Raw genomic sequence first — 57671 nt, 5'->3', positions numbered from 1 at the left:
GTACCTATCCAGAAATGAAAGTTTGCCAATTGTATTGACCATAGTTTTGTTTTAAATAGTTTTGGAACCATCCAATAAACCATACCAAAAGTTAAAAATCCATTCCATGCTAAGGCTCCAACGTGAACGTGTGCTATAATCCAATCACTAAAGTGAGCAATGGCATTAATGTTTTTAAGAGATAGCATTGGGCCTTCAAAAGTTGCCATACCATAACCTGTAATAGCAACAACCATAAACTTAAGCACTGGATCTGTACGAACTTTGTCCCATGCACCTCGTAAAGTTAATAGTCCGTTTATCATACCTCCCCAAGAAGGTGCTATAAGCATAATGGAAAAGGCAACACCTAAGTTTTGTGCCCAATCTGGAAGTGCAGAATAGAGCAGGTGATGTGGTCCAGCCCATATGTAAATAAAAATTAGTGACCAAAAGTGAACAATTGATAACCTATAAGAATAAACAGGTCTATTAGCAGCTTTTGGAACAAAATAATACATTAAGCCTAAAAATGGAGTCGTTAAAAAGAATGCTACAGCATTGTGGCCGTACCACCATTGGACTAAGGCATCTTGTACTCCAGCATAAACCGAATAGCTCTTTAAAGCACTTACAGGTATTTCAATACTATTTACAATATGAAGGACAGCTACTGTAACAAATGTTCCTAAGTAAAACCAAATAGCGACATAGAGATGACGCTGTCTTCTTTTAAAAATTGTACCAATTAAGTTAGCACCAAAAACCACCCAAATTAATGCAATTGCAATATCAAAAGGCCATTCTAATTCTGCATATTCTTTTGATGTAGTGTAGCCTAATGGAAGTGTAATTGCAGCACCAACAATAATGGCTTGCCATCCCCAAAAATTTAGTTTACTTAGCCAGTCTTTCCACATTCTAGCTTTCAATAGACGTTGTGTAGAATAATATACACCTGCGAAAATGGCATTACCTACAAAGGCAAAAATTACGGCATTAGTGTGTAGTGGACGTAAACGACCAAAACTTAGCCATGATATGCCATCTGTTAGGTTAGGGAATAAAAACATGAAGGCTAATAATAGCCCAACAGACATGCCTACAATTCCCCAAAACATTGTCGCTACAATAAAATGTCTTACAATTTTATTGTCATAATAGAATTTTTGTACTTCCATAGTTACTTTAGTTAATCTTTTAATTGGTTTGGTTTTTAGGTTTCTTTTTATTTGAATCTTTATCTATTACAAGTTCATCGTCAAAAAGCATGCGTATAGATGGTGTATATGTGTCATCATATTGTCCTCTTTTTACAGACAAAATGAATGTCACAAAAAAAATTAGCGCCACAATAACGCTTATTGCTAAAAGCATATAAATGATGTTCATACCTGTTTAAATTATGCTGTAAAATTACTGTTGCACTATTTTAAAAAAGATGACTTTTATCAGTTTTGTAAAATTTATCACGTATTTTTTATACTAAAACATAGAGTCCTAAAATTGAAATAGACTTTTTTATTTCTTGTGTCGAGTGTGGTTGATTTTTTAAGAGGTTTGATTGACCTAATTTTTCTAATGCTTGAAATTTTGAATGTAATTGATGGTATTGATTTGAGATGTAATTTTTCATAACAGAACATTCATTACAAGTTTGGTTTAATGCTACAGCTTTTAAATGTTCTATTTCTATAGATATATTTTGTGTTTCTTTATTCATGGTATATTGGTTTTTATCTTTAGTTTTTTTCCAATAAAATGGGTTGTGAGAGTTGTAAATATTACAATGCTTATTGAGCTTAGTGGCATTAAAATAGCAGCTACAACGGGCTTTAATTGACCAGTGATTGCAAAACCTAATCCAATTAAATTGTAGAATAATGAAAAGATAAAAGCATATTTAATAATCTTTATTCCCTTTTTTGAAAGGGATAAATATTTTGGTATATGTTTAAACTTTGATGCGTCTAAAATACCATCGCAAGCAGGTGAAAAGATGTTGACGTTTTCTGAAATAGATATACCTACATTACTTTGTGCTAATGCTCCAGCATCATTGAGTCCATCTCCTATCATTAATACATTAAAGCCTAACGCTTGTTCTTTTTTAATATAATTAAGTTTGTCTTCTGGCTTTTGGTTAAAAAGTATGGTTGTATTTTTGGGAAGCATTGCTTCTAAGTATGCTTTTTCGCCATCATTATCACCAGAGAGAATGACTATTTTATACGTGTTACTTAACTTATTAAAGACTTCTTCTACGCCATCTCGGTACTCGTTAAAAAATGCATAGCAACCTTTATAAGTGTTTTCTGTGCTTATATGTATAGCAGTTCTATTATGTGTTTTTAAGGTTTGTTTACTTTCTTTATTATTCACATAATTAAATGAGCCAACTTTAATTTTTTGATGATTAATAATAGCAGTAATACCTTGCCCAATATCTTCTTTGTAATCATCTAAAGTGCAAATGTTATTTTTATCTAGGATAGCATACAAAGATCTGCTTAAAGGATGATTAGAGGCACGTAGCGTACTTGTTAATAGGGATTGTTCTTCTTTAGTTAAAGAAATACCTTCATATACAATAGCATTTTTTTTACTTGTTGTTATTGTTCCAGTTTTATCAAATACAATAGTATTAATATTTGCCATCTGTTCTATTACAGAACTGTCTTTTATATATAATTTATGACGTCCAAAAATGCGTAATAGATTACCAAGTGTAAAAGGAGCAGCAAGAGCAATAGCACAAGGACATGCCACAATTAAGACTGCTGTAAATACATTTAATGCTAAATATGAATCTATAAATAACCAAAAAATTGTCGCGATTAGAGCTATAATAATTAATGTAATAGTAAACCGTTTGCTAATACTATCAGTTAGAGTTTCAAAAACATTACGACTGTTTTTTTTGAATATATCGTTAGACCACAGCTGTGTGAGGTAACTTTGTTCTACAGTTTTTAAAACTTCAACTTCTATTGGGCCTGCTTGTTGTCTTCCTCCAGCAAATAATTGATCGCCAGATGTTTTTGTAATAGGCTCTGCCTCACCAGTTACAAAGCTATAATCTATGAGTGCATTGCCATTTATTAATACAGCATCTACAGGTAGTAATTCTAAATGTCTAATAAGTAATCGGTCACCTTTTTTAACATCGTAAATCTGAGTTTGTTCTTCTAATTTTGAAGAGTCTTTTTTTATTAATCGAGTTACAGCAATAGGAAAGTAAGATTTGTAATCACGCTCAAATGATAAAAAAGCATATGTTTTTTGCTGAAAGAATTTACCAAGTAATAAAAAGAAAACTAAACCAGACATGCTATCAAAAAAACCTGATCCATAATCCATGAGTATTTCTACTGAAGACCTAATAAATAATACAGAAATCCCAATGGCGATTGGCACATCTATATTTAAGATTTTTGATCGTAGTCCTTTATATGCAGAAATAAAATAATCACTACTAGAATAGAGTAAAACAGGAAGAGCGAAAGCAAACATTAACCAACGAAAAATGTGCTTAAATTTATCAAGCCAAAATTCATCAACCTCAAAATATTCAGGAAAAGAAAGAAACATAATGTTACCAAAAGCAAAACCTGCAACACCTAATTTGTAGATTAGGCTTCTGTTTATTTTAGGCTTACTTTTGCTAGCATCTTCTAGAGAAATGTAAGGTTCGTAAGCTATTCTAGAAAGCAAAATAACCAAGTCTTTTAATGTCATTTCTTTCGAAGAAAATGTGATTCTAACTGTTTTTTTTGGAAAATTTACTTGTGACGTTTTTACAGCAGCATTTAATTTATTAAGGTTTTCCAATACCCATATACATGAACTGCAATGAATAGTTGGTATTAATAAAGAGACAACTTGTATATCTTGCTCGTTAAACTCTAAAAGTTTACTAACTATTTGTTCATTATCTAAAAAATCAAATTTGCCTTCTTGAATAAAAGGTGTATTACCAGGTGTGTGTTCTAAATCATAATAATACGAGAGATCATTATCATTCAAAATATCGTAAACAGTTTTACAACCATTACAGCAAAAGCACTTGTTGTCATGCTTTATTTTATTTGTTTTGCATTCATCACCACAATGAAAACAGTTATCCATAGTTAATTAATTTACTCATTATACCTATGGCAAAGGTTATTATACGCAAATTATTAAACCATGACTTTTGTCATAGTTAATAAAAAAGATTATTTAAATTTTAAGTCAAGAAAACGTATTTAATTATATTTATAACGTGAACAAAAACCAACAAAAACATAGCAGATGCGAGAATTGCATCATAAAACAATTAAACGTTTTAAAAGTTTTAAAAAAGGAAGAGCTTAAGCGAATATCAGATAGTAAAATCACAAAAACAATAAAAAAAGGTGAAGCTATTTTTCAAGAAGGTGAAAAGTTAAATGGTGTTTTTTGTGTTCGTGATGGTGTTTCTAAATTGTCAAAGATGAGTGACAATGGAAAAAGTCAAATAGTAAAAATAGCAGCGAAAGGAGAAGTTTTAGGACAACGTTCTGTAATAACTTCAGAAAAAACAAACCTTACTGCTATAGCTATAAACGATATGGAGGTTTGCTATATTCCTAAAAACCACCTTCATGAAAGTGTTGATAATAACGTAGAATTTACCAAAGCTATATTAAAACATATGGCTAAAGATTTAAAATTTGCAGATGATGTTATTGTAAACATGGCACAAAAAACAGTGAAACAACGTATTGCAGAAACACTACGGTATCTTGAAGATAATTTTGGTAAAGACAATGAGGGCTATATAGCTGTAATATTAACTCGTGAGGATATTGCTAGTATTGTAGGCACAGCAAAAGAAGCTTGCATTAGAACATTAACTGTTTTTAAAAAAGAAAAATGGATTACTACAGATGGTAAACGAATAAAGATAACAGATAAAAAAGCCCTCTACAAATTAATAGAAGGCTTGTAGTAAATTGTATTTATTATTGAATAATAATCACTTCACTAGTACTTTCTAAAAAAATGAGCTTAATCTTTTGCCTATGAATAGAAGTTACAACACAACCATCTTTATAATCACTACATAATTATTTAAAATACATAAAACCATATAACGAGGTTTTAAACTGTGCGCCAGACTAGTACATCATATTTAGAAACAGCATTATAATTTTTTTTAAAATTTACGATTTTATACAAATCAATTCTTTAAAAAAGGTTTTATATTTAAAACCTCTCATACCAAGATTTTCGCTTAAATTTATTGGTATTCGCTTATTTTTAAGCAAAAGAGGCGCGCTATTAAAATTTTTATCTAACTAATATTAATCAATAACATGAAAAAAACTATTTTAATTCTAATTGCATTTCTATGTTTTTTACCTCAAAAGATTGAAGCTCAAAAAGACGGAGCTGCGGCTGTAGCAGGAATACTAGCCATTGGAGCAGGTATTGCAGCTGTAGAAGAAATGAAAGAACAAGCAGAATTAACAGCAACACAATGGGTTTTATCTAACCATCCAGAACTTACTAGCTTCTCATTAAAAACTTTAGACTTTAATGGTAAAAAGTTAAAAGATATGTCTTCAGTATCTGTAATGACTTTTAAAATTCAAGAATTTACTCCAGCCGATAAACCAGAATTAAATGGTAAAAAACAAGTCCTTTTCGGCTTTACTTCCGCAGGATGGATAAGTGAATATGGTATTAATTTCGATAAAGTGAGCTGGTATTTAATAGATGATACCGAGTGGCTTAACATGATGGTGTCCTATGTAAAAGTGTCTTCAAATATGGAGAGTACTTCCGAAATTAAAAGCACTTTAAAAGAAGGTAAAGTGGTTAACAAAGGTGTAAAGGTAAATAGTAAATTAGTAATACCTTTTTTCAAACTATCAGGAGATATGTATGTAGTTACAGATTACTCTCCAAGTATGAAACTACTTTATAACGAGCGCTCCTTAGGCATCTTTTTAAAAGACACGCAAGATCTGGTTCAAATAAGTCGTGGTGGAATTATCGATATTCACCAGTTCTTTTTTGATGAAGATTAAATTCACTTTTTAATATATTTAAAATATAACAATTCTTTAAAAAGGTTTTATATTTAGATGCTCCTTAAAAATATAGTAACTAAAGTTATTATTAGTAATGCTATATAAAATTTCGCTATTTATGAATAAAAAACAACTTACAGAAAGAGATATTTGCTCCAAATTTATAAATCCTGCATTACAAAAGGCAGGTTGGAATATAAGAACTCAAGTAAGAGAAGAAGTTTCTTTTACAGATGGACGAATTATCGTCCAAGGAAATATGCACACCAGAGCAAAAAATAAGCGAGCAGATTATATACTATATTACAAATCAAACATTCCTATTGCCATTATTGAGGCAAAAGACAATAAAAAAGCTGTTGGACATGGTATGCAACAAGCTTTAGAATATTCAGAAATATTACAAATCCCATTTGTATTTACTTCCAATGGAGATTCTTTTGTATTTCATGATAAAACAAGAATAGATGGAATTTTAGAAGAAGAGTTAACTTTAGATAACTTTCCATCGCCAGAAACTTTGTGGAAAAAATATTTAAAGTATAATAAAATTGAAACACCACAAGCACAAGAAATAGTAGAGAAAGACTATTACGCAGATGATAGTGGGATGACACCAAGATACTACCAGCAAAATGCAGTGAACAGAACCATAGAAGCAGTTGCTAAAGGACAAGATAAAATTATACTTGTCATGGCCACAGGAACTGGAAAAACCTATACAGCATTTAATATTATTTGGCGCTTATGGAAAACTGGTGTTAAAAAAAGAATATTATTTCTAGCAGATAGAAATGCATTGTTAACACAAACTAAAAATGGCGATTTTTCTCCTTTCGGAAATGATATCATGCATATTATTAAAAATAGAAAAATTGATAAATCCTATCAAATATATTTTGCATTATACCAAGGCTTAACAAGTAATGACGAAGATAAAAATGCTTACAAAGAGTTCAGTCCAGATTTTTTCGATTTAATAGTTATAGACGAGTGTCATCGTGGAAGTGCTTCTGAAGCATCTGCATGGCGAGATGTATTAACGTATTTTTCTTCAGCAACCCAAATAGGATTAACTGCAACACCTAAAGAAACTAAAGATGTTTCTAATATGGAATATTTTGGAGAACCTGTGTATACCTATTCTCTAAAACAAGGTATAGATGATGGATTTTTAGCACCTTACAAAGTAGTAAGAATTACTACAAGTGTAGATGATGGCTGGAGACCAACCGCAGGTTTAATAGATAAATATGGTAATGAGGTTAAAGACCGTATTTACAATTTAAAAGATTACGATAGAACTTTAGCAATTGACGAACGTACAGAAGTTGTAGCTAAAAAAATAACAGAATACCTTAAAGCTACAGACCGATTTGCAAAAACTATTGTGTTTTGTACAGATATTGATCATGCTAATAGAATGCGTCAAGCACTAATAAATGAGAATGCCGATTTAGTAGCCAAACATTGGAACTATTGTGTTAAAATAACAGGAGATGATGAGGTTGGTAAGCAAGAGTTAGACAATTTTACAGATGTAGAAGAAACCTTTCCTGTAATAGCTACTACCTCAAAAATGTTAACCACAGGAATTGATACTAAAATGGTCAAGTTTATTGTTTTGGAATCCAATATACAATCGGTTACAGAGTTTAAACAAATAATAGGTAGAGGCACAAGAATTCGTGAAGCAGAAGGAAAAGTATTCTTCACAATCATGGATTTTAGAAAAGCCACTAATATATTTGCAAGACCAGATTTTGATGGTGATCCTGTTCAGATTTATGAACCACAACCAGACGATCCAGTTGTACCACCAGATGTTTTAGAGCCAATTGTTTCAGAACCAGACAATCCTAGTATTCCTGATGTGTTTCAACCCACTAATCCAGATATTATTATTGGCGGAGAAGATGAAGAAGTTAAAAAATTCTACGTTAATCAAATTCCTGTTTCTGTAGTGCACGAACGCGTACAGTATTATGGAAAAGACGGAAAGTTAATTACTGAATCTTTAAAAGATTATTCTAAGAAAAATATTGAAAAAGAGTTTGCTTCTTTAGATGATTTTATTCAACGTTGGAATGAATCCGAAAAGAAAGAAGAACTCATAAAAGAGCTTGCAGAACATGGTGTTTTACTAGAAGCACTGCGTGAAGATGTAGGTCAAGATTTGGACGATTTCGATTTAATTTGCCATGTCGCCTTCGACCAACCTGTATTAACAAGACAAGAACGTGCTAATAACGTGCGAAAGCGAAATTACTTTGCTAAATACAGCGAAACTGCACAAAAAGTATTGAATAGTTTATTAGATAAATACGAACAGGAAGGTATCACATCTATAGAACAAGGTTCTATATTAAAAGTACAACCCTTAAACCAAATGGGTTCTGCTGTAGAATTAGTGCGCGCTTTTGGTAAAAAGAAAGACTTTGACCAAGCCATTAAAGACTTAGAAAACGAAATATACAATATTGCCTAATGTTTACTTATAAAGATATACAATGGGTGCGTAATGTTAAACGCGATGGTGGTGATACTTGGGCATATTTTGATATAGATAATGATGAAATGATTTTGCATTGGTCATCTTCGTACGTAAATCAACCAACACATGCAATGAAACCAAAAATAGGTGATATAGTAGTCTTGTTTCAAAAGATTAATAGTGATGGAAAAGTTTATTTTACCCATTTGTTAACACCTATAGATAATATTGAATTAGATTGTATAAAAACAAACCCCAAGTATCGTTGGGGACGAAAAATGAAGGTTCTTGCTAAAACTAAAAAATTGGGTAAACCATCAAATTTCAATTTAAAAGCAGTAAACCAAGGACATACGTATTCTGTCGATTTACTCGATAATAGCCTAAAAAAGAATACTATTCAAAAAATACTTTGGAACGCATTCATTCCATTTTTTAATGAAGATGCTTATCAAAAATATATTTCTCAACTCACAAATTATATTGAAGATGATGAAATCGATTCTTCTGGCAGTTCAGAAGGGAAGATAAATTACATACTGCACAAATTAAGAGAAAGAAATAATAAATTAGTGCGAGAAAAAAAAGCGTCTGTTATAAACCCAACATGCGAATGTTGTAATTTCGATTTCTCAAATACCTATCCAAATTTAGGAAACGGATTTATTGAGTGTCATCATAAAATTCCGATTAATCAAGGAGAAAGAATAACAAAACTAGAAGATTTAGCATTAGTCTGTGCCAATTGTCATAGAATGCTTCATAGAAAAAATAAAGAAAACGAATACTACACAGTAGAACAGTTAAAACAAATTATAATTAATGAGTAACATAACAACCAACATAAAAGGCATACGCGATATTATGCGTAAAGACACAGGAGTAGATGGAGACGCACAACGTATCTCGCAAATGGTGTGGATGCTTTTTATGAAAATATTTGCCGATAAAGAAGAAGAATGGGAAATCACCATAGATAATTATGAAAGTCCAATACCAGAACACCTAAAATGGCAAAATTGGGCAGCAGACGATGAAGGTTTAACAGGTGATGCCTTAATGGAGTTTATAGAAAACGAGTTATTTCCAACCTTAAAAGAGTTGGATATTACTATAAGTCCACAAGCAAAAATTATACGTTCGGTATTTGATGATACCTATAACTTTATGAAAAACGGAACACTCTTCCGTCAAGTAATAAATGTGATTAATAAGATTGATTTTAATGACTCTAAAGAGAGTCATGTGTTTAATGATATCTATGAAACTATTTTAAAAGAACTACAATCAGCAGGCTCTTCTGGTGAGTATTACACACCAAGAGCTGTCACGCAGTTTATGGTAGATATGATAAATCCGCAATTAGGAGAAAGCGTATTAGATCCTGCTTGTGGTACAGGTGGATTTTTAACTTGTACTATTGATCACGTTAGAAAACAAGTTAATGATCCCAAAGAACGAGCAATTTTACAACAATCTATACGTGGTGTCGAGAAAAAACCATTGCCACATTTACTATGTACTACCAATTTAATGCTACATGGTTTCGATTTACCTGCTGTACGCAGAGACAATTTACTAAGTAAACCCTATGCAGATTGGGGAGCAAAAGACAAGCTAGATATCATTTTGTCTAATCCGCCTTTTGGTGGTGTAGAAGAAGATGGTACAGAAACCAACTTTCCTAAAAAGTTTAGAACCAAAGAAACCGCCGATTTATTTTTAGCTTTAATTATTAAGTTATTAAAAGACAAAGGACGCTGTGCAATCGTTTTACCAGATGGTACTTTATTTGGTGAAGGAATGAAAACACGCCTAAAAGAAGAGTTACTAACTAAATGTAATTTACATACCATAGTACGTTTACCAAATGGTGTTTTTAACCCTTATACAAGTATTAAAACCAATTTGTTGTTTTTTGAAAAAGGCAAACCAACTAAAGAAATTTGGTATTACGAACACCAATACCCAAAAGGTGCCAAAAGCTACAATAAAAGCAAACCCATTAACATTAAAGAGTTTGATGTAGAAAAAAAATGGTGGAACAAACGTGTAGAAAATGAATTTGCTTGGAAAGTTTCTATTGAAGATATTAAAAAGCGTGGTTATAATTTAGATATTAAAAACCCACACCAAGAAGCCGATACTTTAGAAAGCCCTGAAGTTATTTTAGAAAAATTTAGAGCCACTGAACAAAAAATTTCTACCATACAAGACGAAATTATAAATGTGTTAACCGAAGCTTTAAAATAATATGCAGTTACTACAACATTTTAAAGAACTTACGGTTAGACCTAAAAATGCCGAAGAATTAAAAGGCTTGATTTTGCAATTGGCAATACAAGGAAAATTAACTACGAATTGGAGAAAAGAAAATCCAACGATTAAGTTGAATAATGAAAAACTGACAGGCATATCTGAAAAGGCTTTAAGTTTTTTGAATAAAGAAAGTGAAAGTATTAATCAGCTTGATGTACCTTCTACTTGGTTGAAACTGAAATTTAGAACTTTATTCGAAATGCAAGGAGGTTCACAGCCACCAAAATCTAAATTTTCATCAACTGAAAGGGATGGATATATTCGTCTTTACCAGATTCGTGATTTTGGAAAAAGCCCTGTTCCTGTATATGTGCCAGAAGATAGTGTTTCTAAAAGATGTACAGAAGATGATGTAATGATAGGAAGATATGGAGCTTCGATAGGTAAAATTTTTTATGGAAAAAATGGAGCTTATAATGTTGCCTTGGTTAGATTAATTTGGAGCAGAGAATTATTAGAACAAAATTTTGTTTATCAAATTTTCAGTTCTTATTATATGCAGGAATTTTTTCAAAATTGTACACGTTCAGCTCAAGCAGGTTTTAATAAAACAGATATGGGAAAACTTAATATCCCACTTCCACCACTAGAAGAACAAAAAGAAATCGTAAAAGTAGTAGAAACCCTTTTTAAAGAAGTAGCACAATTAGAGCAATTAACAGTAGAGCGTATTGGTTTAAAAGAAGACTTTGTAACGTCTGCTTTAAACCAACTCACTACCAATAAAGCTAACCAAGAATGGACTTTTTTACAAGACCATTTTAAACCTTTCTTTAATGAAGCCACAAACATTAAAAAGTTAAGAGAAACGGTTTTGCAATTAGCAGTACAAGGTAAATTGACGAGTGAGTGGCGCGCTAATCATCCAGATACAGAAGATGCTTCTGTTTTACTAAAACGCATACAAAAAGAGAAAGCACAACTTATTAAGGATAAAAAAATAAAAAAGGAAAAAGCTTTACCAAAAATTACTAAAGATGAAATTCCTTATGAGTTACCTGAGGGTTGGGTTTGGTGTCGTGTAGGTGAAATTCTGAATGTAAAGTCAAGTAAGCGTGTATTTAAATCTGATTACGTAAAAGAAGGTGTGCCTTTTTTTAGGTCGAAAGAAATTGGACAATTAGGAAGAGGGCAAGAAGTCACAACCGAATTATTTATTGAAAGAGAAAAGTTTGAAAAGTTCAAGAACGATTTTGGAGTAACAAAAGCAGGTGATATTTTAATAGCTTGTATTGGAGGTTCAATAGGAAATACTTGGCTAGTTGATGATAGAGAGTTCTACTATAAAGATGGAAACTTAGTTCAATTGGATTCAATCCCTGAAATTGATAGTTTTTACTTGTTAAAATATTTAGATAGTAATGTTTTTTATGACTCTGCTTTGGGTAGAGTTTCTGGTTCTGCTTATAATGCCTTAACTATTGAGAAAATAAAAAAGTCTTTATTTCCCCTTCCAAATGAATTAGAACAAAAAGCCATTGTAGAAAAAGTAAATACTTTAATGGGTTTATGTGATAGCTTAGAGCAAGAGGTAGAGCAAAGTCAAGAACATCGTGAGATGTTAATGCAGAGTTGTTTGAGGGAGGTTTTTGAGGGAGAACATAAAACAGTTTAGGTATGAGTGAAAATAAAGGACTAACTAATTTAGAGATAATTTTAATTATTGTAGTAATTATCCTTGTTTATGTTATGACAATAGGCTATGTAGATCTTATAGACAGACTAGAAGAGAAGGAAGAAAGAGCGGAAATAAAAGAATTAGAAAAGAATGAAGAAAAAATCCCACTTTCTAAGTTAAAATATAGGCATACAAGAATTAAAGATATAATATCTAAAAACGAAGCGGTTAATAATAAACTTAACAGAAGGTTTAAACTAATATATAATAGTGTTAAAGTAATAATGGTATTACTGTTTTTTGGTTTTGTTTTTACACTATATTTTGGCTTTGGAGTAACTGATTTAGGTCAATTACTTACTTGGCTTGGTGGAGTTACAATTTTATTGGGACTAGCTTCTTTTATAGCTTTTGGTACGTTAAATGGTGTTTCGGATTTTATTAACAGTATAAAAATGAAGTTAGAATCTTCAATACGCTCTAAATGTCTTTCTATAGAAGAAAAGCTACCAATTTATAGAGAAGAAGAGAAGATGTTGGCTGAAGCTATAACTTTAGAAGAAAAACAAATATTAATATCTAATAAGACAGTTGTTGAAAATGAGGTTTTTATAGATAATAGAGATGAGATTGTTTAAGAAAAGTATATGAACAATGAAAAATGAATCTGAAATAAGAGAAGAAATAGTTTTATATCTAGAAACTCTTGGATATGGAAAAGAAACTATAATGCACGAAGTGCTTATAGATTCTCATAGAAGAGTAGATTTAGTAATTACTTCTGGTGATAAAAATTTAGTAGCAATAGAAATAAAATCTAATCCAATAATATTTAATGACATTAGCGATATTGGTTTCAGCCCAATAGCTAGACAATTGCAGAAATCTGCTCAACACTTAGGTGCTGATTTTTATATGATTTCAAATGGTATTAAACATTTATGGTTAAAAACTAATGAAATAGGAAGGCCTACTGAAATTGCGCCTATACATAGAAAAGATTTTGGGACCAAAAAACTCACGAATAAAGAGTATTTACAGTCTTTGTTTTATAATATTTCATCCTTCCTTCAAAATTTTCCAATAACAGGAGATTTATCTTATGATTTGTCTTTAGTAATACATAGGAAAATTCTAAAGGATTTAGGCATTAGTTATGATGATAGTTTTAATGAAAATTATAAAGTTAACAATACTTCTGGAAAAAAAATTGAACAAGTTTTAGAGCGATGGGAAGATTTAAATTTTATTGACAACCAAGAGTATATATTAAAATACATAGATGATTTCTTATTAAAATCTAAGTATGATTGGCAAGTACCACGATGGTTAGCAAATTTTATGGTTAGTTTATATCCAGATAGCAAACCTAAAAATGAACTGTTAGATATTTTTGCAAAATACGGAACATTAATAAGTAGTGCGCATAATAATAACTGGAAAAATGTTGAAAGCTTTTATTTCAATAAGAATAACGAGTTTTGGATAAAATCACAGCAATTACTTACTAGTAAAAAGTTGTCAAAACCTGTGTTTTCTCCAGATTTATTGGAGGATAATCTTTTTGGTATTTTCAGTGATAGATTTGATTGTGTTTTAGTTGCTCCTCCTTTTGGTTATAAGGTTTTACCAAAGTATGGATCTGGTAAAATTGATAGTATAGAATTGTTAATTTCAAAAGGTTTAGATAGGTGTAAAAAAGATGGTTATGTTATTGCTATAGTTTCAGATGGTGTTTTATTATCATCTTCATTTAAAAAATTTCGAAATGAGCTATTTAAAAAGTATTCAATTAAAGGAATAATTAATTTAACTCCGGATACTTTTAAACCATATTCGGCAGTTTCTACTAGTGTAATTGTTATTCAGAAAAGCAACCTAATTAATCAAGAAACCTTTTTCGCTTCACTAGATGATATTCCAAAAACAGATGATGTTTCTAATAATAGTATTTTAAATAATTGGAAATTATTTATAGCGAATAAAAAAATTGATAATGAGCGAATTGGATTTATAAGTAGCAACCTTAATATTGATAATTTTCACTTTTCAAATTATTGGTATCGTGATTTTCAAAATGATAACCTAAATTCAGGATTTCAAGCAATTCCTTTAAAAGAATTGGTTCATTTAATTAAAAGAGGTAATACCTATAAAAAAGATAAAAAAGAAGATATACCTTATTTAGCACCAGCAGCAGTAAGAAATATGAAACTTTTAGAAGAAGGGCTTTCATTTACCTCTACAGATAAGGTTCCTAATAAATTGATAACTGCTGAAATAGATGATATAATAGTTAATATAATAGGAACTCAAAAAGGTAGTGCAGCTATTGTTACAGATACTTTTAAGGGTCTAGGTTTAAATCAACATCTTGTATTATTACGTCCAAATTTAAATATTATTAAACCCTATTATTTAGTTATTGCTTTAAATAGTGATTATGTTCAAAAGCAATTTGAAGATGGTTCTACTGGTAGTGTGATTCCATCTTTAAGTCTAAAAAGTTTTGAATCTGTATATATTCCAGTACCACCATTTATTGTTCAAGATGAAATTTGTGAAAAGTACAATCAAAAGATAAGTATAATTCATAAACAAGAAAATTTATTAAATAAAGAAAAACAGGAATTGAAAAAAATGTTTTCTGATTTAGGAAAGGAGGATGATTTATTATGAAATCTTTCCCTATAATTAAAAGAAGAGTTTTAGAAGAAACCTTTGATTCTTTAGTTGATCTTTATTCTTCTGAAAGAATAAAAATTTTAAATGCTGCCAGTTTAGCATTAACCACAGGTCCTAGTCCATTTGTTATCAATGCTGGTCCTATTGATCCACAATTAGCAACGTTAAGACATAAAGTTAGACTCACTGGAGGTAATCAAGGTAGAGATGCTTTAATTCTTTTAGTTGAAGCTTTACATAAAGACTTTATTCAACATGGCGCTATTGGTGTAAATGCAAATGATTTTTGCGAGGTTTTAGTGTTTAAAATTAAAGAAGGTTTTGAGTTAAAATATTTATCTAATGGTTGTTGGAATTTAGAATGGATGTTACATACACCACAAGGTGATGAATATATCTCAATACCTTTAAGAAAGTCTTCAATTTCTCAAAACGACATTGTACCACATTATTTAATTCAGTATGTAAATCAGGCAATAATAGCCTATGAGAATGAAAATTACTTAACAGCTTTATCATTAATTTCTATTGCATTAGAAGGAACTTTGCGTGATGCATTAGCATCTAAAGGTTATACTTACACTTATGGTTTACCTACTAATGATAGTTATGAAATTAAAAGTGCTGAAATTTCTGCAAGTCAAAATGGATATAATATTGATTTTCAGGATGCGATGCCTAGAGCTAATAATGATTTTCTGAGTGAAGCTAACCAAAACGCTCCACATATGGTTAGGGTGAAAAGAATTCAAAAAAACACTAATTGGTTTTTAGAAATAAGGGATGCTGAATATTTAAAAGATTTTTGGTCTTCAGATGTTATTAACCAACAAGGACAGGTAAATATTACTGGACTCGGTGCTGCTTTGAGAGTGGCTAGAGACGTTCATGGTGCAAATATCTTAGATGCTATGATTTTAGCAACAGATATTGATGATGTCATTCAACAAGTTCGTAATAATTTAATTCATTTATCAGGTGATGCAATTACTAATACTATTCCTGCTGTTGGAATGTCATTAGAAGATTTTGCTTCAGATCAAGCTAGAGTTTTTGATACTATTTCATCTATAAGTGATGCAATTGATAAATTGTATTCAAAGATTGCAGATGGTACAATTTAAAATTAAAAAATGACTAGACCACAAACCATACAGATATTTTTACCAGACGGTTCACCTACCAGTATTCGTGAAGCAGAACTCACTAATAGATTGGTGAAGGCTATTTTGTTTCCTAGAAATAAACTACAAGAAGTTGCCAAACGTGAGATGGTACATTTTACTGGTGTTTACTTTTTATTTGGTAACACAGAAGATGGTGCAAAATCATTAGTTTATATTGGAGAAGGAGAAGATTGTTTTACACGTATACAGTCGCACAATCGTAAAAAGGATTTTTGGACACATTGTGTAATCATCACCACCAAAACAGACGAGTACACTAAAACAGATGGAAAGTATTTAGAGCATTATTGTTTAGCTAAAGCCAAAGAAATTGGTCGATATATTACCGATAATGATACAGGTTCTAAAAAGCCATCTATAAGCGAAAGTAGAGAATATGATTTGTTAGATAATTTTGATACTGCCAAGATATTATTAGCAACTTTGGGTTATCCCATTTTTGAAGAAAAACGAAAAGCAAAAAGTAACAAAGAGTTGTTTTATTGTCAAGGCAAAGGAGCTTTAGCAAAAGGAGAATTAACAGATGATGGCTTTTTAGTTTACAAGGGAAGTACGTCCAGTATAGAAGAAACTAATAGTATAACAAAATGGATTGGTGTTCTACGTAGACGTTTGTTAGATGATGAAATTCTTAAGGAAGAAAACCAAGTTTATGTTTTGCAACAAGATTATATATTTAACTCACCAAGTGCTGCTGCAGCAACCATTTTAGGGCGTTCTACTAATGGTTGGACTAAATGGAAAGATAAAGATGGGAAGACTTTAGATGAGTTGAAAAGAAAGTAATAAGATTTAACTGTCAGTATCTAGAAACAGCAAATATTAGTGGTGTAGTTTTGTATTATTATTAATTTAAAAACTAAATATTATGAGTAATCAAAACAATCACAAAGCAAATCAATCTAATCCAAACAAAGGTACATCTGGTAGTAATAACGCTAATAGTAAAGTACATGGTAATAGAGGTGCGCAATTAAACCCTAATAGAAGTTCTAAAAAGTAAGATTGTAATTTATTATATAGATGCCAAAAGAAAAGTTAAATCAATGGGCTGAGTTATTGATGGCTATAACTCCTAAAGGTCATAAATGGAAAGATTTTTGGCATCTATGTAATGTGTTAACTGGTTATTTATGTAGTGATAGTTTTAAATCATCTAGACGTTGGTTAGTATATGTTATGCATATTTCAAATTGGATAGATTTAAAAGAAACGCCATATAAAACGTTAACTAATCAAGATTTAGCAAACCTTTTTGATAGTAATGTAAATATAAAAATTAGTCAAGAAGAAATTTACAGCTTATTTAATACAACTAGAAATACTTTTAAGAAGAATTTTAAAAATTATTTAGAGTTACCAAAAGAGGCTAAAATGGGTAAGATACTTCTAGCTTATATTACAAAATGGCAAGATTCTAGACATTATTTGGTTGAGCCAATTAGTAAACAACAATTAGCAGATTTATCAGGGTTATATCATAAAAAAATAGCTACTATGTTTGTTGAAATTCCGCAAGCTCAAGATTATTTTGAAACAGTAGAACTACCTTATGAAAAAATAAAACAATTTCCACCTCGCTTAGTAGAAATATTTTTTGAAGAAATAGGAGAGCCGGAACGAATTGATGAATTAATTTCAATAATAAAACTAAATGAAGATTAATTATTCTAAAATTTTTTACTTGTATTTGTAAAATTATCACCCTTTCAAATAAACAACACTTTTAGTTTCAATATCATAGTAAGGCCTATTACCAAATTGATCAATTTGCATGTTATTAATAGGTAAATATCTAGAAGTAAGTAAGTTTTTTAATGCATCTAAATCGCCTTTAGTAGCAGGCTTGTTTTTATTAGAAGTAGCAATAGATTTTATTCCATCTGCTATTAAATTACCAATTGCAGCATTGCCAATCCCAGATGTGCTCATTGAGTCAATTTTAGTTTTAGATGGAGTAGAAGGTAAAGGTGGTGTTGTAGAAAGTTTATTATTTGTAGTGATTTTGTTATTTTCAGATTTACGTTTGTGGTGTGCTTTAGATCTGCAAGTATTACTACAATACTGTTGCACTCTTCTACGGGTTGGTTCAAATTCTTTATAACAATATTTGCAGGTGTAAAGTTTCATAAAAATATAATTTAGCGTCAAACTAACGTTTGTTTGACGCTAAATATAATATTTATTCATCAATATTAAAAATAGATTTCAGTATCATTTTTCTAGCTTCTTCTTCAGTTACTAAAGGCTTTTTCTTTACTTTTTTCTGTTTATTAGTTTTTTCAACAGGAGATTGTTCAGCTTTTATTTCAGTTGGTTCCTTTTTATTGTTGTCTTTTAAATTTCTGTTTAGTTTTGGTAAAGGACTTAGGTTTAATGGTTTCTGAAATGTTTCGAAATTAGACTCAATTATTCTAAGTGTATGGTGATTATTAAATGCTATCTTTTTCCTATCAGGATAAAATTGTTTAATTATTTCATTTAAATGTTTCTTGTATAGAAAAAGTTGAATTTTAAATAAGCCAGTAATTGATGGTGTAATCTCTTGAATGCAATTAATGTTATTGTTTAGCCAGTTAGAAATGTGTAGTACACATTCAGTTTGTTCAAAATATTTATCTATTAAAAAAGAAAACTCATAATCTTTCAGCTTATTTTTCTCTTCAATTAATTCAAAGGTTAGTTCATTTAATTCTTTAGTTTTTTTTACATATCGAATATTATCAATTTCGGGATCATAGTAAAATGCGCCATATTCAAAATCAATTACCGATAGTTTATTAAAGAGTATCTCTTTATAATCTTTGAAAGGAGTTTCTTCTAATAATTCTAAATCAAATATTTCTATAGGAATAAAAAAGAAAAAGTTATTCCAAAGTTTTATAACTAATCTAGAATGTAAGTCTTGTAATTCTTTACTAGTCATTTTTATTTTTTAAAAGTTCAGAATAATCAGCAGGAAGCTCTGCATCAATATCACGTAAATATTTTTCTAGAGCAGACATCGTTGAATGTCCTGTAATTAACATTAATTTACTTTTAGCTTCAAACGGTGATGATGTTTTAACTAAACCTCTATAAAGTTTAGTAATGTAAGTGTGCCTAAAACTATAAAGCCCGTAATTAATTCCTAAATTAAATTTCTCCTTAACGTTTCTTTTAAATCGTTTAGAATAAAAGTCGCGTTTGTTATTAAGCTGCGTTTCCCAAGGTCCTCCAATTATATCTCCTGCAAATAAATAATCATCTGGCTTATACTGCGTAAGATCTGGTAACTCATTCCACAAAATTTCAGGAATTATCTTTGTTTTTAATGGGCTATTTTTAGCTTTAAATTGAACTGTTCTATTCTCTATATTAATATCTTTAATCTTAATCCTACACACCTCTAAAGGTCTTAAAAAATTAAAGGCAATAAACTTAATGTATAATAGTAAAACTTTGTCAGTTTCTCGCAGGTGGTTAAATATAGCCTCTTGTTGTTTCTGTGAATACGTTTTATTTCTATTAGGTGTAGATTTTAAAATAGGTATTTTCTTTACAAAGTTTGTAGTAATAATTTCATTATCTTCTAAAACCTGTATAATACTGCTCAACTCGGTTCTATAGTTATTTCTATTTCTAGCACTTGTTTTATATAACACATCATTTAAAAAATCTAAAAGATGCTTTTTCGTTAAATCATCTATTGTTTTAATTTCTGGACGATTGTTATATATCCAATTCAAGAAAAAATCAACTCTATTCTTATAACTTCTAAAAGTGGTAACGCTAACAATTTGTTTTTTAAAATTTATAGCAAAATTAAAAGCTTCGTCAATTTTTAGTTTAGGTTCTTCAATTGTTTCCTCAACAGGCTCAATTTCAGGTTCATTTTTAGTTTCAACAATAGGAGTTGTTGGGATAACAATTTTAGGTTCTGGTGTTATAGGTTGTGCAGGAATTGAACTAGCAACCTTTTTGGCATTAATTATTTTATTATGAATTTCTGTATTATCCTCAAACGGACTATAACCTTGATTTAATATTTTTAAAAGTACTTTTCGATATTGTATTAAAACTTGCAAACGATCTTCTTTAGTTGTGAAGGTATTTGCATTTCCATAGTAAGGTGTTACTCTTTTTAATTTACCTGTTTCAGGATGTCTAAAAGAAAAATAAACATACCATCTTTTAGATAAATCTCCATTGGCATCATAAATTTTAGGAGCAGAAAAATTTTTTTTCTTTGTCAAATCGTATGCATTTTCGTATTCATAATCGTATGCAAAAGTAATTACTTGTTTAAAATTAAGCATAAAAAAAACGGTTTAGAAAGGCTAAACCGTTTATTTTCATACTATTTACTTAGTAGCGAGAGCGGGGCACGATCCCGCGGCCTCCGGGTTATGAATCCGACGCTCTAACCAACTGAGCTACCTCGCCATTTATTTGTGGCTGCAAATATATAAACAAATTGATTGTTAGCAAACATTATTCTGAAATAAAATAATTATTTAAAAATTTCTCAACTTATTAATTAATGTATATATTGAGCAAAATAATATTTTTACACAACCAATCAAATGAACGAAAAAATCAAATACGAATTAGAATTTCCTATACACGCCTCACCTTCATTACTTTATCAATATATATCAACACCTTCAGGATTGTCTGAATGGTATGCAGATAATGTAAACTCTCGTGGTGAACTGTTTAAATTCATTTGGGATGGAGCAGAAGAGCAAGCGAAACTTTTAACTAAAAAAAGTGGAGAACGCATAAAATTTAGATGGATTGACGATGAAGATGAACCATATTATTTTGAAATTAGAATTCAAGTAGACGAAATTACTAAGGATGTTTCTATAATGATTACAGATTTTGCAGAAGAAGATGAAGTAGAAGAAAGTAAAATGTTATGGGAAAATCAAATTTCAGATTTAAAACAAGTTTTAGGTTCTGCCTAAACAAATACATTTATAAAACTTATATTTGCGCTGAAGAAATTCAGCGCTTTTTTTATGATAAATGTTAACGGAAATATTACAGAAAACAATCAAATTTTAACTCCAGAAAATAGAGGATACAGCTATGGTGATGCTCTTTTTGAAACGATAAAGGTTTCTCATGGAAAAATATTATTTCTTGAAGACCACTATTTTAGGTTAATGGCATCAATGCGTATTATGCGTATGGAAATTCCTATGCATTACACTATGGAGTTTTTTGAAGAAGAGCTAAATAAAACAGTTAGTGCAAATAGTTTAGAAAATGCTTCGGCCAGAGCAAAAATACAAGTACATAGAAATGTTGGTGGTTTATATTTACCAACAAATAAAGAGGTGAGTTTTATAATTTCGGTTAAAAAATTAGAAACAGATTTTTATTTATTAGATGAAACACATTACGAAGTAGATTTATTTAAGGATTTTTACGTTGCTCCAGGATTACTTTCTACTTTAAAATCTAATAATAAAGCAATAAATGTTGTTGGTAATATTTATGCTAAAGAAAACGATTTAGATAATTGTTTACTTTTAAATACCAATAAAAGTGTTGTTGAAGCGCTTAATGGTAACTTGTTTTTGGTAAAAGGAAAAACCATAAAAACGCCACCTTTGGCAGATGGTTGTTTAAAAGGTATTATGAGACTTCAAATACTTAATATTTTAGAGCTTTTACCAGAGTATACTGTAGAAGAAGCTTCAATTTCGCCATTTGAGTTACAAAAAGCAGATGAATTATTTATTACAAATGTAATTACAGGAATCCAGCCAATAAGTAAATACAGAAAAAAGAAATTTGGTAACGAAGTAGCTAAGCTATTACTTCAAAAATTAAATGTAAAGGTAAGATTAAGTTAGGTGCTTAATTGTAGCTTGGGTTTTCTGGAGCGTTAGACCATATACTATAATTACCACCAAGTTCAACCATTTTTTCTTTCCAGAAAAACTCGTAATCTTTTTCAATTATAGCTTTTTTATGAATGTTTTTAGTAACTACCCAAGCATTAGATTTTAATTCTTCTTCTAATTGGTTGCATTCCCAACCAGAATAACCTAAAAAGAATTTTATATCTTTTTCGCTTATTTTATTTTCGGTTATTAGCTTTGAAACTTCACTAAAATCGCCACCCCAATAAATACCTAAAGATATTTCTATACTGTTTGGTATTAAATGTGGTACCTTATGGATAAAGTATAAATTATCCTGTTCAACAGGACCACCATTATATACCTTAAACGGAGTTTCTATCTCTGGTATAAGGTCACTAATAGTATAATCTAAAGGTTTGTTTAATATAAAACCTATAGAGCCTTCATTGGAGTGATCTGTTAATAAAACAATAGAGCGGTTAAACGATAAATCTCCTATTATTGATGGTTCTGCGACTAACAAATCTCCTTTAGTTGGTTTAGTTAAAATCATAAAAAAAGAAATTTACATAATAAATGTATACTTTATTTTTATAAAAAACAACAGTTTCCATGGTTTATAATTGGTTTAAAAAGAAAAAAGCCTTCTTTAACAGAAGGCTTTTTGTATTTATGATGTAGTAAATATTAGTTTACTGCATTTGCTAAATCAGAACCAGCTTTAAACTTAACTACGTTTTTAGCTTTGATTTTTATTGTTTTTCCTGTTTGAGGGTTTCTTCCGTCTCTAGCAGCTCTTTTTGATACTGACCAAGATCCAAAACCTACTAATGAAACTCTGTCACCTTTTTGTAAAGCGCCTTCAATTTCAATTAACGCACATTCTAAAGCTTTCTTAGAAGCTGCTTTAGTAATTCCTGCGTGTTCTGCCATAGCATCGATTAAATCTGTTTTGTTCATAATTTTAATTTTAATTATTAATAAATAGTTGGTAACAAATTTTATTGTTAAATCCTCTACAAATTTATACGGATTATGCTACTATGCAAGTAATAGCAAGGGAAAAACCTTAATTTGTTAATAACTTCACGCATTTGTTAATAAAGCAACTGTTTTTTATTGCTTTTTTCGCTTTATCAATAAACACAAGGCTTTAGAGCATTTTAGAGTCTTTTTCAAAAGTATATCCATTTAAAAGCGATTTTATATCCATAGTTCGTTTTCCTGGAAGTTTAATATCTATTATCTCAATGTAACCTTCTTTTACAGCTACTTTTACTTCTTTTTTTGTTGAAATTATTAAACCTGTTTCAAATTGGTGTGTTGCTATTTCTTTTTTTGCACTATAAATTTTAATATCTATAACATCATCTCCGTTTTGTAATTTACACCATGCAGCAGGATATGGACTCAGACCTCTAATTTTATTATATATAGTATTAATATTGGCTTCCCAATTAATTTTGCAATTGTCTTTATTTAATTTATAAGCTGTTTTAGAAATGGCATTTTCTGGTTGTGGTGTGGTTTTTACGTTACCGTTTTCAATAAGTTTTACGGTATTAATAACTAGTTCGCTTCCTAGATGCATTAACTTATCGTGAAGGCTTCCTGCGTTTTCATCACTTTCAATTTTAACTTCTTCTTGAAGTATCATTTCTCCTGTGTCTATCTTTTCATCAATAAAAAATGTTGATACACCTGTTTTTGTTTCTCCATTAATTATAGCCCAATTTATTGGTGCTGCACCTCTATAATTTGGTAATAAAGAGGCATGAAGATTAAATGTACCAAGTTCTGGCATTTGCCATACTACTTTTGGTAACATTCTAAAAGCGACAACTATTTGTAAGTTAGCATTTAGGTTTCTTAGTTCTTTAATAAAGTCTTCACTTTTTAAATTTGTGGGTTGTAGTATGTTTAAACCTTTACTTTCTGCAAATTCTTTGACGGCACTTTTATTTAATTTTCTTCCGCGTCCAGCTGGCTTATCTGGAGCTGTAATAACGCCTACAATATTATATTCTTGTTCTAATAATTTATTTAAAATAGTCACTGCAAAATCTGGAGTGCCCATAAATACAATTTTTAATCCCTTTTTATTACTCATTATATATGTGCTAATTTATAAGTATTTGTATCTGTAATTTTAATAATGCCTTGTTCTAAAAATTCTTGTAAAGCATTTTGTATTTGAGACTCGGCAATATTGGTACGCTCAAATAATGCTCTAGATGATAACTCTTCGTGTTCTAAGGCTTTTATTATTATTTGCTTAACCATTTTTAAATCAACTTGCTGTTGTGGTTTATTTTTAATGCAAACCGAACAAATACCACATGGTTTAATATCTGTTTCACCAAAATAACTAAGCAATTGCATGCTTTTACAAAGGTCATCATTATTTATATAGTTTAAAACGGATTGTATTTGTTTTTCTTTTAATTGGTTTTGTTGTCTAATTATATTGGCTATTCTATTTATTGTTTTATCATCTTCTCTAGGTTGTAAATAGGTGATTTGTGCATCGGTTTTAGAATTTTTTAAAGTTATAATTTCAGCTTTCTCTAATTTTTGTAATACAGCAAAAACCACATCTTCTTTAACAGAAGCCTTATCTGCAATTAAATTAGAGTTTACTTTTGTCTCTTGTTCAAAAATACCACCATAAGAGCGTAGTATAGATTTTACAATAATGTTTACCTCTTTATGTGTTTCTAAAAAATTGAATAAAGCGGCATTACTAACTATAAATTGAACCAATAATTTTTGATTAAATTGTTTTGAAAGATTAATAATACTTGTTCTATCTAATAGTAATAAGGCATTATAGGTAAGAAGTGGATTAAAATTATAAGCTTTACAAAAGGCATTAAAATTAAAGTCGAAAGTTAAATCTACACCTTCGCCATAAGAGACTTGAAAATAACTACTAAGTTTTCTGTAAACCGTTTTTATAAAATCTACTGTGGGTAACACATTTAAAAATTGATTTTTTACAAGTGTTTCGTCACTATTATTCTTTAATATTACAGCAAAGGCTTTATTGCCATTTCTTCCGGCTCTACCAGCTTCTTGAAAGTAACTTTCTAAACTTTCGGGTAGGTTTAAATGTATTACAGTTTTAACATCTGCTTTGTCAATACCCATACCAAAGGCATTGGTTGCAACCATAACTTGTTTTCGGTTTTGCATCCAATTATCAAGCGCTTCATCTTTTTCAATATTTGTTAGTCCGCCATGAAAATATGAAGAACTAAATCCTCTACTTTTTAAAAAAGAACTTATTTCTAAAGTTGCTTTTCGGTTTCTAACATAAATAATTGATGATTCTGGATTCTTTTTTAAAATAGCTTCTAGTCTGTAATATTTATCATCTTCATGAAAAACCATATAAGATAGGTTGTTTCGCAAAAAGGATTGTTTAAATATTTTAGGACTTATAAAATCTAATTCTTTTACAATATCTTCGACCACATTTGGGGTTGCACTAGCTGTTAAAGCAATAACGTTTACGGTAGGTTGTAATTCTCTAAGTTTGGTAATGTTTTTATAACTTGGTCTAAAGTCGTTTCCCCATTGGCTAATACAATGTGCTTCATCTACAGCAATTAAGTTAACATTCATTTGTCTTATACGAGCTTGAACAATGTCTTGTTGTAAACGTTCTGGCGAGAGGTATAAAAACTTATAATTTCCGTAAATACAGTTATCTAATAGTGTGTCTAATTGGTTATAAGTTATGCCACTGGTTAATGCCATTGCTTTAATGCCTTTAGCTTGTAAGGCTTGCACTTGGTCTTTCATTAGTGCAACCAAAGGAGAAATAACAATACAAATACCATCTTTTACTAAAGCAGGCACTTGAAAACATACAGATTTTCCACCGCCAGTAGGTAATAAAGCAAAGGTGTCTTCGCCTTGTAATACAGCATTTATAATATTTTCTTGTAGTGGTCTAAATGAAGTAAAATTCCAATAGCGTTCTAATATGTCTATTGGATGTTGCATTACAACGCCTTTACTATATTAATAATATGTTCTGTTCTAGCTTCAATAGAACCAAAAGGAACATCAATTAAATCGTAACCACAATTAGTATAAGTTTCAACTAATTTTTCATGAATCTCAATAGCTTGATCAAAATTTTCATACCGTTCACTATCGCTAGTAAAAATTTCTTGCCAAGGTGCTAAAATAAATACAGCGTCATATTTATTTTTTAAACAAGCATCATTAAATACATCTGGATACTCATCACCTTTAAAATCCATATAAGCAGGAATATCTGGAATACCGCGATCTAAAAAAACAAACTCATTATTACTTTCAATAGCTTTGTTGTATTGTTTTATGCGTCCATCTAACAATAATTCGCTAAACTGTAAAGGGTTAGTTAAAAATAATTGCTCTATGCCATCTTCTCTGGCTTTAAGAGTTATTTGTCTAGAAATTTCTTCGAAGCATGTAAAATGTCTGTTTGTTAACTCGTTAATAACAGAAGTTTTCCCGCTTCCAGGACCGCCGGTAATTACTATTGTTTTTGTATTCAATTAAGGTATAGTTTAGATTGTAAAATTCGCAATAAAATTGATATAAAAAAAATCGAAAGTATAACTTATCTTTGTAGCTTATAAATAATACTATGAATAAAGAACAAAATCCTGAAGCATTTTATGCAAAATTAAAAACTCAATTGCAAGATACTACGCTTTGGCCTGCAGAGTACTTGTATAAGTTTATAATAAAATCTCAAAATAATAAAATAGCTAAAATTGAAGCCATTTTTAATCATTTAGGAGCTGTAATAAAAACAAAAGAGTCTAGTAATGGTAAGTATACTAGCGTTTCAATAAATGTTAGAATGAAAAATCCCGATGCAGTTATAGAAAAATATAAAGAAGTCGCCGATAAAATTGAAGGTGTAATTTCTCTATAATTTTCACTTTTATTTGGCAAAAACTCTAATTTCTTTTGTATTTTGCGAAAGCAATACAAACTACAATTGCACTTTATAATTACTACACATTTTTTATTTTGATAGACGATATAGAATATAATACAGAGCGAGAGCATTTAATAATTCCAGAATATGGACGCCACGTTCAAAAAATGGTAAATTACGCCATAGAGCAAGAAACTAAAGAAGAACGTAATAAGGTAGCAAAAGCCATTATATCTGTAATGGGTAATTTACAACCACATTTACGAGATGTTCCAGATTTTCAGCATAAGCTTTGGGATCAACTTTTTATCATGTCTAATTTTAAATTAGATGTTGATTCTCCATACGAAAAACCCTCTAAAGAACTTTTAGAAGAACGACCAGAACCTTTAGAATACCCTCAAAATTTTCCAAAATATCGTTTCTACGGAAATAATATTAAAACAATGATTGATGTTGCTGTATCTTGGGAAGAAGGCGATTTAAAAGAAGCCTTAGTTTTCACTATTGCAAATCATATGAAAAAGTGTTTTTTAAATTGGAATAAAGACACCGTAGAAGATGAAGTGATTTTTAATCACCTATACGAATTATCTAAAGGTGAAATAAACTTAAAAGGCTCTAAAGAAGATTTAACAGATGCGGCAAGTTTATTAAAATCTAACTCTAAAAAGAAGTATTCAAATAATAAAAAGGGTACAAAGAAAAATAATAACAACCGAGGAAAAAAAAGATACTAAAATAGCAAATGGGTACATTTATTATTGAAGGTGGTCACCAATTACAAGGCGAAATACAACCACAAGGCGCAAAAAACGAAGCATTACAAATATTATGTGCAGTTTTATTAACTCCAGAAAAAGTTACTATAAACAATATTCCAGATATAATTGATATTAATAAGTTAATTGTATTATTAAGTAATTTAGGAGTAAAAGTAGAAAAACTTAATGAAGGTACTTACTCTTTTCAAGCAGATGATTTAAACTTAGATTATTTAGAATCTGCAAAATTTAAAGAAGAAGGTCGCGGTTTAAGAGGTTCTATAATGATTGTTGGACCATTACTAGCAAGATTTGGTAAAGGTTATATACCAAAACCAGGAGGTGATAAAATAGGAAGAAGGCGTTTAGATACCCATTTTGAAGGCTTTATTAACCTTGGAGCTAAATTTAGATATAATCGTGAAGATTATTTTTATGGAGTAGAAGCAGAGCAGTTAGTTGGTACAGATATGTTACTTGACGAAGCTTCTGTAACAGGAACAGCAAACATAGTAATGGCTGCTGTTTTAGCAAAAGGAACCACTACTATATATAATGCAGCCTGCGAGCCATACTTACAACAATTATGTAAGATGTTAAACCGTATGGGAGCAAAAATCTCTGGTGTTGGTTCTAATTTATTAACCATTGAAGGTGTTGATACTTTAGGCGGAACAGAGCATACCATGCTTCCAGATATGATAGAAATAGGAAGCTGGATAGGTTTAGCTGCTATGACTAAAAGTGAACTAACAATAAAAAATGTTAGCTGGGATGATTTAGGACAAATACCAAACGTATTTAGAAAATTAGGAATTACTGTTGAAAGACGTGGTGACGATATTTTTATACCTAAACATACAGATGGTTACGAAATACAAAATTACATTGATGGTTCTATTTTAACCATAGCCGATGCGCCTTGGCCAGGATTTACACCAGATTTATTAAGTATAGTACTGGTAGTAGCAACACAAGCAAAAGGAGAAGTTTTAGTACACCAAAAAATGTTTGAAAGCCGTTTATTTTTTGTAGATAAAGTAATTGATATGGGTGCAAAAATTATACTTTGTGATCCACATAGAGCAACAATAATTGGTCATGATTTTAAATCTCAATTAAAAGCAACAACCATGACGTCGCCAGATATTCGTGCAGGTATTTCTCTTTTAATTGCTGCATTATCTGCCAAAGGAACATCTACAATACATAATATTGAACAAATAGATAGAGGTTACCAACATATTGTAAAACGATTACAGCGTATTGGCGCTAAAATTACAAGAGTTGATAGTTAATAATTTTAAATAATTATATAAAAAAAGCTTCAGTTTAAACTGAAGCTTTTTTTATTATGGCATACTATAAAAATATTGTTCACTGGTAATTTTACCATCTTTTACCTCATAAACACAAACTTCTTCCATTTTCTGTCTGCCGCCTTCTTTAAAAGTACAATCAAAACCCATTTTGGCAGTAAAAAAATTACCTGCAACTACAGGTTCTCCAATTTCACTAGCGTGAACACTTTCTACGCTATCTTCCCATGCTTTACTTTTATTCCAAACATTTTGTTTACCAGTAGTAACTTCGTTTGGCATTCCAGGCATTTCTCTGCTTACAATATTTTCTGCATATAATTGTTCAATACATTCAAGGTTTTTACCTTGTTCGCACATAGTTTTCCATTGGTTAGCAACATCTTGTGTATTCATACTATTTGTTTTTTGGTTGGTTTATAAATATACAAAAAACTAATAATGAATAAGTTAAGAAATTATTATTTATGCTACAGCGTCTTTGTAAACTTTTAAACAGCGTTCTCTAGCTTCTTTATGGTCTACAATTTTTTCTGGGTATTTATCTGTACCAAATTCTGGAATCCATTGTTTTATATATTTTTTGTCCTTATCAAACTTATCTATTTGCGTAGTAGGATTAAATATTCTAAAATATGGAGATGCATCTACTCCAGATCCAGCAACCCATTGCCAATTACCTACATTACTAGCCATATCGTAATCATGAAGTTTTTGGGCAAAATAAGCTTCGCCTTTTCTCCAATCTATAAGTAAGTGTTTACATAAAAAACTGCCAACTAGCATGCGTACACGATTATGCATAAAGCCGGTTTGATTTAATTGTCTCATTCCAGCATCTACTAAAGGATAGCCAGTTTTTCCATCGCACCAAGCTTTAAATTCTTTATTATTGTTTCGCCATTTAATATTATCGTATTTAGCTTTAAATGCATCTTTATGTGTGTCTGGAAAATGCCATAAAATTTGCATGAAAAATTCTCTCCATATAAGTTCCTGCCAGAAAATCTCGTTATTTTCTGCAGTTGCTTTTTTTACCATTTTTCTAATGCTTACAGTGCCAAATCTTAAATGCGGACCTAAACGTGAAGTGGTATCTTTGGCTGGAAAATTTCTTGTAGCTTCATAATCTCGTATCAAAGTAGGAGTTACAGTATAGTCTTTAATATCCTGACTAGATTTTTTAAAACCTATATCGCTTAAACTTAAATTAGGTAGCCTTGTATTTTCAATTAAATTATTTAAAAATGTATTGGTATAGTAAATTTTTAAATCATAATCTTTAAATTTAGATTTCCATTTTTTCATGTATGGAGTGTATACTACATAAGGTTTACCGTCGTCTTTTACTACTTCGTTTTTTTCAAAAATTACCTGATCTTTATAAGTTTTAAAGTTAATTTTATTTTCTTCTAAAAACGATTGTATTTCACTATCTCTTTCTTTTGCGTATGGCTCATAATCATGATTGGTGTAAACAGTATTAATGTTATAATCTTTAATTAAAGACTTATAAATATCTATTGGTTTACCGTAAAACATCGCTAGACTGCTATTATTTTCATCTTGTAATGTTTGCCTCATGTTTTGCAATGTTTCAAAAATAAAACTTACACGGGCATCGTTTTCTGGTAATTCATCTAATATTTCAGAATCAAAAATAAAAATTGGCAGTACGGGATGTTCGGCTTTTAGTGCTTCAAAAAAACCAACATTATCATCTAATCTTAAATCTCTACGAAACCAAAAAATGTTTACAGTTTTACTCATAGTTTAATATTTGCCAAATAATTCTTCTAGCTTATTTGTTCTATAATTAAATATTTCTTCTAATTTAGGTTTTACTAAAATAGGATGAACTAATTGCCCTAGAAAACCCATAGGTAATTTGTAATCTATTATATCTTCCATTTCAACGCCACCATCTATTTCTTTAATAAAATGTTTGTGATGCCATAAAGCATATGGACCAAAACGTTGTTCGTCTACAAAATATTCGCCGTCTACAACATGTGTAATTTCTGTTACCCATTTTGTTTTAATACCTAAAACTGGTGTTACTATATATTGTATTATTTGTCCTGCAAACATTGGTTTGTCTCCGCCAGAAAGAATATTGAAACCCATATAATCTGGAGTTATTGTTTTTAAGTTTTTAGGACTTGATAAAAACTCCCAGGCTTGAGATTTGCTTATTGGTAAGTTTTGTTTTTTATGTAAACGGTATATTTTCATATTAATATTTTGAGTACTATTTATTTAAAAGATTGTTGTTTTATTAAATTTTAAAACTAACAATACCACAATCCATTTTAAAAATTTGACCAGAAATTGATGCAGCTTTGTTTGATATTAAAAAACTTGCCATTTCTGCTATTTCGTCTGGTTGCAAGAATTTTTTTAATGGGTGACGTTCATTCATATTGTCAATCATTTTTTCATTGCGCAATAATTTTGAAGCTAAATCTGTATCTGTAACTGTTGGTGCAATGGCATTAACTCTTATAGTTGGTGCTAACTCTGCGCCAAGAGATTTTGTTAAACCTTCTACAGCAGCTTTAGAAGCGGCAACACTGGCATGATAAGGCATACCTAATGCCGTTGCTACGGTACTAAATAGTAGTATTGATGGCTTATTTCCTTTTTTTAAAATTGGTAGATAATGTTGTATGCTTTTTACAGCGCCTAAAACATTAATGTCGAAATCTGCTTTAAAATCATCTAAGCTTAACCTAGAAATTGGTTTTAAATTTATACTTCCAGGACAATAAATTAAGGTGTCTATGGCTTCAATTTTTGGAAGTTCATCTTCTAAAACATCTGCACTTATATGTCTTAAATTTTTATGAGATAAAGCAGGAGTAGAGCGACTAATATTTATAATATTATTAGTATCTATTAGTTGTTTTACTATGGCGTTTCCAATGCCTTTGCTTCCGCCAATTATAAGTATATTTTTCATTTTAAATTTGTTTAATGTAATGCAAAAGCGCTAGTTACCTTTTACTTATTTTATTATGTGTAATTTGTTTTTGTCTAGAACATTTAAATCTTCCTTCCTGAAAATTTCTATTTTTTGCGTGTTTGGTTTTTCTACCTTGAACTCTAGCGCGCCATAATCTAAAACTACTAGGTTTCATTTCTCGCCTCATTAACTCAATAACTTCTTGTTCTTTTATGCCAAATTGAAATGTAATAGCATCAAAAGGTGTTCTATCTTCCCAAGCCATTTCTATAATTCTATCTATATCTTCTATAGTAAAAACCGCATTAGGTTTGGAAATTATATTGTTCATCGAATTTTATTTTTTGATTCATTAATTTATTAAAAAAACCTTTGTTTTCCTTTAAAGTTTTATTGTTTCTAAAATGAATAAATTTTCCTTGAGCATGAATGCTAGAACCATTTGTTTTATAAATTACAAGTTGGTAATATGGTATTGCCCAAGTAAAGTTTTTTAGTCCTTTATTTATATGAATTAAAATTCCTTTTGGTCTTAATTCTATATTAGCATAATTTACATCTGAAATTTTATTGAGATATTGTGCAATATTTGGACTAACATTTTCTATTATCATTCGTTTAGAACCTACACCTTTTAATTTGATAATTTGCCTGAAACTAAAAGGTTTACCAACAACATCTATTAAAAGTCTTTTGTTTTCTTTGTTAGTATGTGTTGTATTTAAAATCATATAATAAAGGTTTGCTCTATGATTTCAAAAATACAAAATGTTTAATGTTTTTGAGTTTTAATTAAACAAAAATTAACAAAAATATTAGTAACTAGTGATTTGTTTTAAAAGTTATCAGGATTACTAATTATTTTTGAAGCTCTTTTTTTTATTTTATTTAAATCTTCGGGCTTCATTTTATCGAGCAAGCTATACATCATTTTCATTCTAAAATTTGCGCTAAGCATTTCTCTTTTGTCGTCTAAAAAGTTCCAATACAAACTATTAAATGGGCAAGCATTATCGCTTGTTTTTTCTCTATTATTATAAGTACAATTTTTACAATAGTTACTCATTTTGTTTATGTAACTACCACTAGAAACATAAGGTTTTGTTGCTATTTTTCCGCCATCTGCAAATTGGCTCATGCCTCTAGTATTTGGTAATTGAACCCATTCTATAGCATCTACATATATACCTAAATACCAAGCATCGACTTCGTCTGGATTTATTTGCGTTAATAAGGCAAAATTTCCAGTAATCATTAAACGTTGAATATGGTGAGCATATCCATTATTTAAAGTGTTTTCTATAGAAGTTTTAAGGCAATTCATTTTTGTTTTTCCTGTCCAATAAAACTCAGGAAGTTTGTTATGGTTTTCTAAAGTATTTAACAATTTATAATCTGGCATTAAAGCCCAATACATACCGCGCATATATTCTCTCCAGCCAATAATTTGCCTAATAAAACCTTCAACTTGAGAGATACTTATATGCTTACCGTGAGTTCTCCAATAGTTTAAAACGGTTGTAATTACTGCATTTGGAGAAATAATTTTACTATTTAAAGCAATGGATAGCCTAGAATGGTACAAATAAGCTTGATTTGTGTGCATTGCATCTTGGTAATCGCCAAAGTGTTTTAGTAAATGCTCGCAAAAGTATTTTAGTTGATTTAAAGCTTGAGATCTATTTATGGGGTATTCAAAATACTCGGTATTAAACTTACCAATGGTTTCTATGTTTTGAGACTCTATTAAATTTACTATATCTACTACGTTGTTTTTATAAGATTTATACTTAGGAATGCTTGTGTTTTCATTCCATTTATTTCTATTGCTTTTATCATAATTCCATTTGCCGCCTTCTGGTTGGTTAGCGACTAATAAAATGTTATGTTTTTTTCGCATATCTCTATAAAAACTTTCCATTAACCATTGTTTTTTACCTTTAAAAAATAATGCTAAGTCTTTACGGTTGGTATAAAAATGTTCTGTACTAACAGCTTTAGTATTTATATTTAATTCTTCACAAAACTCTACTAATTGTTTATCAAGTCTATATTCATCTGGTTCTTGATATTCAAACGCTTCTATATTGTGTTTTTTAATTAAATATTTTAAATTTTCAACTAGATTTTGAGTATTATTTTTATGGTCTAATGTGTAATAAATTACCTTACAGTTATTTTGTTCTAAAACTGTTTTAAAGTCTCGCATGGCTGCAAAAAAACCTATTATTTTTTGTATGTGATGCTTTACATAATTTGTTTCTTGACGCATTTCAAATAAACAATATATGTAATTAGATTGGTCTTCTTTGTACCAAGAGTGTTTGCTGTTTAATTGATCGCCAAGTATGAGTCTAAGTGTTTTCAAAATAATTTAAAATAAAGTGTTTTGTAGCCATATGCGTTGGTATTTACCGTTAGCATCGTAGCGTTCTGCTTGTAATTTTATATTAAATTTTCTATTTCTTGGATCATTACCAACGCCAGAAACATACATCCAGTTCCCGTAATTACTATGCACATCGTAATCTATTAATAAAGACTCAAAATAAGCAGCACCAATGCGCCAGTCGAGTAGGAGTTCTTTTGCAAAATAACTAGCAACATTTTGTCTGCCACGATTACTCATCCAGCCAGTTTTATTTAATTCGTTCATGTTTGCATTTACAAAAGGCTCGTTTGTTTCACCATTAATCCATTTATTTACGGCATCTTTATTATCTTTCCATTGATACGTTTTATCTAAAATACCGCCAATTTTAAATATTTTATTGTTGTTTTTTTTAGATACATACTTAAAATAATCTCTCCAAATGAGTTCGAAAATTAACCAATATGTAGATTGGTTTTTAAAATGAAGTGTTTCGAATTCTTTTACTTTCCAATAAATGGTTTTTGCACTAATACTTCCATTTGCCAGCCAGGCAGAAAGTTTAGAGCTATAATCTGTGCCAATTAATCCGTTTCTTGTTTTTTTATAAAAGCCAAGTTTTTTTTCTTGAAAAAAATAATTTTCTAATCTTTTTAAAGCTTCGGTTTCACCACCTTTAAAAGGAAAGGCAGATTGATTATGAATTTTAAAATCACTAAAACCTAAATCTTTTAATGTAGGTACTCTTGTTTCGTTTTTAAATGTATAACTACTGTTTGCCGGATTTGCAGTAGGAAGTAAAGTTCTAACTAAAATATTTTTTTCAAGATTTTTTCTAAAATCGGTAAAAACTGAAGGTAAAGATTCAACATTAAAATTTAAATCTTCAGGGTGAAATAAAAATTGATTGTATTCTTCATGAATTTTTACATTTGGGTTTAGTTTCTTTTTAACTAAATCTAAGATCTTATTTTCTTCTGTAGTCCATTCTTTTTGAAGGTACAAAGCATCAAAACCATAAGTGTTTTGAAGTATTTCTATACTATTTTCTGTATAATCACAATACACAAACAAAGGGATGTTTAACCCTAGTAGTTGGAATTTTAAATCGGTTACTGTTTCTATTAAAAATTTGGCTCTAAATTTTTCGGTTTTTTTAAAGCCGAATTTATCTTTTTTAAAATACCTGTTATCAAAACAGTAGATAGCGATAACGGTTTCACTTTCGTTTACAGCGTTTAAAAGTGTTGCGTTATCATTAATCCTTAAGTCGTTTTTAAACCAGACTAAACTGGTTTTATTTTGTTTATTCGGCATTTTTTACTGCAGTATTTTACATCGTTCCAATTTGTTTTCCATTTTTTTCGCCAGCTAAAGGGAAGCTTGCAGGTTTTACAAATTTTTGTAGGTAAATTTTGTTTTTTTATTGATTTAGGCATTGGCAAGTTTATTAATCATGCCATTAAAAATTAAGCCATGAAACGGTAAAACGCTATACCAGTATAGTCTTCCGGCTAATCCTTTTGGTCTAAAAATAGCTCTTTGGAATACTTTTCCATTTTCAACTTTAAACTCTAACCAAGCTTCTCCGGGAAGTTTCATTTCGGCAAAAAGAAGTAATCTTTTATGCTCTGGATCTGCGAGTAATACACGCCAAAAGTCTAAAGCATCACCAGTTTTTATTGTATGTTTATTTGTGCGACCGCGTCTTAGTCCAATTCCTCCAAAAAGCTTATCTAGATAGCCTCTAATTTTCCATAAGGTATTACCATAATACCAACCATTTTCGCCTCCAATAGCACAAATTTTGGCAAAAGTTCTTTCTTCATTTTTAACTTTTCGCTCTTTAATATCTTTAAAGCAACCATACTCTGGAACATTAATGTACTTTGTAGAAACGCGTTTTTTTTGGCGACTACTTACCAAAGCATCTTTCCAGCTTGAGAGAATACTATTTTGCTCTATTTTTTTGAATGCTAACTTTATGGCTTGATCATAATTTATTGGTTTTATGTCTAGTAAAGTATTAATATTACTAGGCTTACCAATAATTTCTACACCCATACTATTAACCAATGTTCTTGCTAATTTATATGATGTAGAGGTTACAAAATACAACCAGTAGCTTGATAAATTTGGAGTCATCACAGGAACTGTAATGATGCTTCTTTTTAAGTTTCTTGCTTTAGCAAAACGAAGTAATAACGCTTTATAGGTTAAAATTTCTGGCCCAAAAATATCATGAGATGTATTATATAAACGTTGGTCTCCAAGACTTTTTGTTAAAAATGAAAGCACATCTCTAATGGCAATAGGTTGCGTTTTTGTGTTAAGCCATTTTGGAGCAATCATTACAGGAAGTTTTTCTACTAAATCTCTAATAATTTCAAAAGATGAGCTTCCAGAACCGACAATAATTCCGGCTTTAAAAACCGTTAATGCATATGTACTAGATTGTAATGCTTTTTCTACATTTTGTCTAGATAATAAGTGTTTTGATAATTTTGTGTCGTTTGTAATGCCACTTAGGTAAATTACTTGTTTACACTGGGTTTGTTGTACAGCAAATTTAAAATTTACAGCACATTCTTTTTCCATTTCTTGAAACTTAGAAACAGAGTTAGACATGGAGTGAATTAAATAATATGCTGCATCAATATCTTTAGGGATATTTTTAAGAGTGTTTTTATTTAAAAAATCTACTTCAATGACTTGTACATTATGCTCGTCGTTGTATTTTTTTTCGGTTCTAAGTTTGCCTCGTACCGCACAAACTACAGTATGACCTTGCTCTATTAATAAAGGTATAATACGTTTCCCAATGTAACCAGTAGCACCTGTAACTAATATTTTCATGTTCTATTTTTTAGGTCGTTGGTACGGTAGTCGTTCTTTTAATTCTGGAAAAGTATAAGCATCTAAACCATTTATAGCTGCAATATTCGCTTTAGATAAATTAATAAAACCGTCTGTCTCTAAAATACTATTATTAATGTACATTTCTTGTATTTCTCCTAAAACTAATATGGTGTCATTTTGGGAAATATTGTATTTTCCTACGTATTTCATTTTAAGTTGTACAGGAGCATTTTTTACAAATGGTGCGAAACTATCATTTTTATATTCAGGAGTAAGATTTGTTTTATCGAACTCAGAAATTGTTTCATCATATTTAGCTGAAGTATGATGAGCATCTTTAAAATTTAAATCATGAATATGATTTATAGTGTATTCCTTTGTTTCTTGTATGTTATTAAACGTATTTCTTAAAACAGTTGTTGGCCTGCAAAAGAAACCTAAAATTGGCGGATTTGAGCCTACATGAGTCACAGAGCTAAATACTGCAACATTTTCAATACCATCTTTAGATTTTGTGGCAATAAGGTTTGCAGATTTAAATCCAGAGCAACTATTAATAAGATTTATTTTATATAAATGCTCTAATGCGTTAATGTCTTTTAAGCTAAAATACTGCATTTATAAATTTTGAAAATTATTAATTTTAATGTTTTTTGCTTTTAAGTCGAACATTAAATTATATAGCCCAAAGAACGTACGGTTAATGTATATAAAGTGTTTAGAACCACGATTACCATTCATTTTACGTAACTCTGTACTTTTACTATATTTTTGACCTAAGGCTGTTATTTTTCCAAAAAAAGCTTCATCTGAAAAATCAAAAGTATCAACATGAAATGGTTGAGTAAAAAGACTTAACATTTTGTGAAATAACGCTGAAAAGAATTTTAGTTCTTCGGGAGAATCGTCTTCACGAAGTATTTCTAACTGAAACATTTTCTCGTTAAAAATCTTAGGATCATTTATGCTTTCTTTTTTAGCAAGCTCAAAATATGGTGTGTAAAAATCTTCTGGTATAGTTTTCATACAACCAAAATCTAAAGCAATTAATTCGCCTTTTTTAGAAATTAAAAAATTACCAGGATGTGGATCTGCATGTACTTTTTTTAACTTATGCATTTGAAACATATAAAAATCCCATAAAGCTTGACCAATGTTATTTGCTTTTTCTTGATTGGTATTATACGCTGTAAATTCACTTAAATGTTCGCCTTCCATCCAATCCATTGTTATTATTCTTTCAGAAGAAAGTGCTTCATAATAATCTGGGAATTTTAAATTTGGAATATGTTTACATGCAGCAGCAATCTCTTTACTTTGTTTAACTTCTAGTATGTAATTTGTTTCTTCAACCAGTTTAGTTTCAACTTCTTTAAAGTATTTGTCACTATCTTTGCCCTTAATATTAAACATTTGAATGGCAATAGGCTTAACCATTGCTAAGTCGCTAGAAATACTTTCTGCAACACCAGGATATTGAATTTTTACAGCTAGTTTTTTACCGTTTTTTTCGGCTAAATGTACTTGACCAATACTTGCAGCATTTACAGATGTTGCATTAAATTTATCAAAGATTTCGCTAGGTAACTTTCCAAAATATTTTTTAAATGTTTTTGTAACTAGTGGAGCAGATAATGGTGGTACAGAAAACTGTGAAAGTGAAAATTTTTCTACATAAGCTTGTGGTAAAATACTTTTTTCCATGCTTAGCATTTGTGCAACTTTTAATGCGCTACCTTTCATTTTTTTTAATCCATCGTAAATATCTTCGGCATTATTTTCATTAAGTCGAGACTTTGCTTCATCTTCGGTCTTGGTTAATTTGTCACCGTAGTATTTAAGATAATTAACACCAACTTTAGCACCTGTTTGTACAAGTTTAGAAGCGCGTTGAATTTTAGATGTAGGTATTTTGTCTATCGTTTTCAATAGTGTATTGTTTTAATTAATTCATTTTTACTTTCTCTTTGAAAATAAATTTGCCAAAGTCTATTAAACTTTTAAGTGGCGCAACGTTAAGCACGTCAAAACTGGTATTTACAGATTTTTCTATAAATACATCTGTTTTTTCAAAACTTGAAGAAGTATCATCCATCCAAAACTTCATTGTAAGTAAAAGCTGTACCCAAGCACTTTCTTTTAATCCGCGATTTTGAATTTTATCTAGACGTTCTTCTTTTATATCTATTAACTCAATACCTAAGTTTGAAATATAAGCAGTAAAACTGTGCTTTAATTCTTTTAATACACTGTAATTTTTAAGGTTATTTTTATGTTTGTTTAATGCATAAACAACGTAACTTCTGTTTGCTGTTAAGTTTTCGAAAAAAGTAAAGTAATAACTCAATAACTTGTTTCTTGGTTCGAAATCATGATAATCTTCACTTTTATTTAGTACGGCAATTGTATTATCATGAAAAGCTTTAAAAACATGTTTTTCTATGGCATCAAATGATGTGAAATATTCGTAAAATTTAGATTCATCAAAATTATTATGCTTTGCAAAAATGTATACAGATTTAGGTTTCTCGTCATATTCTAATACATAATCCATATAAAATGAAGTGATATTGTTTTGCGTAATGTTTTTCTTTTTTGCCATAATTTTCTCTATTAGTGGCATAAAGATACAAAATGTTTAATCATTTTTTAAAATAGTTAAACAAAATTAACTTTCATTTAATAGTTAAGTAATTATCTTCAAACTTATTTTAAGTTTTTCTTAACGTTTTAAAGATTTTCTAATTTGTAAATTTACTTTCGAAAATTTAACACTAACACATTAAAAATATTATGAAAAAATTATTGATGATTGCTTTAGTATTTGTAGCCTCTTTTGCTGGAAATGCACAAATAGAAACACCACAACCTAGTCCGTTTTCTAAGGTTGAACAAAAAGTAGGTTTAACAGATATTACAGTAGAATACTCAAGACCAGGAATGAGAGGTCGTACTATTTTTGGTGATTTAGTACCTTACGATAAAATGTGGAGAACAGGAGCTAATGCTAATACTAAAATCACTTTTAGTGATGATGTTGTGATTGGAGGAAAAACTGTTAAAGCAGGTTCTTACGCAATTTTTACAAAGCCAGGAGCTAAAACATGGGAAGTTATTTTTTATGCCAATACAGATAATTGGGGAACACCACAAAACTGGGATGAAAAATTAGTAGCAGCTAAAGTAAATGTTGATGTTATTGATGTGCCTATGAATATTGAAACATTTACTATAACTTTTGATGATTTAACTAACGACTCTGCTTTGTTAGGTTTATTATGGGAAAAAGTATATGTAGGTGTTAAAATTGAAGTACCAACAGCTAAAAAAGTATCTGCTAGTATAGATAAAGTAATGAATGGTCCTGGAGCTGCAGATTATTTTGCTGCTGCACGTTATAACTTAGAATCTGGTGGAGATATTAATAAAGCTGTTACTTGGATTGATAAAGCTATTGATATGACAAAAGATAATCCTCGTTTTTGGTATTTACGTCAGCAGTCATTAATTCATGCAAAAGCAGGAAATAAAGCAAAAGCTATTGCGGCTGCAAAAGCATCTTTAGCTGGAGCTGAAAAAGCTAAAAATGCAGATTATGTAAAAATGAATAAAGACTCATTAAAAGAATGGGGAGCGATGTAGAATTTGCTACAACAATTTTTATATTTTAAAACAAAAAAAAGCGCAATTTATAGATTGCGCTTTTTTTGTTAATATATTTATTTTAAATATGTTGGTCTACTAAAATGGCATTACCATCTGGATCCATAACAACAAAACTTGCAGGTCCAGATGTGTTTTCGTCTGCTTCTTTAGTTATTGCAATACCTTTAGATTTTAAATGTTTTTGTATGGTTCTAACATCATCAAAATCCTTTAACGTGTTTGCATTCTCGTCCCAACCAGGATTAAAGGTTAGAATATTATTTTCAAACATACCTTGAAACAAACCTATTAAGGTGTTTTCATTTTTCATGATTAGGTAATTGTTTTCTAAGTTACCGGCAAATACTTTAAAACCTAAAGTTTCGTAAAATGCTTTGGATGCTACTAAGTCTTTAACGGCTAGACTTGCAGAAAATGCGCCTAATTTCATAAGTGAAAAATTTTAGTTTTTTTACAAGTTACGTATTTAATTTTTTTTCAATTTTTAAAATTGTATTCCAATTTCGGGTGGTTATATTTTTGCTGAATTCTTTTTCTAAAACAGCCATAGCTTTTGGTGTTTTAGATTTTGAAACATCAAGCAAACTTATAATAGCATTAGCTTTTAAACTTAAAATTTGAAACGATTGGTCTTCACTTTGCCATGGTAATTGAAATGGAGCGTTTGTTTTAGTTTTTAAAAAGGAAATATAAAACCTTAAATCTTTGGTTAATGTTTCGCTTTTAAAAGGATTTGCTTCAACTATTTCTATAATACTTTTAGCAGTTTTAATTATTGTTGGTATTGCAAAGCTAAATGCACGCTCTAAGTGATTTGCCATTTTTTCTTCAAGATTTTCAATACTATCTTTTGGTGCTTCAAAAATAATATTGCCAGAATTTAAAAGTGTTTCAATATTACTAAAACCAATAGTTTTTAAGCTTTCTTTTAAAATAGCCATTGGCACTTTTTTATTGCCACCAACATTTATTCCTCTTAAAAATGCGACATAACGTATTGTTTTAGTTTCATTTTTCATTTTATGAAGATTGTACACTCAAATCTTTTCCTTGAGTTGGATTTAAACCTTGTATTAAACAAGCAATTGTAATAACAATGACGCAGCCAATAAAATTAAGCCATAAAAATGGTAGGTTTATATATTCGAATTCGTTTAATAAAAATAGAGCGATAACAATAAACTGTGTTATAAATGCAGCTATAAATACAGCATTTGCTCTTACAAATTTGAAGAAAAAAGCAAGTAAAAATATACCTAAAACATTTCCATAAAATATAGAACCAATAATGTTTACAAGTTGTATTAAATTTTCGGCTAAGTTGGCAATACAGGCAACACATATTGCTAGAATTCCCCAAATAAGAGTAAACCATTTAGAGGTTTTTACCATTTGAGTTTCGGTTTTTTTACCAACTCTGTGTTTGTATAAATCTATAGTTGTTGTACTTGCTAACGCATTAAGTTCACTGGCTGTACTTGACATCGCTGCCGATAATATAACGGCTAACAATAGGCCTATTAATCCCTTAGGTAAATTATTAAGTATAAAATGGATAAAAACATAATCTTTATCGTTACTCTCAACTTTTAGGTTTTTGGCTTCGCCAGCTTTCTCTATTAAAATTCTAGCTTTTTCACGTAGCGCATCATTTTTAGAATTTAATGCAGCGATAGTTGTTGTATTTCTATCTGGATTTGAAGTAAAAGCATTTATAGCATTTTTCTTTTCTGTAAATAATAGTGTTTGTTCTTCTTGAATGGCCTTATACTCGTCGGCAAATTGTGAGTTTAAAACCACTTCTGTAGCTGTTGGATTAAAGTTTACTGGTGCTTGATTAAACTGGTAAAACACAAAAACCATTACACCAACAAACAGAATAAAAAATTGCATTGGTACTTTTAAAAGCCCATTAAACATTAAGCCTAATTGCATTTCTTTTACAGATTTTCCTGATAAATAACGTTGTACTTGGCTTTGGTCTGTACCAAAATATGAAAGCATTAAAAAAGTGCCGCCAATAATACCACTCCAAAAGGTGTAACGATTATTTAAATCGAAAGAAAAATCAAGCACTTCCATTTTGCCACTAGCACCTGCAATTTCTACAGCTTTAGTGAATGAAATATCGTCTGGTAATTTGTTAAAAATTAAAACAAAGGCAATAATCATTCCTGTGAAAATTACAACCATTTGGTGTTTTTGGGTAACATTTACAGCTTTAGTTCCGCCAGAAACGGTATAAATTATTACAAGTACTCCAATAATAACATTAAGTAATAATAAATTCCAGCCAAGTACAGCAGAGAGTATTATTGCAGGAGCAAAAATAGTTATTCCTGCTGCTAGACCACGTTGTATTAAAAATAGAATTGCGGTTAAGGTTCTTGTTTTTCTATCGAATCTATTTTCTAAAAACTCGTAAGCTGTATATACCTTTAAACGGTGATATAATGGTATAAAAACCATGCAAATTACAATCATCGCAATAGGAAGTCCAAAATAAAACTGAACAAATCCCATACCATCATTAAATGCTTGACCAGGTGTTGATAAAAAGGTTATAGCACTGGCTTGTGTTGCCATTACAGATAAACCAATAGTCCACCATTTTGATGTATTGCCGCCTTTTAAATAGTCTTGTACATTTTTACTACCTCTAGTTTGTATAGTACCATAAATAACTATAGTTAATAATGTGCCTATTAAAACAATCCAATCTAATGTCTGCATGCTTAAAAAGTGTTAGTAATTATATAGAATGCAATAATGTAAGCTGTATTAGCAACTAATATTAGTGTGTAAAGTTTATTCCACTTGTATTTTGGTTGATCTTTCATAGTAAAATTGTATTTAAACTTAGTATTGTTAGTTATACTAAATTAAATTTTAGTGTTTTAGTTTTTAATATCTAAGGTATTAGAAATGTCTCCTTTACCAATACTTAACATATTTGCAAATAGGCGATAAGCACCAGAAACACCAGCAGGAAATTCTCTAAAAAAACTTAATCCAGTATAGATATAATGGCCTTTTCCATGTTTTGCTACTAGTAAGCTTCCTTTTTTTGTAGATTCTCCTTTATCACTCATAGCAAGCATAGGTGTAAATTCTTTTGCCCATTTGTTAGGAAAATATAAACCACGCTCTTGAGTCCAACCATTAAAATCTTTAGTAGTGATTTTGTTAGGATAATTCATTAACTCGTGCTTTGGTTCTAATAATTTAACTTCGGCAAACTCATCGGTTACACGATCGCGAGAAAGAGTTAAACTGTAAGGCGCGATGTTTTTTACTTTTACACGATGGCTTGTATTATACTGCACAATCATGTTGCCTCCATTAGCAACAAAATCGAACAAAATATCTTGCTTAAATTTTAAAGCTTCAACAGTATTGTAAGCACGAATTCCAACAACTACTGCATCAAAATTACTTAGTTTTTCTGTTGTAATATCTTCTGGTTTTAATGTTATTACATTATAACCAATTTGCTCTAAACTTTCTGGAACAACATCTCCGGCACCTTCAATGTATGCAATGTTTTCGCCTTTCTTTTTAATATCTAAACGTACAATTTTACTTTCGCTTGGTAGTAAAACGGTTTGAAATGGGATGTGTTCGTAATCTATTTCAATTAATTCTTTGTTGTAGTCTTTATCACCAATAGTTACAATTGGAGATAAAATACCTTCACTTTGATTTTTTGGTGGAATTACAGTAAAAATTACAGTTTGTTCTTGGCCTTTATTTGCAATTTCTATTTTTTGTTGTTTTGGGTAAACATTCCAGTCTTTTGGGTAATCCATTTTTATTACGCCTTCAACATTATCACGACCTGCGCGAACTATTACAGGAATTTCCTTTTGTTGGTCGTTTTCAAAAATGATTACTTTTTTAGATACTTTTGCAGAGACTTCTGGAATAATTTCAAAAGGTCTGTACAATTCGCCTTTATCTGGTTTAGAATATCTGTACACTACATTTTTTGTAATGGTAAGTGGTTTGCCGTTTATTTTTAAGTTAAAATCTACAGTTAAAGCCCTTGGCGTTTCTGGCTTACCAATTAAGCTTTTGTCTTCTACAGTGTACATGCCTAAACTTCCTTTTTGTTCTAACCAATAAGGAGTTGTTGGTTTTGTTTCTTCAGAAATACTAACAGTTTCGTTAAAATTAAATTTTTCGTTAGTATTTAATTTTTGAGCTTTTAAATTAGCTGTTTTATTGGTTGAAATTAAATATGAAGTTAATTCTATATTTGAAGCACTTCTATTTAAAACTTCTAAATTGATTTCAATTTGTTCTCCTGGACTAGATGTTGGAGCAGTGGCAGAAGCTTCTAAATATAATCCAGCACAAGCTTCAATTATTGCGTCTATTTCTTTAGTTTTAATTGTTTTCCAATGCTCGTTATCTAAAGTTTGTATTAACTCACGAGCAGACATTAATTCGCTTAAATGTGCTGCAGGATTTTGAAAATTAAACTCTGTCTCAACTTTATTTAATACGCTATAGATAAAGTTTCCGTTTTTAACGCGATTCCAAGATGTATCTATGCCATCAAAAATATTCGATTTGTCTTTTGGTAAATCTCCTTTTAATAATTCTACATATTCTGTTTGCGATCCACGTTGTGTTAAACGCCCAAATCCTTGGCATAAATGTTTACTGCTTGCTAATGCTGCAACTTCGTTGTTTGAAAGACCTTTTGATGGGTAATATACACCAACATCGAAGCTTAATAAGTTTGATTTATCTGCTGCGTCAAATTTTTCTTGACTACCATAAAACCACCACGATGTATTAAAAAATTCTCGTTTTGGTTGCCAAGCACCATATTTTTTAACTTGTTCTGGGTATATGTTTTTATTGTTTGCTAAATCGAAAGCTTCAAGACTTAACATTGCAGAACTGGTGTGATGACCGTGTGTGCTTCCTGGATTTCTATGATTAAATCTATTAATAATAATATCTGGTTTAAATTGACGAATGGCTAAAACAACGTCGCTTAAAACCTGTTCTTTATTCCATATAGCTAAGGTTTCGTCTGGGTGTTTAGAGTAACCAAAATCGTTGGCTCTTGTAAAGCGTTGCTCGCCACCGTCGGTTCTTCTTGCTGCTAATAACTCTTGTGTTCTAATTACACCTAAAAGTTCTCTTATCTCTGGGCCAATTAAATTTTGACCACCATCACCACGTGTTAAAGACAAGTAAGCTGTTCTGGCTTTTACATGGTTAGACATGTAAGAAATTAACCTTGTGTTTTCATCATCTGGATGTGCAGCTACATATAAAACAGAGCCTAAAAAGTTAAGTTTTTGTACAGCATGGTGTATTTGAGATGCATTTAATTTGTCTGGTTGTTGAGCAAAACTATTTATAAAAAAAGCGAATATAAATAGGAGAGAAGCGGTAATTTTATACATTGTTTTTATTGAATTTATCTCGGGAAATTGACGAGTACCCAAATATAAACAATCACTTTTTTAATTACGGATTTTAGGTTTTCTTTAACTTTTTATTAAAAATCACTGGTGATTTAAAGCCATTTTTTACGTTTAAAATAATACATCATCCCTATAAAAATAAGAATCATTACCAACCAAACAGTATGGTAGCCGTATTTGTAGTGTAGCTCTGGAATGTTATCAAAGTTCATCCCGTATACGCCAGCGATAAAAGTTAATGGAATAAATATAGTTGCAATTATAGTTAATACTTTCATGACTTCGTTCATTCTATTGCTAATGGTCGTCATATACATATCCATTAATCCCCAAATCATTTCGCGATATATATCTATAGTGTCTGATACTTGAATTATATGATCGTATACATCGGCAAAATAATGTAAGGTTTTACTGTCTATAAGTTTGCTTTCACTTTTATCTACACGATTTATTATTTCACGAAGTGGAAAAATAGCACGTCTTATTTTTAAAACTTCTCTTTTAAGTTCTTGTATATCTGAGCTAATTTCTTCTTTAGTTAAGCCTTCGAATAAATTATCTTCTAGATCTTCAATTTTATTACCCATTGTTTCAATAATAGCATAATAGTGATCTACAATAGAATCTATTAAAGCGTACAATAAATAATCTGGACCTAAACCTCGAATTCTACCTTTAGATTGCCTTATGCGTTCTCTTAAAGCATCGAAAACATCACCTTCTGCTTCCTGTAAAGAAAGTACATAATTTTCGCCAAGTATTAAACTTACTTGTTCAGAAACTATAGTTTCAGACTCATCATAATACATCATTTTAAGTACTATAAAAATGTAATCATCATACTCATCAAATTTTGGACGTTGACCAGTATTTACAATATCTTCTAATACTAATGGGTGTAAATCGTAATGCTTACCAAGAGTTTCTATTGCATCAATATGGTTTAAACCATTTAAATTAATCCATGTTACAGAGTTAGAAGATTTAAATTGAAAAGCTTCTTCTATGTTTAATAATTCTTTTTCAATAACAGTATCTATGTTATAATCAAAAGTTTCAATAAAAAGTTTTTGTGTTTCTTTTTTTCCAGTATAAACAAGTGCTCCTGGTATTTGACCAACTTGTTTTTTATAATTTTGAGTACGTTTTTTGTGTTTACGTTTAGCCATATTGAGAATTAATTAATGGAAGTCTCCAAAATCTTCCATAGCATCTTTCTCGACTAAAGTTACAGCTTTTTGAAGAATTAAATTGTTTGGGTAAGTTACTAAATCGCCATTATCTAATCTTAAATGAAGTTGAAAAGCTCTAATATCTTCAATTATAGCTTCTATTGGGTAATCTTTGTCATGAATTTTTATTTTATCTCCTACTTTATATGGAAATGAAAAAAACATGATGATGCCCGAAGTTACATTACTTAGTATAGACCAAATTGCGAAAAGACCAATACCAATTACAGCAAAAACTGAAGAAAATATAAGCGAAATATCTCTAGGTTCAACACCAAAAATAAAGGCCTCAACCAATATAAAAATTAGTAATAATGTTACTGTAAAATAGCGAGAAATTAATTTTACACGAGCATCATTAATTACACTTTTTTGACCAATTTTTTTTATAGTCATTTTTCCTAAAATTCTAATAACTATAAATATAGCTAATACTATTAGCGTGTTTATTAATGGTATTTGGTGTGTTTCCAATAGTTTTTTAATTATTTTAATTGAAGCTTTTTACGTAAAATACTATCCTTTTTCGTTTTTTTATTCCAATAAGCAGATTTTATTGTTTTTAATTTTGTTGCTTTAATAGACTGTTCATTAAAAGTTTCTTGCCAAGAAATTACTTCGTATGGGAAATTTTTATTGAAAGTAATACTTAAATTTCTATTTAACTCTGGAAAATTTAATGAATATTTATTTTCTTCTAGTTTAGCAATTACATTATATGCTTTAATGGGTTTGTGGTTTAAAGTGGTGAACTCTAAAGACGGAATAACTTTAATATCACCAATAGGTAGAGATTTTGGGTTTATACGAAGTTTAGTCCATAACTCGTTCTCTAAAATGGCTTTATCAATATTGTAAAATTTGTCTCCTGTAGTTTCAAAATAGGAATGCTGTTTGAGTTCAAAGTTAATTCTATTATTTAATTGCACGTATTGTTGGCCACACCATTCTTGTACAGAGCTTGAAACTTTTATTGCGTGTTGGTTATTGGCTATAGGATAAAATGTACTTTGCATTATAGAATATGGGTAAACACCTGTAACAAAATTTTTAGTTGCATTAAGTTTTAATACCGAAATATTTGAAGCATTATTTTGGTCTGCTTTTACTTGTTTGTCTTTTAAAAAAGGTTCTGTAACATAAACCAAAACAGCTGTACCTTCACGTATTTCGCCATATCTGGATTGCAATAATTTAAATGATGTAATCTCGGCTTCTCCACTATACCAGTAATCTTTAAAATTTTGATTTGGTTTAAATGCCTTAGCTTTAGAAGTTGTTTCAGGTTTTATTTCTTCAAGAATCTCTCCTGTTATGTTTTTTTCATTTTTACACGAAAAAAAGGTACATAAAAAAAGGAAACTTAATATAAGTTTAAAGGCATTCAAGTTCTTCATTACTAACTGTTTTAGATGTAAAGTTAGCTATCTAACAGTGATCTGCAATATAGTTTAACGTTTCGTAAACTAAATGTGTAGGCATTCCCATTACATTAAAATAGGAGCCTTCTATTTTCACAACACCTATTTGTCCTATCCACTCTTGAATACCATATGCGCCGGCTTTATCTAATGGTGCGCAAGTATTTATGTAATGCCATATTTCTTTATCTGTAAAGGCTTTAAAAGTAACTTTTGTTACTGCGTTTACAGTTTTTTGAAACGTTTTTGTTCTAATACAAACCGAAGTAATAACTTCATGTGTGGCATCACTAAGAGATTTAATTATTGCAAAAGCTTCGTCATTGTCTCTTGGTTTTCCTAAAGCAATATTGTTATGCCAAACAATGGTATCGCTGGTTACTAAAATATCATTATCCTTTAACTCATTTAAATAAGGTAAAGATTTTAATTGTGCTAAATAGTCGCTTATTTCAAAATGAACTAATCTATTTGGGTAATCTTCTTTTATGGTTTTAAGTCTAACTTCAAAATCTAAACCTAAATCTTTAAAAAACTGATGTCTTCTAGGAGATCCTGAGGCTAATATTATATTATGATTTTTAAGTTTATCGTTAAGCATAATTTAATTATAAAATAAAGTAGTATAATGCCATTGCGAACATGCCGGTTATCATAACCAATTTAAGCATTAAACTAATATGTTTAAACTCTTTATTATTTTCTGCCATAAATAATTTTATGGCAATGTAAATTAAGGGCGCAATAACTAATATTAAAAAGTAGATAATTGCTTCTATATGCATGTAAACAAACGTACCAATATAGTAAGCAATGATAAGTATTAAAAGACACGTAAGAGCAAAGGCTATTTTGGCTGTTCTAGTTTTGCCAAATAAAATTGGTAAAGTTTGCATACCAGATTTATGGTCGCCATCTACATCTTGAATATCTTTTACAATTTCTCTAATAAAATTAATTGAAAAAGCAAGTATGGCAAAGTCTGTTAAAACCTCAAACATACTAGATTGTACTACTTGATTTCCTGAGTTAATTGCAGGAATTAGTTCAAAAATCCCAACAATTAATAAACTTAAAGCAACTATTGCAGATACTACAATATTACCAACTACAGCAATTTGCTTTAAGTAAGTAGCATAAATATAAAGTAAACCAGATGTGGCAAGAAAAACAATAAAAAATGGAGGTCTGCCAACAGAATTTGATAGGTAATAGCCTAGACCAACACCAATAACAGTAAATAAAATATAGAGTTTGTTGGCTGTATCTTCGCTTAAAGTTTTACCTACAATTAATTTATTTGGTTTGTTTACAGCATCTGTCTCTATGTCGTAAATATCATTAATAACATATCCACCAGCAGCAATAAAAATAGTAGCAAAAACCAATACAGCAAAGCCAATACCGTTTAATGTAATATCTACAGCAAAAGCAGGGAATAAAGCATATTTAATTAAGAGTTGCACAATGGCAATCATGATTAAATTTTTATATCTAATAAGGTTTAATATTTTCAATGGTTTAAGTTTTTAAAGTTTTTATGTAGTGGTTATCTATAAAGAAGCATCATAAAAACCTTCCCAGTTTTTACGGACTTTTAAAACTTGCTCTATAACATCTCGAACACTACCGTTACCACCTTTTTTATGTGAAATATATTTTGAAACAGCTTTAACTTCTTTTACAGCATCTTGCGGGCAAGTAGCTAAACCAACTAATTGCATAACTGGAATATCTGGTATGTCGTCTCCCATATATAAAACATTTTTAGCTTCAACATTTTTTTTAGCTATATAATCTTCAAATTGTTCTATTTTATTGTGTGCGCCTAAATAGACATCTGCTACGCCTAAGTGTTCTAATCTTTTACGAACACCTTCATTAGTTCCGCCAGAAATAATGCAAACATTGTAACCATTATTTAAAGCATGTTTTATTGCATAACCATCTTTAACATTCATGGTGCGAAGCATTTCTCCAGTTGTTGTTATTGTTAATGAACCATCTGTTAATACGCCATCAACATCAAATATAAATGTGTTAATGTCGCTTAAATATTCTTTATAGCTTTTATCAGTCATAATATGCAATTCTTATTTTTTTGGTTTTCTAGAAAACCCATGAGTTTTCTGTATAGATTTTGTTAACAAATCGTAAACTGCAATATGGTGATCGCTGTCTAATTGTTTTATATGCCTGCGAATGGTTTTTTTGTCATTACGTTTGGCAGGTCCAGTTTGTGCCATAAATGGAGACAAACTTTCAACTTTATTAGCTGTTTCTTTAATTAAAGGTTTTAAAATATCGAATTCTGCACCATTAGCTTCGGTAATTTCATGCGCAATGCGATATAACTGATTTGCAAAATTGTTTACAAATACAGCTGCTAAATGTAATGCTTGCCTTTGGTCGCTATTTACTTTATAACTTTTACTACCTATAGCTTTAGCTAACTGTTTTAAAATAGGTAAATCTTTTTTATTTAAAGCTTCTACACAAATAGGTACTTCACTAAAATCTACATCTGCATCTTTAGAGAATGTTTGTAAAGGATAAAAAACACCGCGTTTTTGTTTCATATCTACAGCGTATAAACTTGTGCTTCCAGAAGTATGAACCACCAAGCGGTCTGCAAATGGCAAGGCTTTAGATAAATCTTCAATAGCATCATCGCTAACCGCTAAAATATAAATATCTGCTAGAGTTAATTCATTTAAATTATCTGTAATTTTAACCTCGTTTTTATACGATTCAATAGCTTTTAAACTACGGTTATACCATTGTTTTACAGTAACTTCATCTGTGTTTTTAAAAGCTTTATATAAATGTGACGCTACATTTCCAGCGCCTAATAGTACTACTGTTATCATAGCGCTAAAATAAGTATCTATTTAATGATATAAAAGGTGTTTAAACTATCTTTGTAAACAATGTGCAAAATTGATATTAATTCTCGAGAAGATATTTACTTATTAGTTTCTAGTTTTTATTCTAAAGTTAGAAAAGATAATCTCTTAGGTCCTGTTTTTAATAATATAATAGAAGATTGGGAGTCACATTTAGAACACCTTACAACGTTTTGGGAGTCAAGTTTGTTTATGTCTCGAAAATTAGAAAACAAATACCAAGGAAATCCTTTGCAAGTACATATAGATGTAGATAAAGCTAGTAATAGTAAATTAACCCAAACCCATTTTGGTATATGGTTGCAGTACTGGATTCAAACTATAGACGAATTATTTACAGGAGAAATTGCCGAAAACGCTAAACGCCGTGCCCAAAAAATGAGCACATTTATGTACATGAAAATTTTTGAAAATCGCACAAAAAAGAACTTATAATTTTAACAGTTTTTAACGGTATTTTCAATAAAGAGAAACAACCAAAAACCCTTATCTTTGCACGAGCTAAATATAGCCTTGATTCTTATGCAAAATAAACTCGCAAAAATTCTCTTCTCTACTCGTTTAACTGCTATTTTATTTGTTGCTTTTGCCCTAGCTATGGGTATTGGTACTTTTATGGACGCAGGACAAGATACATCTCCAACTCCATATTCTCGATACTGGATATATAATACCTTATGGTTTGAAGCTATAATGGCGTTTTTTGTAATCAATTTTATTGGAAATATTTTTAGATTTAGATTACATAAAAAAGAAAAGTGGGCAACTTTAGTATTACACTTATCATTTATATTTATTCTTTTAGGTGCTTTTGTAACACGATATATTGGTTACGAAGGTAAAATGCCAATTTTTGAAGGCGAAACAGAAAACACTTTTTTATCTGAAAAAACCTATGTTTCGGCACTTGTAAATGGTGATTATAAGATAGATGGTGTGCCACAACGTTTACGTATAGAAGAAAAAGTAGATTTTTCTGAAAGATTAAATAATTCTTTAAGCATTAATACAACTTATGGTAACACACCAATAGAAATTACTTTAGATAAGTTTATTGAAAATGCCGAAGAAGATATTATTCCTAACGAAACAGGAGAAGAATATTTAAAATTAGTTGAAGCTGGAGAAGGTACACCACACAACCACTTTTTAAAAGCTGGAGAAGATCAATTAGTACACAACGTAATTTTTACATTAAACAACCCTAAAAAAGGAGCGATTAATATTTATAACGATGAAGAAGGTTTGCGAATAGAATCTCCTTTCGAAGGTGAGTACCTTCAAATGGCAACCATGAATGAAGGTAAACTTATAAAAGATAGCATACAACCACTAATGTTACGTTCTCGTTATGTTATTGGTAACATGCAAATGGTGTTTCCAAAGCCAGTAATAAAAGGAGAGTTTGATGTAGTTAAAAAATCTAAACTTCTTAAAAGCGATGAAGATGGAGTGGTTTTAAATGTAACCGCAAACGGAGAAACTAAAAAAGTAAACCTTTTAGGTGGAGTAGGCACTAATAACCAATGGAAAAAAGTAAACGTTGGCGGTCTAGATTTCGATTTAAAATTTGGATCTAAAGTATTAGAACTTCCTTTTAAAGTAAAACTTAATGACTTTGTAGCAGATAAATATCCAGGAACAGAAAATAGCTATTCTGCCTTCTCTAGTCAGGTTACTATTTTAGATGAAGAAAAAGGTGATTTCGATTATAAAATTTATATGAACCACGTACTAGATCATCGTGGATATCGTTTTTTTCAATCTGGTTTCGATAATAACGAACAACGTACCATACTATCTGTAAATCATGATCGTTGGGGAACCTGGTTAACCTATTTGGGTTACATGTTATTATATTTTGGTTTAATGGCTATTTTATTTGATAAAAACACACGTTTTGCCGATTTAAAAAAGATGTTAGAAAAGGTAAAAGCCAAAAAAAGTAAGTTTACAACAATTCTTGCATTATGTTTTGCATTGTCAGGATTTGCACAAGATCAAGAGCATAACGAACATGATGGGCACGACCATAGCGCTCATAGTAGTAAAACAGAACAAATTATAGAGCAGCAAGTAGAAACTACTAATATAAAAGAAGAACCAACCCAAAGCATCTCTTTTGCAGAAAGTAAAGCACAAGTAGATTCTATTTTAAAAGCAAATGTTGTTAATAAAGCTGAAGCTGAAAATTTCGGAAAACTAGTAATACAAGATATAGGCGGTAGAATGATGCCTGTAAATACTTATGCTTCAGAATTTTTAAGAAAACTAAGCAAAAGTGATACTTACGAAGGTTTTACTGCAGATCAAATATTTTTATCTATACAAGAAAGTCCTTTATTATGGTATAACGTACCAATTATCTATTTAAAACCTAAAAAGGGAGATTCTATTAGAAAAATAATAGGTTTAGATAAATCTGAAAACTATGCAACATTAGCACACTTTTTTACAAACCGTGGCGATTACAAACTATCTCCATATTTAGAAGAAGCTTATAGAGCGCAAATACCTAGCGGTTTTCAAAAAGAATTTAAAGAAACAGACTCTAGAGTAAATTTATTATATAATACAATAGATGGTAAGTCTTTAAGAATTTTTCCTGTTCCAAATGATGAAAATAACAAATGGATATCTCAACCAGAATATAGAAAAGAAGGTTATAGAGAACAAATAAAAGATTCTACTTACCGTGGATTTATAGATAATAGCTTTGGCTTGTATTTGTATAGACTAAATCAAGCAAAGCAAACAGGAGATTATACCGAAACAAACAAATTATTAGAGGCTTTCAAGAAAAATCAAAGAAAGTTAGGAGCAGAAGTTATGCTTAGTGATGAGAAAATTAATACAGAAATTCTTTACAATAAGTATGACATTTTCAAAAAACTTTTTAGTTGGTATATGTATGCTGGCTCATTACTATTTATATTATTAATAGTCCAAATTTTTAAAGATAAAAGCAAAGCACTTACAATAGCTGTAAAAGTTTTAATTTGGATTATTGTAGGTTTATTTTTGTTACATACCTTAGGTCTTATCGCACGTTGGTATATTTCTGGTCATGCACCGTGGAGTGATGCTTACGAGTCTATGATTTATGTAGCTTGGGCTACAATGCTTTTTGGTTTAATTACTGGTATTAGTAAGAAAAAAGAACCAAAAACAGCAACTAACGAAAATAAAAAATCTGGATTATTAAAGTTAATTTCAGGAAAACGAGAAACCAGTGATTTAACAATTGCTTCAGGTGCTTTTGTAACTTCTATGATTTTAATGATTGCGCACTGGAACTGGATGGATCCTGCAATTGCAAACTTACAACCTGTTTTAGATAGCTATTGGTTAATGATTCATGTTGCTGTAATTGTAGCAAGTTACGGCCCATTTACTTTAGGAATGATTTTAGGTGTTGTAGTCATGCTTTTAATGATTTTAACAAATGCAAAGAACAAAGATAAAATGCTACTTAGCATAAAAGAGCTTACCATAATTAACGAAATGGCTTTAACCGTAGGTTTAGTAATGCTTACTATTGGAAACTTTTTAGGAGGTATGTGGGCAAATGAAAGTTGGGGACGTTATTGGGGTTGGGACCCTAAAGAAACTTGGGCGTTAATTAGTATAATGATTTATGCCTTTGTTATTCACATGAGACTAGTGCCAGGATTACGTGGTCGTTGGTTTTTTAACCTAATGTCTATTGTTGCATTTGCAAGTATAATGATGACCTATTTTGGAGTAAACTTCTATCTTGCTGGTTTGCATTCTTACGCAAGTGGAGACCAAATAGTAAGTGTTAAATTTATTGCTATTGCAGTTGGTATTGTAGCTGTTTTAGGGTTTTTAGCGTATTTAAAATATGCTAAATATTATAAAAAATAAAGTATTGAATATTTATTTTTTATAACTTAGTCTAAATTATCAACTATAGATATGAGTTTTTTAAAAAAATTGGGTTTAGCTAACTTCTTAATGCTATTATTATGTTTAATAATATTAATTTTTGCAGAATACTTATTTCTATCAGGTGAAAAACTTAGCGGAATCTTTTTAGGTCTTTGGGTTCCAACATTATTAGGTTTAATGATTTATTTAAAACTAGTTGCAAATGGAGATAAATAATGCAATTTTTTGGTTTTCGATATTTGTTTTCTTTTGCGTTGTAGTTTGGGCTATTATTATGATTAGAACTTATAATAAACGCTTTAAATAGTATTTCTTATATTTTATTTTTATTTAAAATCAGAATTAATTTCTAAACAATTTTCTATGCAGTTTTTTAAAGAGTTTAAAGAGTTTGCCGTAAAAGGTAATATGATGGATATGGCCATTGGTATAATTATAGGTGCTTCATTTAACAAAGTTATTGATGTATTAGTAAAAAAGGTTTTAATGCCACCATTATCTTTAATGAGTGATGGTATTAACCTCCAGGATAAAAAAATTATATTAAGAGAATCATCTACAGATCAAGCAGGAGCAATTTTAGCAGAAGAAGTTTCAATACAATATGGTGCGTTGTTAGAAGCTTTTATGGATTTTATAATAATTGGTATTACAGTATTTTTAGTAGTTAAAGCGATGAATAGATTGAGAGATAAATCTCAAGATACTAAAGATAAAACAGTAAAAACACCAAAGGATATTCAATTACTTTCAGACTTAACAGAGTTAATGCAAGAACAAAACCGTTTACTAAAAGCGAACTCCAGTACTAAGTAATTTAAAAACTAAGTAAATTAAAAAAAGCAACAAATAGTGGATTTTGTTGCTTTTATTATAACCATCTATAAGTAATATTTTATAGCTTGATTAATGTTTTATTTAAATTTAAATCGTTCAACATATCGTTGGTAAACTTATAATGCCCACGTTTAGTTATAATTCTAAATCGGTTATCATTCATTCTACTTAACACATCAAGAAAACGCCATTTTGTTTTAAGTAAGCGTTCTTTTTCGCTTTTTAAACCAATTTCAAAATAATATTTTTTACTACGCCTAGTTGCTGTAATATCGGGTGTTATTTTAATATCACCTTCTTGCTTAACGTAAGACTTTGGAGACTCAAAACCTTCAACATCAGCCTTGATATTTTCAAAACCTAACTTTTCGAGGTATTGAACAGACTCTTTTATAAATGCTTCGTTTTCTTTTTTATCAGTGTGTATCATAGTGACTCTAAATTACAATAAATCGATTTTATATCTTGTTAATAGCATGTTAAACCAATATGTTTTTAACTTATTTTAAGAAAAATTCTGTCGTATATTTGTTCAAATACAATTTAAATATTTTAAAGAATGAGTAAAACTAAATTAGGTTTAAACACTATATGTGCTCACGTTGGCGAGATTAAAGATGAGCAGTTTAAAGGCGCGGTATCACCAATATATTTATCTTCTTCTTACGAGTATTTAGATGTCGATATTAAACGTTACCCACGCTATTTTAATACACCTAATCAAGAATATTTAGCAAAAAAAATCGCAGCTCTTGAACATAAAGAAACAGCAATGATTTTTGGTTCTGGTATGGCAGCAATAAGCCACATGTTTTTAGCATT

At 30.0% G+C, this 57671-nt stretch carries 60 protein-coding genes and 1 tRNA gene (2 of these 61 cut by a window edge); 23 read left to right on the top strand and 38 right to left on the bottom strand.

All coding sequences use genetic code 11. The features are described from left to right. From ccoN to BM549_RS02120, 4 genes are all read right to left on the bottom strand, one after another. A protein-coding gene (gene ccoN / locus BM549_RS02135) for a cytochrome-c oxidase, cbb3-type subunit I (protein WP_290468753.1) crosses the window boundary here: on the bottom strand, positions 1 to 1160 show its 5' portion. Its footprint begins 1045 nt before the window's first position; the window shows 1160 of its 2205 coding nt (coding positions 1–1160); its start codon is at positions 1158 to 1160; its stop codon lies off the left edge, out of view. A gap of 19 nt (positions 1161 to 1179) precedes the next feature. Next, positions 1180 to 1371: a cbb3-type cytochrome oxidase assembly protein CcoS gene (ccoS, locus tag BM549_RS02130; RefSeq protein WP_290468752.1), complete on the bottom strand. Its 192-nt coding sequence runs from the start codon at positions 1369 to 1371 to the stop codon at positions 1180 to 1182. Positions 1372 to 1459: 88 nt separating this feature from the next. Continuing rightward, complete coding sequence (locus tag BM549_RS02125; RefSeq protein WP_290468751.1) at positions 1460 to 1702, bottom strand: hypothetical protein; 243 nt, start codon at positions 1700 to 1702, stop codon at positions 1460 to 1462. After that, positions 1699 to 4107 (bottom strand): heavy metal translocating P-type ATPase metal-binding domain-containing protein, encoded by a 2409-nt coding sequence (locus BM549_RS02120; protein WP_290468750.1) that lies wholly within the window; start codon positions 4105 to 4107, stop codon positions 1699 to 1701. The genes BM549_RS02125 and BM549_RS02120 overlap by 4 nt, the downstream gene beginning before the upstream one ends. 136 nt (positions 4108 to 4243) lie before the next feature. Here BM549_RS02120 and BM549_RS02115 point away from each other — a divergent pair, with 136 nt between their 5' ends. The 12 genes from BM549_RS02115 (at position 4244) to BM549_RS02060 (ending at position 18006) form a co-directional block, all read left to right on the top strand. Further along, complete coding sequence (locus BM549_RS02115) at positions 4244 to 4951, top strand: Crp/Fnr family transcriptional regulator (RefSeq protein WP_290468749.1); 708 nt, start codon at positions 4244 to 4246, stop codon at positions 4949 to 4951. A 367-nt stretch (positions 4952 to 5318) separates the two neighbouring features. Beyond that, positions 5319 to 6035, top strand: coding sequence for a hypothetical protein (locus BM549_RS02110; RefSeq protein WP_290468748.1), 717 nt, complete (start codon positions 5319 to 5321; stop codon positions 6033 to 6035). A 121-nt stretch (positions 6036 to 6156) separates the two neighbouring features. Continuing rightward, positions 6157 to 8526: an EcoAI/FtnUII family type I restriction enzme subunit R gene (hsdR, locus tag BM549_RS02105; RefSeq protein ID WP_290468747.1), complete on the top strand. Its 2370-nt coding sequence runs from the start codon at positions 6157 to 6159 to the stop codon at positions 8524 to 8526. After that, the gene (locus BM549_RS02100; protein WP_290468746.1) at positions 8526 to 9362 is read left to right on the top strand and encodes an HNH endonuclease; all 837 of its coding nucleotides are present in this window, start codon (positions 8526 to 8528) and stop codon (positions 9360 to 9362) included. Before hsdR ends, BM549_RS02100 begins: the two co-directional genes overlap by 1 nt. Then, positions 9355 to 10785 (top strand): class I SAM-dependent DNA methyltransferase, encoded by a 1431-nt coding sequence (locus BM549_RS02095; protein ID WP_290468745.1) that lies wholly within the window; start codon positions 9355 to 9357, stop codon positions 10783 to 10785. The genes BM549_RS02100 and BM549_RS02095 overlap by 8 nt, the downstream gene beginning before the upstream one ends. 1 nt (position 10786) lies before the next feature. Then, on the top strand, positions 10787 to 12466 hold the full coding sequence (locus BM549_RS02090; protein WP_290468744.1) for a restriction endonuclease subunit S: 1680 nt from the start codon (positions 10787 to 10789) through the stop codon (positions 12464 to 12466). A 2-nt stretch (positions 12467 to 12468) separates the two neighbouring features. Next, a complete protein-coding gene (locus BM549_RS02085; RefSeq protein WP_290468743.1) occupies positions 12469 to 13107 on the top strand; it encodes a hypothetical protein in 639 nt (212 codons plus the stop codon). Between the two features lie 16 nt (positions 13108 to 13123). Further along, on the top strand, positions 13124 to 15148 hold the full coding sequence (locus tag BM549_RS02080; RefSeq protein WP_290468742.1) for a restriction endonuclease subunit S: 2025 nt from the start codon (positions 13124 to 13126) through the stop codon (positions 15146 to 15148). After that, complete coding sequence (locus BM549_RS02075; RefSeq protein ID WP_290468741.1) at positions 15145 to 16278, top strand: hypothetical protein; 1134 nt, start codon at positions 15145 to 15147, stop codon at positions 16276 to 16278. Before BM549_RS02080 ends, BM549_RS02075 begins: the two co-directional genes overlap by 4 nt. Before the next feature lie 9 nt (positions 16279 to 16287). Further along, on the top strand, positions 16288 to 17127 hold the full coding sequence (locus BM549_RS02070; RefSeq protein WP_290468740.1) for a GIY-YIG nuclease family protein: 840 nt from the start codon (positions 16288 to 16290) through the stop codon (positions 17125 to 17127). Between the two features lie 82 nt (positions 17128 to 17209). Further along, the gene (locus BM549_RS02065; RefSeq protein WP_290468739.1) at positions 17210 to 17344 is read left to right on the top strand and encodes a hypothetical protein; all 135 of its coding nucleotides are present in this window, start codon (positions 17210 to 17212) and stop codon (positions 17342 to 17344) included. A gap of 20 nt (positions 17345 to 17364) precedes the next feature. After that, positions 17365 to 18006 (top strand): hypothetical protein, encoded by a 642-nt coding sequence (locus BM549_RS02060; protein ID WP_290468738.1) that lies wholly within the window; start codon positions 17365 to 17367, stop codon positions 18004 to 18006. Between the two features lie 36 nt (positions 18007 to 18042). Here BM549_RS02060 and BM549_RS02055 read toward each other — a convergent pair whose 3' ends face one another. The 4 genes from BM549_RS02055 to BM549_RS02040 all read right to left on the bottom strand — a co-directional run bounded on the left by BM549_RS02055 (position 18043) and on the right by BM549_RS02040 (position 20766). Next, complete coding sequence (locus BM549_RS02055; protein WP_290468737.1) at positions 18043 to 18471, bottom strand: hypothetical protein; 429 nt, start codon at positions 18469 to 18471, stop codon at positions 18043 to 18045. A gap of 52 nt (positions 18472 to 18523) precedes the next feature. After that, a complete protein-coding gene (locus BM549_RS02050) occupies positions 18524 to 19267 on the bottom strand; it encodes a hypothetical protein (protein ID WP_290468736.1) in 744 nt (247 codons plus the stop codon). After that, positions 19260 to 20639: a site-specific integrase gene (locus BM549_RS02045; RefSeq protein ID WP_290468735.1), complete on the bottom strand. Its 1380-nt coding sequence runs from the start codon at positions 20637 to 20639 to the stop codon at positions 19260 to 19262. The genes BM549_RS02050 and BM549_RS02045 overlap by 8 nt, the downstream gene beginning before the upstream one ends. A gap of 53 nt (positions 20640 to 20692) precedes the next feature. Further along, positions 20693 to 20766, bottom strand: a tRNA-Met gene (locus BM549_RS02040). A 140-nt stretch (positions 20767 to 20906) separates the two neighbouring features. Between BM549_RS02040 and BM549_RS02035 the strand changes: the two genes are divergently transcribed. After that, positions 20907 to 21293 carry an START-like domain-containing protein gene (locus BM549_RS02035; protein WP_041301477.1) on the top strand — a complete coding sequence of 129 codons (387 nt, stop codon included), beginning with the start codon at positions 20907 to 20909 and terminating at the stop codon, positions 21291 to 21293. A gap of 54 nt (positions 21294 to 21347) precedes the next feature. Further along, entirely contained in the window at positions 21348 to 22190 is an 843-nt protein-coding gene (locus tag BM549_RS02030; RefSeq protein ID WP_290468734.1) for an aminotransferase class IV, read from the top strand. Between the two features lie 4 nt (positions 22191 to 22194). On the opposite strand, the gene BM549_RS02025 is transcribed toward BM549_RS02030, so the two are convergent. The 5 genes from BM549_RS02025 to BM549_RS02005 all read right to left on the bottom strand — a co-directional run bounded on the left by BM549_RS02025 (position 22195) and on the right by BM549_RS02005 (position 26755). Next, a complete protein-coding gene (locus BM549_RS02025) occupies positions 22195 to 22755 on the bottom strand; it encodes a YqgE/AlgH family protein (RefSeq protein WP_290468733.1) in 561 nt (186 codons plus the stop codon). 134 nt (positions 22756 to 22889) lie between these two features. Further along, on the bottom strand, positions 22890 to 23162 hold the full coding sequence (locus BM549_RS02020; RefSeq protein WP_013870774.1) for an HU family DNA-binding protein: 273 nt from the start codon (positions 23160 to 23162) through the stop codon (positions 22890 to 22892). 193 nt (positions 23163 to 23355) lie between these two features. Beyond that, positions 23356 to 24312: a methionyl-tRNA formyltransferase gene (gene fmt, locus BM549_RS02015; protein ID WP_290468732.1), complete on the bottom strand. Its 957-nt coding sequence runs from the start codon at positions 24310 to 24312 to the stop codon at positions 23356 to 23358. Next, the gene (locus BM549_RS02010) at positions 24312 to 26213 is read right to left on the bottom strand and encodes an ATP-dependent DNA helicase RecQ (RefSeq protein WP_290468731.1); all 1902 of its coding nucleotides are present in this window, start codon (positions 26211 to 26213) and stop codon (positions 24312 to 24314) included. The genes fmt and BM549_RS02010 overlap by 1 nt, the downstream gene beginning before the upstream one ends. Next, complete coding sequence (locus BM549_RS02005; protein ID WP_290468730.1) at positions 26213 to 26755, bottom strand: ATP-binding protein; 543 nt, start codon at positions 26753 to 26755, stop codon at positions 26213 to 26215. The genes BM549_RS02010 and BM549_RS02005 overlap by 1 nt, the downstream gene beginning before the upstream one ends. A gap of 92 nt (positions 26756 to 26847) precedes the next feature. Between BM549_RS02005 and BM549_RS02000 the strand changes: the two genes are divergently transcribed. The 3 genes from BM549_RS02000 (at position 26848) to murA (ending at position 29209) form a co-directional block, all read left to right on the top strand. After that, positions 26848 to 27141: a DUF493 family protein gene (locus tag BM549_RS02000; protein ID WP_290468729.1), complete on the top strand. Its 294-nt coding sequence runs from the start codon at positions 26848 to 26850 to the stop codon at positions 27139 to 27141. A 98-nt stretch (positions 27142 to 27239) separates the two neighbouring features. Beyond that, entirely contained in the window at positions 27240 to 27887 is a 648-nt protein-coding gene (locus tag BM549_RS01995; protein WP_290468728.1) for a DUF4290 domain-containing protein, read from the top strand. Between the two features lie 8 nt (positions 27888 to 27895). Beyond that, positions 27896 to 29209 carry a UDP-N-acetylglucosamine 1-carboxyvinyltransferase gene (gene murA, locus BM549_RS01990; protein ID WP_290468727.1) on the top strand — a complete coding sequence of 438 codons (1314 nt, stop codon included), beginning with the start codon at positions 27896 to 27898 and terminating at the stop codon, positions 29207 to 29209. Positions 29210 to 29263: 54 nt separating this feature from the next. Here murA and BM549_RS01985 read toward each other — a convergent pair whose 3' ends face one another. From BM549_RS01985 to BM549_RS01925, 13 genes are all read right to left on the bottom strand, one after another. Further along, entirely contained in the window at positions 29264 to 29626 is a 363-nt protein-coding gene (locus BM549_RS01985) for a nuclear transport factor 2 family protein (RefSeq protein WP_013870781.1), read from the bottom strand. Positions 29627 to 29695: 69 nt separating this feature from the next. Continuing rightward, positions 29696 to 31000 (bottom strand): deoxyribodipyrimidine photo-lyase, encoded by a 1305-nt coding sequence (locus BM549_RS01980; protein ID WP_290468726.1) that lies wholly within the window; start codon positions 30998 to 31000, stop codon positions 29696 to 29698. 3 nt (positions 31001 to 31003) lie between these two features. Continuing rightward, positions 31004 to 31465 carry an SRPBCC family protein gene (locus BM549_RS01975; protein WP_290468725.1) on the bottom strand — a complete coding sequence of 154 codons (462 nt, stop codon included), beginning with the start codon at positions 31463 to 31465 and terminating at the stop codon, positions 31004 to 31006. Positions 31466 to 31508: 43 nt separating this feature from the next. Further along, on the bottom strand, positions 31509 to 32192 hold the full coding sequence (locus BM549_RS01970; RefSeq protein ID WP_290468724.1) for an SDR family NAD(P)-dependent oxidoreductase: 684 nt from the start codon (positions 32190 to 32192) through the stop codon (positions 31509 to 31511). Positions 32193 to 32226: 34 nt separating this feature from the next. After that, positions 32227 to 32526 carry a TIGR03643 family protein gene (locus BM549_RS01965; protein WP_290468723.1) on the bottom strand — a complete coding sequence of 100 codons (300 nt, stop codon included), beginning with the start codon at positions 32524 to 32526 and terminating at the stop codon, positions 32227 to 32229. Beyond that, positions 32501 to 32926 (bottom strand): hypothetical protein, encoded by a 426-nt coding sequence (locus BM549_RS01960; protein ID WP_290468722.1) that lies wholly within the window; start codon positions 32924 to 32926, stop codon positions 32501 to 32503. Before BM549_RS01960 ends, BM549_RS01965 begins: the two co-directional genes overlap by 26 nt. A 104-nt stretch (positions 32927 to 33030) precedes the next feature. Next, the gene (locus BM549_RS01955; RefSeq protein ID WP_290468721.1) at positions 33031 to 34563 is read right to left on the bottom strand and encodes a cryptochrome/photolyase family protein; all 1533 of its coding nucleotides are present in this window, start codon (positions 34561 to 34563) and stop codon (positions 33031 to 33033) included. Positions 34564 to 34569: 6 nt separating this feature from the next. Next, positions 34570 to 35883: a DASH family cryptochrome gene (locus tag BM549_RS01950; protein WP_290468720.1), complete on the bottom strand. Its 1314-nt coding sequence runs from the start codon at positions 35881 to 35883 to the stop codon at positions 34570 to 34572. Further along, complete coding sequence (locus tag BM549_RS01945) at positions 35853 to 35993, bottom strand: DUF2256 domain-containing protein (RefSeq protein WP_290468773.1); 141 nt, start codon at positions 35991 to 35993, stop codon at positions 35853 to 35855. The genes BM549_RS01950 and BM549_RS01945 overlap by 31 nt, the downstream gene beginning before the upstream one ends. Positions 35994 to 35997: 4 nt before the next feature. Beyond that, positions 35998 to 37422 (bottom strand): SDR family oxidoreductase, encoded by a 1425-nt coding sequence (locus tag BM549_RS01940; RefSeq protein WP_290468719.1) that lies wholly within the window; start codon positions 37420 to 37422, stop codon positions 35998 to 36000. Between the two features lie 3 nt (positions 37423 to 37425). Further along, entirely contained in the window at positions 37426 to 38043 is a 618-nt protein-coding gene (locus tag BM549_RS01935; RefSeq protein WP_290468718.1) for a flavin reductase, read from the bottom strand. After that, positions 38044 to 39354 (bottom strand): AarF/UbiB family protein, encoded by a 1311-nt coding sequence (locus BM549_RS01930; RefSeq protein WP_290468717.1) that lies wholly within the window; start codon positions 39352 to 39354, stop codon positions 38044 to 38046. It lies immediately after the preceding gene. Between the two features lie 16 nt (positions 39355 to 39370). Continuing rightward, positions 39371 to 40027 (bottom strand): TetR family transcriptional regulator C-terminal domain-containing protein, encoded by a 657-nt coding sequence (locus BM549_RS01925; protein WP_290468716.1) that lies wholly within the window; start codon positions 40025 to 40027, stop codon positions 39371 to 39373. A 191-nt stretch (positions 40028 to 40218) separates the two neighbouring features. Here BM549_RS01925 and BM549_RS01920 point away from each other — a divergent pair, with 191 nt between their 5' ends. After that, entirely contained in the window at positions 40219 to 41067 is an 849-nt protein-coding gene (locus BM549_RS01920) for a DUF2911 domain-containing protein (RefSeq protein WP_290468715.1), read from the top strand. Between the two features lie 82 nt (positions 41068 to 41149). On the opposite strand, the gene BM549_RS01915 is transcribed toward BM549_RS01920, so the two are convergent. The 11 genes from BM549_RS01915 to BM549_RS01865 all read right to left on the bottom strand — a co-directional run bounded on the left by BM549_RS01915 (position 41150) and on the right by BM549_RS01865 (position 52064). Beyond that, positions 41150 to 41521, bottom strand: coding sequence for a VOC family protein (locus BM549_RS01915; protein WP_290468714.1), 372 nt, complete (start codon positions 41519 to 41521; stop codon positions 41150 to 41152). 28 nt (positions 41522 to 41549) lie between these two features. Continuing rightward, entirely contained in the window at positions 41550 to 42110 is a 561-nt protein-coding gene (locus tag BM549_RS01910) for a DUF1697 domain-containing protein (RefSeq protein ID WP_290468713.1), read from the bottom strand. A 1-nt stretch (position 42111) separates the two neighbouring features. Then, on the bottom strand, positions 42112 to 43824 hold the full coding sequence (locus BM549_RS01905; protein WP_290468712.1) for a sodium:solute symporter: 1713 nt from the start codon (positions 43822 to 43824) through the stop codon (positions 42112 to 42114). Positions 43825 to 43988: 164 nt separating this feature from the next. Continuing rightward, complete coding sequence (locus BM549_RS01900; protein WP_290468711.1) at positions 43989 to 46517, bottom strand: PIG-L family deacetylase; 2529 nt, start codon at positions 46515 to 46517, stop codon at positions 43989 to 43991. 113 nt (positions 46518 to 46630) lie between these two features. Beyond that, entirely contained in the window at positions 46631 to 47710 is a 1080-nt protein-coding gene (corA, locus tag BM549_RS01895) for a magnesium/cobalt transporter CorA (RefSeq protein ID WP_290468710.1), read from the bottom strand. 12 nt (positions 47711 to 47722) lie between these two features. Continuing rightward, positions 47723 to 48247, bottom strand: a complete 525-nt coding sequence (locus BM549_RS01890) for a mechanosensitive ion channel domain-containing protein (protein ID WP_290468709.1) — start codon at positions 48245 to 48247, stop codon at positions 47723 to 47725. An 11-nt stretch (positions 48248 to 48258) separates the two neighbouring features. Then, positions 48259 to 49170, bottom strand: coding sequence for a septum formation inhibitor Maf (locus tag BM549_RS01885; RefSeq protein WP_290468708.1), 912 nt, complete (start codon positions 49168 to 49170; stop codon positions 48259 to 48261). Between the two features lie 31 nt (positions 49171 to 49201). Further along, positions 49202 to 49795: a Maf family nucleotide pyrophosphatase gene (locus BM549_RS01880; protein ID WP_290468707.1), complete on the bottom strand. Its 594-nt coding sequence runs from the start codon at positions 49793 to 49795 to the stop codon at positions 49202 to 49204. A gap of 7 nt (positions 49796 to 49802) precedes the next feature. Continuing rightward, complete coding sequence (locus BM549_RS01875; RefSeq protein ID WP_290468706.1) at positions 49803 to 50711, bottom strand: geranylgeranylglycerol-phosphate geranylgeranyltransferase; 909 nt, start codon at positions 50709 to 50711, stop codon at positions 49803 to 49805. A gap of 36 nt (positions 50712 to 50747) precedes the next feature. Beyond that, positions 50748 to 51275 (bottom strand): HAD family hydrolase, encoded by a 528-nt coding sequence (locus BM549_RS01870; protein WP_290468705.1) that lies wholly within the window; start codon positions 51273 to 51275, stop codon positions 50748 to 50750. Between the two features lie 12 nt (positions 51276 to 51287). Then, positions 51288 to 52064, bottom strand: a complete 777-nt coding sequence (locus BM549_RS01865; RefSeq protein WP_290468704.1) for a Rossmann-like and DUF2520 domain-containing protein — start codon at positions 52062 to 52064, stop codon at positions 51288 to 51290. A gap of 60 nt (positions 52065 to 52124) precedes the next feature. On the opposite strand from BM549_RS01865, the gene BM549_RS01860 reads away from it, so the two are divergent. The 4 genes from BM549_RS01860 (at position 52125) to mscL (ending at position 56828) form a co-directional block, all read left to right on the top strand. Further along, positions 52125 to 52535, top strand: a complete 411-nt coding sequence (locus tag BM549_RS01860) for a group III truncated hemoglobin (RefSeq protein ID WP_290468703.1) — start codon at positions 52125 to 52127, stop codon at positions 52533 to 52535. An 87-nt stretch (positions 52536 to 52622) separates the two neighbouring features. Further along, a complete protein-coding gene (gene ccsA, locus BM549_RS01855; RefSeq protein WP_290468702.1) occupies positions 52623 to 55988 on the top strand; it encodes a cytochrome c biogenesis protein CcsA in 3366 nt (1121 codons plus the stop codon). A 51-nt stretch (positions 55989 to 56039) separates the two neighbouring features. Further along, entirely contained in the window at positions 56040 to 56228 is a 189-nt protein-coding gene (locus tag BM549_RS01850) for a hypothetical protein (protein ID WP_290468701.1), read from the top strand. A gap of 147 nt (positions 56229 to 56375) precedes the next feature. Continuing rightward, entirely contained in the window at positions 56376 to 56828 is a 453-nt protein-coding gene (gene mscL, locus BM549_RS01845; protein ID WP_290468700.1) for a large conductance mechanosensitive channel protein MscL, read from the top strand. Positions 56829 to 56907: 79 nt separating this feature from the next. Here the strand turns inward: mscL and BM549_RS01840 are convergent, their stop codons facing one another. After that, positions 56908 to 57279 carry a hypothetical protein gene (locus BM549_RS01840; RefSeq protein WP_290468699.1) on the bottom strand — a complete coding sequence of 124 codons (372 nt, stop codon included), beginning with the start codon at positions 57277 to 57279 and terminating at the stop codon, positions 56908 to 56910. 129 nt (positions 57280 to 57408) lie between these two features. Here BM549_RS01840 and BM549_RS01835 point away from each other — a divergent pair, with 129 nt between their 5' ends. Next, on the top strand, positions 57409 to 57671 hold the beginning of the coding sequence (locus BM549_RS01835; protein ID WP_290468698.1) for a PLP-dependent aspartate aminotransferase family protein. 886 nt of this gene lie beyond the right edge of the window; only the first 263 of its 1149 coding nucleotides appear in the window; its start codon is at positions 57409 to 57411; its stop codon lies off the right edge, out of view.

The sequence above is a fragment of the Lacinutrix sp. MedPE-SW genome, assembly GCF_001874145.1.
Classification (GTDB): Bacteria; Bacteroidota; Bacteroidia; order Flavobacteriales; family Flavobacteriaceae; genus Lacinutrix.
Note: the sequence above shows the minus strand (reverse complement) of the source record. Positions and strands in the feature narration are given on the sequence as shown.

Bases quoted from the DNA above. Each gene is read 5' to 3' on its own strand.
- ccoS (WP_290468752.1), bottom strand. From the start codon at position 1,371: ATGAACATCATTTATATGCTTTTAGCAATAAGCGTTATTGTGGCGCTA.
- BM549_RS02125 (WP_290468751.1), bottom strand. From the start codon at position 1,702: ATGAATAAAGAAACACAAAATATATCTATAGAAATAGAACATTTAAAA.
- BM549_RS02120 (WP_290468750.1), bottom strand. From the start codon at position 4,107: ATGGATAACTGTTTTCATTGTGGTGATGAATGCAAAACAAATAAAATA.
- BM549_RS02110 (WP_290468748.1), top strand. From the start codon at position 5,319: ATGAAAAAAACTATTTTAATTCTAATTGCATTTCTATGTTTTTTACCT.
- hsdR (WP_290468747.1), top strand. From the start codon at position 6,157: ATGAATAAAAAACAACTTACAGAAAGAGATATTTGCTCCAAATTTATA.
- BM549_RS02100 (WP_290468746.1), top strand. From the start codon at position 8,526: ATGTTTACTTATAAAGATATACAATGGGTGCGTAATGTTAAACGCGAT.
- BM549_RS02095 (WP_290468745.1), top strand. From the start codon at position 9,355: ATGAGTAACATAACAACCAACATAAAAGGCATACGCGATATTATGCGT.
- BM549_RS02090 (WP_290468744.1), top strand. From the start codon at position 10,787: ATGCAGTTACTACAACATTTTAAAGAACTTACGGTTAGACCTAAAAAT.
- BM549_RS02085 (WP_290468743.1), top strand. From the start codon at position 12,469: ATGAGTGAAAATAAAGGACTAACTAATTTAGAGATAATTTTAATTATT.
- BM549_RS02080 (WP_290468742.1), top strand. From the start codon at position 13,124: ATGAAAAATGAATCTGAAATAAGAGAAGAAATAGTTTTATATCTAGAA.
- BM549_RS02075 (WP_290468741.1), top strand. From the start codon at position 15,145: ATGAAATCTTTCCCTATAATTAAAAGAAGAGTTTTAGAAGAAACCTTT.
- BM549_RS02070 (WP_290468740.1), top strand. From the start codon at position 16,288: ATGACTAGACCACAAACCATACAGATATTTTTACCAGACGGTTCACCT.
- BM549_RS02065 (WP_290468739.1), top strand. From the start codon at position 17,210: ATGAGTAATCAAAACAATCACAAAGCAAATCAATCTAATCCAAACAAA.
- BM549_RS02060 (WP_290468738.1), top strand. From the start codon at position 17,365: ATGCCAAAAGAAAAGTTAAATCAATGGGCTGAGTTATTGATGGCTATA.
- BM549_RS02055 (WP_290468737.1), bottom strand. From the start codon at position 18,471: ATGAAACTTTACACCTGCAAATATTGTTATAAAGAATTTGAACCAACC.
- BM549_RS02050 (WP_290468736.1), bottom strand. From the start codon at position 19,267: ATGACTAGTAAAGAATTACAAGACTTACATTCTAGATTAGTTATAAAA.
- BM549_RS02045 (WP_290468735.1), bottom strand. From the start codon at position 20,639: ATGCTTAATTTTAAACAAGTAATTACTTTTGCATACGATTATGAATAC.
- BM549_RS02035 (WP_041301477.1), top strand. From the start codon at position 20,907: ATGAACGAAAAAATCAAATACGAATTAGAATTTCCTATACACGCCTCA.
- BM549_RS02030 (WP_290468734.1), top strand. From the start codon at position 21,348: ATGATAAATGTTAACGGAAATATTACAGAAAACAATCAAATTTTAACT.
- BM549_RS02025 (WP_290468733.1), bottom strand. From the start codon at position 22,755: ATGATTTTAACTAAACCAACTAAAGGAGATTTGTTAGTCGCAGAACCA.
- BM549_RS02020 (WP_013870774.1), bottom strand. From the start codon at position 23,162: ATGAACAAAACAGATTTAATCGATGCTATGGCAGAACACGCAGGAATT.
- fmt (WP_290468732.1), bottom strand. From the start codon at position 24,312: ATGAGTAATAAAAAGGGATTAAAAATTGTATTTATGGGCACTCCAGAT.
- BM549_RS02010 (WP_290468731.1), bottom strand. From the start codon at position 26,213: ATGCAACATCCAATAGACATATTAGAACGCTATTGGAATTTTACTTCA.
- BM549_RS02000 (WP_290468729.1), top strand. From the start codon at position 26,848: ATGAATAAAGAACAAAATCCTGAAGCATTTTATGCAAAATTAAAAACT.
- murA (WP_290468727.1), top strand. From the start codon at position 27,896: ATGGGTACATTTATTATTGAAGGTGGTCACCAATTACAAGGCGAAATA.
- BM549_RS01985 (WP_013870781.1), bottom strand. From the start codon at position 29,626: ATGAATACACAAGATGTTGCTAACCAATGGAAAACTATGTGCGAACAA.
- BM549_RS01980 (WP_290468726.1), bottom strand. From the start codon at position 31,000: ATGAGTAAAACTGTAAACATTTTTTGGTTTCGTAGAGATTTAAGATTA.
- BM549_RS01975 (WP_290468725.1), bottom strand. From the start codon at position 31,465: ATGAAAATATACCGTTTACATAAAAAACAAAACTTACCAATAAGCAAA.
- BM549_RS01970 (WP_290468724.1), bottom strand. From the start codon at position 32,192: ATGAAAAATATACTTATAATTGGCGGAAGCAAAGGCATTGGAAACGCC.
- BM549_RS01965 (WP_290468723.1), bottom strand. From the start codon at position 32,526: ATGAACAATATAATTTCCAAACCTAATGCGGTTTTTACTATAGAAGAT.
- BM549_RS01960 (WP_290468722.1), bottom strand. From the start codon at position 32,926: ATGATTTTAAATACAACACATACTAACAAAGAAAACAAAAGACTTTTA.
- BM549_RS01950 (WP_290468720.1), bottom strand. From the start codon at position 35,883: ATGCCGAATAAACAAAATAAAACCAGTTTAGTCTGGTTTAAAAACGAC.
- BM549_RS01940 (WP_290468719.1), bottom strand. From the start codon at position 37,422: ATGAAAATATTAGTTACAGGTGCTACTGGTTACATTGGGAAACGTATT.
- BM549_RS01935 (WP_290468718.1), bottom strand. From the start codon at position 38,043: ATGCAGTATTTTAGCTTAAAAGACATTAACGCATTAGAGCATTTATAT.
- BM549_RS01925 (WP_290468716.1), bottom strand. From the start codon at position 40,027: ATGGCAAAAAAGAAAAACATTACGCAAAACAATATCACTTCATTTTAT.
- BM549_RS01920 (WP_290468715.1), top strand. From the start codon at position 40,219: ATGAAAAAATTATTGATGATTGCTTTAGTATTTGTAGCCTCTTTTGCT.
- BM549_RS01915 (WP_290468714.1), bottom strand. From the start codon at position 41,521: ATGAAATTAGGCGCATTTTCTGCAAGTCTAGCCGTTAAAGACTTAGTA.
- BM549_RS01910 (WP_290468713.1), bottom strand. From the start codon at position 42,110: ATGAAAAATGAAACTAAAACAATACGTTATGTCGCATTTTTAAGAGGA.
- BM549_RS01905 (WP_290468712.1), bottom strand. From the start codon at position 43,824: ATGCAGACATTAGATTGGATTGTTTTAATAGGCACATTATTAACTATA.
- BM549_RS01900 (WP_290468711.1), bottom strand. From the start codon at position 46,517: ATGTATAAAATTACCGCTTCTCTCCTATTTATATTCGCTTTTTTTATA.
- corA (WP_290468710.1), bottom strand. From the start codon at position 47,710: ATGGCTAAACGTAAACACAAAAAACGTACTCAAAATTATAAAAAACAA.
- BM549_RS01885 (WP_290468708.1), bottom strand. From the start codon at position 49,170: ATGAAGAACTTGAATGCCTTTAAACTTATATTAAGTTTCCTTTTTTTA.
- BM549_RS01880 (WP_290468707.1), bottom strand. From the start codon at position 49,795: ATGCTTAACGATAAACTTAAAAATCATAATATAATATTAGCCTCAGGA.
- BM549_RS01870 (WP_290468705.1), bottom strand. From the start codon at position 51,275: ATGACTGATAAAAGCTATAAAGAATATTTAAGCGACATTAACACATTT.
- BM549_RS01865 (WP_290468704.1), bottom strand. From the start codon at position 52,064: ATGATAACAGTAGTACTATTAGGCGCTGGAAATGTAGCGTCACATTTA.
- BM549_RS01860 (WP_290468703.1), top strand. From the start codon at position 52,125: ATGTGCAAAATTGATATTAATTCTCGAGAAGATATTTACTTATTAGTT.
- ccsA (WP_290468702.1), top strand. From the start codon at position 52,623: ATGCAAAATAAACTCGCAAAAATTCTCTTCTCTACTCGTTTAACTGCT.
- BM549_RS01850 (WP_290468701.1), top strand. From the start codon at position 56,040: ATGAGTTTTTTAAAAAAATTGGGTTTAGCTAACTTCTTAATGCTATTA.
- mscL (WP_290468700.1), top strand. From the start codon at position 56,376: ATGCAGTTTTTTAAAGAGTTTAAAGAGTTTGCCGTAAAAGGTAATATG.
- BM549_RS01840 (WP_290468699.1), bottom strand. From the start codon at position 57,279: ATGATACACACTGATAAAAAAGAAAACGAAGCATTTATAAAAGAGTCT.